Source organism: uncultured Roseobacter sp. (genome assembly GCF_947488185.1).
Taxonomy (GTDB): domain Bacteria; phylum Pseudomonadota; class Alphaproteobacteria; order Rhodobacterales; family Rhodobacteraceae; genus Roseobacter.
The window spans coordinates 794,901-850,586 of the sequence record NZ_CANKYM010000003.1 but is presented as its reverse complement, the minus strand read 5'-3'; the positions used below and the strand labels follow the sequence as shown (position 1 = coordinate 850,586).

Below are 55,686 nucleotides of genomic sequence, written 5' to 3'. Positions count from 1 at the left end.
CCGCATACGACGGGCAAAAGGGACAGACGGCCTATGCCGCCTCCAAGGGCGGGGTTGTCGGCCTCTGCCTGCCCATGGCGCGGGACCTGTCCAAGCTGGGCATTCGGGTGATGACCATCGCGCCGGGCATTTTCATGACGCCGATGCTGGCCGGGCTGGGCGAAGAGGTGCAGGCCGGATTGGCCGCCGATGTGCCCTGCCCGCCACGCCTGGGGGACCCGGCGGAATTCGCGGCTCTGGCCGGGTTCATCGTGCAGGCGGGCTACCTCAACGGCGAGGTGATCCGCATCGATGGTGCCCTGCGGATGCGCTAGGCGCTCGCCTTTTCCTCAAGCATCAGCCATTCCTCTTCTGCGGCACTAAGCTTTTCATGCCGTTCGACCAGCGCATCGGTTGCCTTCTGGAATTTCACTGGGTGGTCGGTGAAAAGCGCCGGATCCCCCAACAGCTCTTCGAGCTTGGCGATTTCGGCTTCCAACCGCTCAATCTCTGCAGGCAAGGCCTCCAGCCGGTGCTTTTCGGTAAAGCTGAGCCCGGATTTGGCGGCGGGCTTGGGCTTCTCTGACGGCGTGCTCGATTTGGGTTTCACAACGCTGTCGGCGAAATCATCCTGACCCCGCTGGCGCAGATAATCGCTCCACCCGCCGGCGTAGATTGTCGCCTTGCCATCACCTTCCATGGCAATCGTCGTTGCTGCCACGCGGTCGAGAAAGTCGCGGTCGTGGCTGACCAGCAGGACGGTGCCATCATAGGTGCCCAGCAGTTCCTGCATTAAATCGAGCGTTTCCACGTCCAGATCATTGGTCGGTTCGTCGAGCACCAGTAGGTTGCTGGGCCGCGCCATGATCCGCGCCAGCAGCAGCCGGGCCTTTTCGCCCCCTGACAGGGCCCGTACCGGCGCACGGGCCTGTGCCTCGTCGAAGAGAAACTCCTTGAGGTAGCCCACCACATGTTTCGGCTGCCCCCGCACCATCACCTGATCGGCCTTGCCCGAGACGCGCATCTCCGGGTCGCCGGTCAGACTGTCCCAGAGGCTCATCTCCGGATCCAGCTGCGCGCGCGCCTGATCGAAGAGCGCCAGTTCCAGATTGGTGCCCAGCTTGATCGTACCCGCATCCGGCGCTTCCTTGCCGATCAGCATGTTCAGCAGGGTGGTTTTGCCCACGCCGTTCGGCCCCACCAGCGCGATGCGATCACCCCGCTGCACGGTGATTGAGAAGGGCTTGAGAATCGCCTTGTCACCAAAGGACTTGCTGATATCCGTGGCCTCAATGACCTTGCGACCGGATTTGGGGCCTGCATCCAGCGCCATGGCCGCCGTGCCCTGCCTTTTGATCTGGGCCGCCCGTTCGGCGCGCAGGTCCTGCAGCGCCCGCACGCGCCCCTGATTGCGTTTGCGCCGGGCGGAAATACCTTCGACGGCCCACCGCGCTTCGGCCTTGATCTTGCGGTTGAGCTTGTGGCGCTGGGTGTCTTCCTCGTCCCAGACCGCATCGCGCCATTCCTCGAAATCGGCAAAGCCCTTTTCCTGCCGCCGCACAGCCCCCCGGTCAACCCAGAGCGTGGCGCGGGTCAACGCCCGCAGGAACGCGCGGTCGTGGCTGATGATCACATAGCCCTTGCGGCTTTGCTTGAGTTCGTTCTCCAGCCAGGCGATGGCCTCGATATCCAGATGGTTGGTGGGCTCATCCAGCAGCATCAGATCCGGTTCGCGCGCCATCAGACGCGCCAGCGCCGCCCGGCGGCGTTCCCCGCCGCTGGCGGTTTCGACCGGGCGGGCGGGATCGAACTTCAACCCCTCGCCTGCGCGTTCGACGAGATACATCTCGGAGGGCTCCAAGCCGTGGGCGGCAAAGGCTCCCAAGGTGTCGAACCCCGACAGATCAGGCTCCTGCTCCATATATCCCACGGACACACCCGGCCCCGGCGTGACCTCTCCCCTGTCGGGCTCCACCAGCCCGGACATGACCTTCATCAGCGTCGATTTGCCGGACCCGTTGCGCCCCACCAACGCCACCCGGTCGCCCGGCTGCACCACGAGGTCCAGGCCCTCAAAGACGGGATCGCCGCCGAAGGTCAGGGAGATGTCATTCAACTGCAAAAGAGGGACACGTGCCATGCCCCGCAGCTATGCCGCATCGGGGGTGAGGTCAACGTATCCGATTTCCCGATGCGGAAAATTTCGCCACGTGGCGCGGAAAACCTCAGGCGAGCGCCCGCAGCAGCCGCTTGCGGGCCGCCGGGATCGCGCCGATCTCCACCCCGGTGAAGACATGCAGCGTGTTCATCTGACGGTCCACAACCGCATGATCGCTGACCCAGCCTCCCATCAGCAGGTAGGTCCGCAACAAGGGCGGCATATGCGCCATCGCCTTTTTCAGATCGGGTTTTCGCCGCAGCCGCGCGGCAAAGCGAAAGACATCCGGCGCCTTCACCCGTGGCAGCCAGCGTTTGGGGGCAAGATGGCGCGCCTTGAGCATGGCAAAGGCATCCAGATAGGCCGCCGCTTCCGTGCCCGCAAAAGACGAACAGCCAAAGAGCAGCTGCACATCGTGATCGTCCACATAGGCCGTCATCGCCGCCCAGGCGACGCGCAGGATGTCAGGGTCGCGCACATCCGGGTCAATGCAGAACCGCCCCATTTCAACCATGAGGCCTTCGAAGGCCTCCAGCGCGGAGAGCTCATAATACTGTGCGGCGTAGCTGGCGGAGACATCCGCGCCGGTCAGTTCCTGCATGCGGAAGGTACAGACCAGCACCCGGTCGTCCCGGTCTTCGATCAGGATATGTGCGCAGCGGGCGTCAAAAACATCCGAATCGCGGTCCACAGACAGGCCGAAACATCGGGCTCGGAGGGTCTGGGCGGCTTCAATGTCCCCGGGCGATGATGCCACCCGTGCGGTGTAGCGGCCTTTTGTCAGCGATATCATTGCGGCCTCCGGCACGGCATTCTGATACCAGGCTTCTAGCACAGCATTTTTAAAGCGCGCATGACAAATTCTAGTTGTCGATGCCCAGGTTACCCGGTGTGAAGCGGCCCAGGTTGCCCAGAAGCTGACGCAGGAAGGTCACGTCCCGCACGCCGGAGCTTGTCACCCGGCGGGTCAGCGGCACCACCTGTCCCCGTTCCAACCCGAAGGTTTCGACGTTGGAGACGACATCATTGCCGTCGAAGCTGATGGCCAGCACTTCGCGTTCCACAACCTCGGGGGCCAGCATGGCAAATGTCCGGATACGGCTGCGTACGAAGAAAATGCTACCCTCGTCCACGACGGATCTGGAAGAGGCCGAGCCAAGCGTCTCTTCGACGCTGGCCCGCGTGTCGATACCAACAACAATTTGCTCAAGATCTTCGGGCGGCGGGATGTAGCCGTGATCGCGATAGCGCGCGGCACAGGCGGACAGGCTCAGGCAGACAAGCGCCACCGCACCCCAGCGCGTGGCTTTGGGCATGGCCCCGATAACCGTCTTCGTGATACCCATTTAACCTGCCCTCTTGCCCTTGTGCGTCGCGGCTTTTATCTCGCTTACACCATGCACCGCCCATGGTTCAAGAAACGAAAGTATCTCATGGCCAAGCAATCCTCTCCGAGCGCCGGCGCATTGCGCGTCGCGGACCTCAATCAGAACAGCAGCACCTCCTTTGCTCTGCGCCCCGATGCCGCGGCACTAAAGGCGATGGCCGCCGAACTGGAGTTGCTGGGCCTGCGCAAACTGTCCTTCTCCGGCGAGGTCGCGGCCCATGGCGGAGCCGACTGGCGGCTGACCGGCACGCTTGGCGCAACCGTCGTGCAGCCCTGCAGCGTTACGCTGGAGCCGGTCACGACACGGATCGATGTGCCGGTGGAGCGGATGTATTTGGCGCAATACGAAGAAATCGACGCCCCGGAGGTCGAGATGCCCGAGGATGACACCACGGAGCCGCTGGGCCAGTGGATCGACCCCGAGCAGGTGATGATCGAGGCGCTGGTTCTGGCGCTGCCGCTCTATCCGCGCAGCGATGGCGCCGAATTGGGCGAAACCGTCTACGCCGAGCCGGGTGTGACGCCGATGCGCGATGAAGACGCCCGCCCCTTTGCCGGGCTGGCGGATCTCAAGGCGCAATTGGATAAGACGTCCAAGGACTGACCCGCCCTGCACCGGCGCAGACCCCACGCGCCGGTTTCGTCTTGATCCCCAAAAGGAACGCGCCCGTGCTGCACACATCCCTTCAAGGTCCTCAGGATGCGCCGGTCATTGCCTTTCTACATGCCGTTGGCATCAGTTCATGGATGTGGCGGGACGTGGCCGCCGCATTGCCGGACTACCGCATTCTGCTGATCGATTTGCCCGGCCATGGGCAAAGCCGCGATGTCCCGTGGGTGTCGCTGCAGGACAGCGCCGATCAGGCCGCTGAGACGATCAAGCGACAGGCTGCAGGTACAGAGGTGCATCTCGTGGCTCTGTCGCTGGGGTCCTATGTGGGGTTGCAGATGGTAATGCAGCATCCGCAGCTTTGCGCCTCGGCCCTGCTCAGCGGCATTCACCCCGGTGACATGCCGAGCAAAGGGATGATGAAACTCATGTCAGCCGTCATGGCCCCGCTGGCGCCGCGCCCCTTCATGGCCAGGCGCACCGCACGCATGATGGGGGCCAACGCAGATGTCGAAGGGTTTGTGTCTGCGGCCGCCCAGACCCGCCCCGCCGCCTTTCGACGCGCCACCAATGAAGTTGTCGATTTCAACCTCTCCAAAACGCCCCCGCAACCAGAAACCCGTCTGGCTTTCGTGGCCGGATCGCGGGAACACGCGCTTATTGTAGATGGTCTGGACGTCTTCACAGCGCGCTTTCCCGGCAGCGTCTCCGCCACGGCAGAGGGTCTTGGGCATGGCTGGGCGGGCGAAGACCCGAAACTCTTTGCCGGGTTCGTCAAAGCGCATATCAACGGCAATCTGCCAGCCACGGCGCAGGCCTTGCAAAACAGGTAAAAAAAACCACTTGCACCACGGCGCAATCGCAGTATTTTGCGCCGCTCACCCAAATAGGGTTGGACAAGTGCCGGGCTTGGGCCTAAACGCACGTCACACCCGAAAACTGGGAACTGAATTGAAACCCGGCCCCGCGCCCGTTTGCGCGCCCGGCCCCGAATGACAAAAGGCCCAAGACAATGGCTGTTCAACAGAACAAAGTCTCCAAATCGCGCCGCAACAACCGTCGCGCGCATGATTCCCTGGTTGCGGCAAACCCGAACGAATGCACCAACTGCGGTGAACTGAAGCGCCCGCACCACGTCTGTGCCGCCTGCGGTCACTATGACGACAAAGAAGTGGTTGCGCTCACAGAAGAGATTGATCTGGAAGACGACGCGGCCTAAACCTTTCCCTTAAACAATAAGGGCAGAAGGTTTTGGGGGCAGTCGCACTATGACGGCGCAGACCGATCAGGCATCCGCGAAGGCCAGACGCATCATCATATCCGTAGATGCGATGGGCGGGGACGAAGGTCCCGCCGCTGTTGTTGCGGGCTGTGATGCCTCCGCCCGCAAGAACCCCGACATCCAGTTTATCCTGCACGGGCCGGAAGCAGAGCTTTCCGGCCTTGTCGCACGTAAACGCGCCCTCGAAGGCCGTGTCGAAGTGCGCGATGCCAGCGGCGTGGTCAGTATGGACGACAAGCCGAGCCACATCGTGCGCAACGGCAAGGAAACCTCCATGTGGTCCGCCATCGAGGCGGTGCGCGAAGGCACGGCGACAGTGGCCGTGTCCTGTGGCAACACCGGCGCGCTGATGGCGCTGTCGATGATCCGCCTGCGCAAACTGCCGGGCGTGAACCGACCCGCGATTGCCGTGCTCTACCCTTCGTCCAATCCGCAAGGCTTCAACGTCATGCTGGATGTGGGCGCTGACGTGAAGGCAGATGCCGACGATCTGCTGCGCTACGCGCTGATGGGCATGTCCTACGCGCGCAACGGACTCGACCTGCCCCGCCCGCGCGTGGGTCTTTTGAACGTCGGGACCGAGGAACACAAAGGCCGCACCGAGCTGAAAGAAGCCTATGATTTGATTCGTGATCAACGCGACACTGCAGGCTTCGAATTCGTGGGGTTTGTGGAAGGCGGCGACATCTCGGGCGATATCTGCGATGTGATTGTCACGGATGGGTTCACCGGTAACGTCGCCATCAAGACCGGCGAAGGCACCGCCAACCTGATCGGCGACCGGCTGCGCGAAGCGTTCAAATTCTCGCCGCTGTCGCGTCTGGCCTCCGTACTGGCTTATACGTCGCTGCGCCGCCTGAAAAAGAAGATCGACCCCAGGCGCGTCAACGGTGGCGTGTTCCTGGGGCTCAATGGTACCGTGGTGAAATCCCATGGATCGGCGGATGCCACCGGCGTCTCGGCCGCTATCAAGCTGGCCGCTCAGCTGGCCGATATCAAATTCACGGATAAACTGGCAGCACGGGTCGCCGCCCTGCCCGGGGAGGAAAGCGAAACATGAGCCTGCGAGCTGTTGTCAAAGGTGTCGGCCATTACCTGCCGAAACGTGTTGTGCCGAACAAGGAGTTCGAGGCGACGCTCGACACCAATGACGAATGGATCAAGTCGCGCTCGGGCATTGAACGGCGGCATTTCGCGGGCGACGGGGAAACGACCTCGACCATGGCGACGGCGGCGGCCCGTGCGGCACTAAACGACGCGGGGCTGGAGCCCAAGGACGTCGATGCCATTATCGTGGCAACCTCAACCGCAGATCTGACCTTTCCCTCTGCGGCCACCATGGTGCAGGCCGAGCTGGGCATGGAAAACGGCTTTGCCTTTGATGTGCAGGCGGTCTGCGCCGGGTTCATCTATGCGCTCAGCAACGCCAATGCGCTGATCCTCTCCGGCCAGGCCAGCCGGGTGCTGGTCATCGGTGCGGAAACCTTCAGCCGCATCATGGATTGGACGGACCGGTCCACCTGCGTGCTCTTTGGCGATGGCGCGGGCGCGCTGGTGCTGGAAGCGCAGGACGGTGCGGGCACGTCTGAGGATCGCGGCATCCTGTCGACCGATCTCAACTCGGACGGACGCCACAAGGATCTGCTCTACGTCGACGGCGGCGTCTCAACTGGCACCACCGGCTATCTGCGCATGCAGGGCAATCAGGTCTTCCGCCACGCGGTCGAAAAGCTGGCCGCCACCGCGAATAAGGCAATGGCGCGCGCAGGCGTGACCGCCGAAGACGTGGATTGGATCGTGCCGCATCAGGCCAACATCCGCATCATCCAGGGCACCGCGAAAAAGCTGGGCCTGCCGATGGAAAACGTGGTGGTGACGGTGCAGGACCACGGCAATACCTCTGCCGCATCGATTCCCCTGGCCCTCTCTGTCGGGCGGGCGCGCGGACAAATCAAAGAGGGCGATCTGATCGTGACTGAAGCCATCGGCGGTGGATTGGCCTGGGGTGCGGTGGTGCTGCGCTGGTAGCGCGGTATTTGTCGCTCAAACGGCATCACGCAAGCCATTGATATTGACTCTGAAAATCCCTGTCCCCTATGGTTGCTGAAAACTCAACGGGGGACAACATGGCCGAAAAGACTTTGACACGCATGGATCTGAGCGAAGCTGTGTTCCGCGAGGTGGGATTGTCGCGCAATGAAAGCGCGCAACTTGTGGAATCCGTGCTGGAGCATCTGTCGGACGCGCTGGTGCGCGGCGAGCAGGTCAAGATATCCTCCTTTGGGACCTTCTCGGTGCGGGACAAATCCGCGCGTGTCGGGCGCAACCCGAAGACCGGCGAAGAGGTGCCGATCAACCCGCGCCGCGTGCTGACGTTCCGCCCTTCCCACCTGATGAAAGATCGCGTGGCCGACGGGAACAAGTCCTGATCTGATGTCCAAATCACCTGATGCTTTTCGCACGATCTCGGAGGTTGCCGACTGGCTGGGCGTGCAGGCGCATGTGTTGCGGTTCTGGGAGAGCAAGTTCACGCAAGTGAAGCCGATCAAGCGCGCGGGCGGGCGACGGTACTACCGACCTGCCGATATGCTGCTGCTGGGGGGCATCAAGAAGCTGCTGCACGACGATGGGCTGACCATCAAGGGTGTGCAGAAAATCCTGCGTGAACAGGGCATGAGCCATGTGGCGGACCAGTCGCAGGCGCTTGATGATCTGACCATGGCGGTGATCGAAGGCAGCTCCGATCAGCCTGCACAAGCTGCACCAGAAGACCCGCCCCTCGAAGCGGCCGCGGCACCTGAGCCGGAGCCGGTTGAAGCAGCAGAAGACGTCAGTGACTCCGTGGATATGGCTGAGGAGGCTTCGCCCGAACCGGAAGAAGTGCCAGAACCCGCAGCCGAGGCGCCTGAGCCAGCCGCGCCCGAGGCTGAGGCTGAGGCTGAGGCTGAGGCTGAGGCTGAGGCTGAGGCTGTTGAGATAGCCGAGCCCGAACAGGAAGACGCAACACAGAACGCAGAGCCTGCGCAAGAGCCTTCACCGGAGCCTGAGCCCGAAACGGTACCAGAGCCAGAAGCAGAAAAGGTACCTAAACCAGAGGTTTTGGAGGCCGACCCAGAAGTCCCGGCCCCCGAACCAGACCCGCTCGACGCGGGTTCAGAAGCAATGCTGGATCTTCCAGGGGCGGAAGAAGAACCGGCGGCAGAAGAGACGGCCGACGTGCCTGCGGACGAACCGGAACTGGCCCTGTATGAGGAGCCCGACCCGGCAAAAGAAACACCCGCACTGGACGCCGAAGAGGCCGGGACGCCCATCGACGCAAGTGCCCCTGAAGATGCGGCGCTCGAAGAAGCACCTTTAAGCGCAGAAAACGCGCCGGAACCGGACGCGGAGAGCCCGGCAGAGGTGGCCGCAGAAGAGACGCCTGCCTCTGACAGCCTGCCCAGCTTCATCCGTCGCCCTCTGGCGCCGCCGCCAGACGAAACCCCGGAAGACTCGGTCCAAAATGGCGATGACCTACCGGACACCTCCGACACTGAGGAGAGCACACCGGACGAAATCCACATAGAGGCCGCAGCGGATACCGCAGAACCAGCGGAGCCAAAACCGCGGATCATTGAGCTTGGCCCTCTGCCCGACGAGGCCGATATGCCGGCGCACCCTGCCGCGCTATCGGCACTTGCACGGACAAAGACCCTGGCCCCGGATCAACAGCAGGCCGCCAAGCCGCTTCTGGCGCAATTGATCCGTCTGCGCGCCAGCATGGCCAGCGCGCGCAAAGACGTCCGCAAAGACTGACAGATGCCAATTCGCTCTTGCCTCGGCCCCCAGATCGGGTATGAAGCGCCTCATGTCGGGCTATGGCGCAGCCTGGTAGCGCGTCCGTCTGGGGGACGGAAGGTCGCAGGTTCGAGTCCTGCTAGCCCGACCACTATCCGACATTTGCCAAGTGCCCGCGCCTGCAGTGCGCGGGCCTTTGCACATTCAGGAGACAGAGCATGAGCGGCGTGCTGCCCAACCAGATGATCACGCAGATGATCGCCGACACCCAGATCGCCGCAACGCGCGAGATCAGTGCCGCACAAATTCAACCCGCCAGCCTCGATCTGCGTTTGGGCACAACGGCTTACCGGGTGCGCGCCTCCTTTCTGGCGGGCCACGGCGAACGGGTTTCTGACCGCCTGAAGGAATTCGAGATGCACCGCGTGGATCTCAGCGATGGCGCGGTATTGGAAAAGGGCTGTGTCTACGTCGTGCCGCTGATGGAATCGCTGGCTCTGCCCGAAGACATTCAGGCGGTGGCCAATGCCAAGAGCTCGACCGGCAGGCTGGACCTGCTGACCCGTACGATCACCGATGGCGGTACAGAATTTGATCGGATTGCGCCGGGGTACCACGGCCCGCTTTATGCCGAGATCTGCCCACGGTCGTTTTCCGTTCTGGTGCGCCCGGGCATGCGGCTCAATCAGATCCGATTTGGCGATGGGCAGGCGGTGCTGGATGATGATGCCCTGCGCGCACTGCATGCCGAAACACCGCTGGTTGACGGCCCTGCGGTGATTGACGAGGGGCTGGGGTTTTCCGTAGATCTGCGCCTGCCGGAGACGACCCTTGTGGGCTACCGGGCAAAGCCGCACACCGGCGTGATTGATCTGGACCTGATCGACCACTACCCGCCCCGCGAGTATTGGGAAGAAGTGCACAGCGACAACGGTCAGATCATTCTGGATCCCGGTGCCTTTTACATTCTGGTCAGCCGCGAGGCGGTTACCATTCCGCCCGAATACGCCGCTGAAATGGCGCCGTTTCTGGCCATGGTGGGCGAGTTCCGGGTCCATTACGCGGGCTTTTTCGACCCCGGTTTCGGCCATGACGCAGCAGGCGGTTCCGGGTCGCGCGGCGTTCTCGAAGTGCGCTGTCACGAGGCGCCTTTCGTACTGGAGCACGGGCAGGTCGTGGGTCGTCTGGTCTATGAACGCATGGCGGAGGTGCCGACACAGCTGTACGGCGCGGGCATCGCGTCAAACTATCAGGGCCAGGGCCTGAAACTCAGCAAGCATTTTCGCGCAACCTGAGGCGCGTGTTACATCCGCGTGGTGCGGCGCAGTATCTTCATCGCCTGTTTTGTTCGTTGGGCGCTCTCTTTGCTTTGCGCGTGCGCAGGGGTGTTGCCCCCATCATCCTTACGCGGACGCATGGAAGCGGCCTTGTTGATCCCGGCATTGATGCCCTTGTTGACCAATCGCCGGGTGATCTGGCGCAGGATCATGCTGATAAGTCTGTCCATCTTGCTGCCCTGTGATGCATTGCCTCGCCGTCACTATAGCACCAATTGCGGCGATTTTCAGGACAAGAGGCGTTAGTCCTCGAAAAGCTCGCTCTGGCCCTCGGCGCTTTCCTCTTCCGCATCTTCTTCGGGACCGGGTAATCCAAGGCCCGGCGGGGGTCGGTTTTCCAGCAGGCCCGCCGCGCGCAGCTCCTTGAGGCCCGGCAGATCGCGGGCATTCTCCAGCCCGAAGTGGTCCAGAAACCCTTCGGTGACCACGAAAGTCACCGGCCGTCCGGGCGTCATCTTGCGACGCCCAAAGCGAATCCACTCCATCTCCAGCAGTTGATCGACGGTGCCCCGGCTGACGGAAACCCCGCGAATTTCCTCGATCTCCGCGCGGGTGACCGGTTGGTGATAGGCGATGATCGCCAGCGTTTCGATGGCGGCGCGGCTGAGCTTGCGGGTCTCGACGGTTTCACGCTGCATCAGAAAGCCCAGATCGGGTGCCGTGCGCATGGCCCAGGCATCCCCGATCTTGCACAGGTTCACCCCCCTGCCCTCGTACCTCTTGCGCAGGTGCACCAGCGCCTCTGCCGGGTCGGAGCCATGCGGCATGCGCGCACCTAGCTCCTTCAGCGATACCGGTTCGGCGGAGGCAAAGAGAATGGCCTCCACCATCCGTTCCTGTTCGCCCATGGGCGGGGCCTCGAACAGGCTCTCTTCCGGTGCTGCCGATGTCTCGTCACTCACGATGGGCGGTCCTTCTTGCGCAGCTGGATAGGCGCGAATGTCTCTGACTGGCGGATTTCCAGATGGCCCTCTTTAACAAGCTCCAGCGAGGCCGCAAAGGTCGATGCCGTGGCCGACCGGCGGCGCACCGGGTCGAGCTCCCAGCCCTCGGGCAGGTAGCTGGCGATATCCGTCCAGTCGCCTGCAAAACCCATCAGCCCGCGCATCCGCTCCAGCGCCTGTTCCATGGTGAACACCGCCTCGCGGTCCATGACGAAGGGGCGGAATTCATCCCGCGTACGGATACGCGCATAGCCCTGCATCAGGTCCAGCAGCGTCGCGGTGTATTCGATCTTGCGGGTGCGGGTGACTTTATGCGGCTGCCCCCGGCAGAAGAAATCGCGCCCCAGTCGGTCGCGCCCCATCAGCCGCGCGGCGGCATCGCGCATCGCCTGTAAACGTTCGAGTTGAAAAGCCAGATGCGCAGCCAGTTCTTCACCTGATGGGCCCTCTTCGGTGGGGTCCGGTGGCAGCAACAGACGGGATTTGAGAAAGGCAAGCCAGGCCGCCATGACCAGATAATCCGCCGCCAGCTCTAGCCGCAGCGCCTTGGCGCGTTCCACGAAGGCGAGGTATTGCCGGGCCAGCGCCAGAACGGAGATCTTTCGCAGATCGACCTTCTGCGTGCGGCTGAGTGTCAGCAACAGATCAAGCGGCCCCTCAAAGCCGTCCACATCGACGATCAGCGCCTCAGCGGCGAGCCGATCCGCAACCGATGTCTTGTCTTCCTCAAAGGGTATTTCAGCCATGCACCATAACGATTTTACGCCCCGCTCAACAGCGTCTCAAGCTGCGCGCGTGTGGCGTCAATGTCAATATCGTCAGGGGCTTTCCGGTAGCCAAGGGCCCGTTCCGCCCTGATTTGCCCGGCCTCGCTCATCTCGCCCGCCGCCCCGGTCACCCGTTCGCGATCGGCAAGCGGCGCATTGCAGTGCAGGACCACGTCGCATCCGGCAGAGAGGGCACCGGTTGTGATCTCTTCCAGACTGCCGCTCAGCGCCTTCATGCTGATGTCATCGGTCATGATGAGGTTATCAAACCCGATCTCTTCCCGGATCACTTTCATGACCTTGGGTGACAGGGTCGCGGGGCGGTCATCCAGCGCCTCATAGACAAGATGTGCCGTCATCCCCATCGGTACATCCCTGAGCGCCGCAAAGGGGACAAAATCATGCTGCGCCAGTTCTTCAGGTGCGGCGCTGACGTGTGGCAGGTCATGGTGACTGTCCAGCGTGGTGCGGCCATGGCCGGGCATGTGTTTGATCACCGGTAAAACACCGCCCGCCAGCAAGCCATCGGCCACGGCACGGCCCAAGCGCGCCACGGTGGCCGGGTCTGACCCATAGCAGCGATTGCGCAGGAAATCATGCGTCTCATTGCCCGCCAGATCGACCATGGGCGCGCAGTTGCTGTCGATCCCCAGCGTCTTCAGTTCCGCCGCAATCAGGCGATAGCGCAGGTACATGGCCTTTTCGGCGTCTGCCCCGGCTGCGGTCACAAAATCCAGCGGTGGCTGCCATTCTGCCCATTGCGGGCCGCGCAGGCGCTGCACCCGTCCGCCTTCCTGATCGATGGTGATGGGCGCATCCCGCCCGACCGCATCGCGCATCTGGTCGCACAGACGGCGCACCTGATCCGGGCTGTCGATGTTGCGGGCAAAGAGAATGAAGCCAAAGGGATTGGCTTGCCGGAAAAAGGCGGTTTCCTCAGGTGTCAGCGCCAGCCCATCGGCGTCGAGAATGGTGGCGCCGAACCTGCTCACTTGGACGCGACGGGAATGCAGTCGACCCCTTCGGCCTTGAAGGCGGAACAGAACCGCCGCGCATCTGCCAGATCGACAAACCCCATGGCCCGCAGGCGATAGAAGGTGCGCCCGCCCGATTGCGCCTGCTGCACCACGCGCGATTTGTCCTGCAGATAGCTGCCAAAGCGGCTTTCCAGACGCGCCCATTCGCTGCGCGCCACATCGGCGCTGTCGAAGGCACCCAGCTGCGCCAGACGCGTGCCTGCCGGGATGGCGGCGGCGTCAATCTCGGCCGTCGGGGTCTCGGCAACGAAGGCGGCAGTCTGCAGTGTCGCGGGCGCGCCCGGTCGCAGGCGCGGGCGTTTCACAATCTGTGCCGGGCTGGTTTCAGGGGGGGCTTCCTGGGCGTCCGCTGCCGTCGCTTCATCTGCTGCAGGGGTGTCCGCTGCCGTATCGGCAGCCTCTGCCAGCGGGGTCACGCCAGCGGTCAGCTCCGCCACAACCGCATCAATTGCGCCGCTTTGCAGGTTCTCGGCCAAGGTGCTCTCCACCCGTGCAGGTATACGTTTGGCACCGCCGACAACCTCCGCCGCCGGGGCGAGGGGTTCGGGTTGCGCCACCGGCGCCACATCCGTGGCAGAAATCGGCTGATCTTCCTGCGCCAGATCGGTGTCCCGCGGGGCCAGTACCACCTGATCCACCGGACCTGCGGCAACGCCCTCTGCGGCGACGGCGTTAACTGCCAAGCCCTGATGCCGGGCCACCTGCCCGCCGGGATCTTCCGGGCGCACCCGCATTTCACCCTCGGCGGCACGCACAACCGGAATACCGGAGACATCGCGCACCATCAGCTTGTAGCCCCAGACGCCAATACCCGCGATCAACGCCAGAGAGACCACGGCGCCGGCCACATTTGTCATCATTGCCAGGGCGTTGGGCGACAGGTCATCGGCGCGCGGGGCCTCGTGCTCGCGCCCATACGCGCCCATACCATGGGAAAATTCAATGTCCGCCATCGTCGCCTCGCTGCCGATGGGAAACGATGCCCCGTCGGTCTGTCTATGACTGCCTGCTCGGGCGAAGGTCGCGATTTGCTACCGCATTTCCTGCGCCGGTGTAACGCCAAGAATACCAAGACCGGCTGCAATTACAACGCTCACGGCCTTTGCGAGGGCGATTTTCGCCGCTGTGACTTTTGGGTCATCCTGCACAAAGCGCAAGGAGGGAACCTCGTTGCCCTTGTTCCACAGCGCATGGAAAGTTCCGGCCAGCTCGTAGAGGTAAAAAGCCACCCGGTGCGGCTCATTGCTGCGCGCGGCGGTTTCCACCAGACGCGGCCATTCAGCCAGCTTGGCCGCCAGCCCCATCTCCGCCTCGTGATCGAGCAGGCTCAGGTCCGCCGCCTGGAGTGTGGCATCATCGACGGGAATATCCGCCTCGGTGGCCTTGCGCAGCACCGAGGCGACCCGGGCATGGGCATATTGCACATAGAACACGGGGTTCTCGCGGCTCTGCTCCATGACCTTGTCGAAGTCGAAATCCAGCATCGCGTCGTTCTTGCGTGTGAGCATGACAAAACGCGTCACATCCGGGCCCACCTGATCGACCACATCGCGCAGGGTCACAAAGGTCCCTGCCCGTTTGGACATTTTGAAGGGCTCACCGTTCTTGAAGAGCTTCACCAGTTGGCAGAGCTTGATGTCGAGCGGCACCGTGCCGCCAGAGAGCGCGGACACCGCCGCCTTCATCCGCTTCACATAGCCGCCGTGGTCGGCCCCAAAGACATCGATCAGGGTGTCGAAACCCCGGTCGATCTTGTCATAGTGATAGGCGATATCAGGCGCAAAATAGGTCCAGCTGCCATCGGATTTTTTCACCGGGCGGTCGACATCATCCCCGTGTTCGGTGGATTTGAACAGCGTCTGTTCACGCGGCTCCCAGTCCTCGGGCTTCTTGCCCTTGGGCGGCTCCAGAACACCTTCGTAAATCAGACCCTTGTCCCGAAGATCATCGATTGCAGCTTCGATCCGGCCCGTCCCGTAGAGAGATTTTTCGGAGTAGAAGACATCCATCTCAACGCCGAGCGCCTTGAGATCGGCGCGGATCATCTCCATCATCGCATCCATCGCGAAAACGCGAAGATCCTCAAGCCAGTACTGCTCGCCCTTGTCCAGATAGGCATCGCCCACCTTGTCTTTCAGCGCCTCGCCCACTGCGATCAGATAGTCGCCCGGATAGGTGCCATCGGGAAAGGCCACCTCCTGCCCATGCGCCTCCAGATACCGCAGATACACCGACCGGGCGAGCACATCGACCTGTGCGCCGCCGTCATTGATGTAATACTCCCGCGTCACGTCAAAGCCCGCGAAATCCAGCAGGGAGGCCAGCGCATCGCCAAAAACTGCGCCGCGCGTGTGACCCACGTGCAAGGGACCGGTGGGGTTGGCCGACACATATTCCACATTCACGCGTTTGCCCTGCCCCAGCTGCGCGCGGCCAAAATCACGGCCTGCCGTTAGAGCGGCGGCAACGACAGACTGCCAGACCGCAGGCGCCAGCCGCAGGTTCAGGAACCCCGGCCCCGCCACATCCGCGGAAACGATCCGATCATCCTCGGCCAAACGGGCGGCCAGCGCCTCGGCAATGTCGCGCGGTTTCTGACCGGCAGGTTTTGCCAGCACCATTGCCGCATTGGTCGCCATATCGCCATGGGCCGCATCGCGCGGCGGCTCGACCGTCACGTTGTCCATGGCCAGCCCGGCGCGCAGTTGCCCGGCGGTCTCCATGTCCTGCAAGCACTCCAAAACAAGCGCGCGGATATCGGCAAAAAGGTTCATGTCAGCGTCCTTCGGCAGAGATTGGCGCGGTGTATCACGCCCAAGGCGCGGGTCAACCGGACACCGCGCTGCCGCAGGGTTTAGGCGATCTTACCCGCCCGAAATCAACCGCTCATGTTCCTGCAGCGCAAAGCGGTCCGTCATGCCGGAAATATAGTCCGACACGATGCGCGCCAGATCGATTTCATCGGACACCTCCTGCACATCCTTGCGCCACTGCTTTGGCAATTGATCCGGATGCGCCATGAAGTAGGGAAAGAGTTCCTCCACCACCTGCGTGACCTGCGCGCGCATCTTCACGACGCTGGGCGCGCGGTACATGCGGTCAAAGAGGAAAGAGCGGATCACCTTGAGATCGGAGAAGACATCATCTGAAAAGCGGATGATGGTACGTCCGGCACCCCGGACATCATCCACCGACTGGGGCTCCAGTTCACGCAGCCTTTCCTGCGCAAAATCAATCACATCCTCGACCAGTATACCGAAGAACCGGCGCAGGGCCTCGTGCCGCCTGCGGTAGTAGTTCAGCCCCGGATAGGTGCCATCCACTTCCTCGAAACAGGCGTTCAGGATCGGCAGCGCGGCCAGTTCGTCGGTGGAAAACAGCTCCGCCCGCAGACCATCGTGCAGATCGTGGTGGTTGTAAGCCACATCGTCGGCAATCGCCGCAACCTGGGCCTCCGCACTGGCATAGGTATAGAGTTCGAGATCGTGTTGATCGTTGTACGCTTTCAGCGCCCAGGGTACCGGACCGACGACCGGCCCATTGTGCTTGGCGATGCCCTCCAGGGTCTCCCATGTCAGGTTCAGACCGTCGAAATCCGCGTAGTGCCGCTCCAGATGGGTGACGATGCGGATCGCCTGCGCATTGTGATCGAACCCGCCATAGGGTGCCATGAGCACAGACAGCGCGTCCTCGCCTGTATGTCCGAAGGGGGTGTGGCCCAGATCATGTGCAAGGGCCACCGCCTCCGTCAGCTCGCCATTTAACCCAAGGGCCCCCGCGATCGTGCGGGCCACCTGCGCCACCTCGATCGAATGGGTCAGCCGCGTGCGGTAGTAGTCGCCTTCATGCTCGATGAAGACCTGGGTTTTATGCTTGAGCCGGCGAAAGGCGCTGGCGTGAATGATCCTGTCCCGATCCCGCTGGAAGCAGGACCGAAACGTGCTTTCCTCTTCCCGCACACGCCGGCCGCGGGCGTGGTTCGGATCGGAGGCATATACTGCCGTCATGACGTGCTGGTCCTTGTCGCCTGTCCCGAGAGTTTCTATATTGCACGCGAAGACTTAATGAAACCGCTTGACGGAGCACGCAGATGCAACTCCCGCCCAAGGTCACGCCCCGTGCGTTTGACAGACTGGCTGAAATCGGTGCCGCCACCGACGGCAAAGCCTTGCGCGTGGCTGTCGAAGGCGGCGGATGTTCCGGGTTTCAGTATGAAATCGCGCTCGATGAACCCCGTGCGGATGATCTGGTGCTCGAAGGCGCCGGTCAAAAGGTGGTTATTGACGCTGTATCGCTGCCCTTCCTCGGCGACGCGGTCATCGACTTTTCCGAAGAGTTGATCGGCGCGCGCTTCATCATCGAAAACCCCAATGCCTCAAGCTCCTGCGGATGTGGCACCTCGTTCTCGATGTAGATTAACATCGAAGCGTATGTTTTTGCTTTTATAGAACTTTAGACGTCGACCCGCGCAAAGCTTTCAAAAAATGCATCGAAGCGGTCAGAGGATTGTTCTGCGCCGCTGAGGATGTCTTCCCCGTCCTGGCCAACCGCATCCGTCATCGCTGCCCGCATCTGGCTCCAGTCATTGCTGCGTGCCGGTCCCAAATGGAACATGTATTCGGACATTGCCCGCAACGGCCCCTTGCGCGCCGCATGCCGTGCAACATAGAGCCCGGTGGAACATGCCTCACCGGGAAAGCTGGGACGATCCGCAAACTGCGCCCACCAGCAGGTCACCAGATACTCATGATAGGCATCGGAGCCTTTCGGGCCATCCGCTTTCAGCACGAAGCCGCCCATTTCCTGCGCAATCCAGTCTTCCCAGATCGCACTTGGCCGCTTCCCGGCAAAGCGCATGGCCACGCAGATTTCCGCAAGTAAATCAATGTCCTGATCCAGATAGGCCAGCAGGCCGGCAAATTCGAGACTGGCAATGGCCGCGTCATCCAGATGTGGATCAACCAAGCCATAGTCCGACAGGTAGAATACGATATGGGTCAGCTCGTAGGCGGCCTTCTTATTCGGCAGCGTGAAGGTTTCGGAGCGGTTGATGAACCGGTGCAACCGTTCTGTCAGCATGACATCTTCGCTGCCCACGCCGCGTCTCTTCAGCAATCGCTGCGCCTCGGCGCGTTGCAGATCAGAGAGCTCTGCCTCGACAAGCCCCATTTTCGCGACCCAACGGCAGAGATCGGTGCCCTTGCCACTGCCGAACCCCAGATCTTCGAGGTCGAGACAGATCGACAGCAGAAACCGGTAGTATTGAGGAAAGAACCGAAGCCGCTCGTCGAGACCGTCGTAGACACGGCGATAGGAGGCCAATGCGCTCTCTGGCAGCATCGCGCCGCTGCTCGCCAGCACATTCAGAACTTCGGCATTTTCCTTCAGCCAGAACACATCGTCCGGGCTGCGCCTGTTGCAGGCAAAATTTCCGATCAGTACGGTCTGGCGTTCTGCCAGATCCAATCTACGCGGCAGACCTAAAGAGACGACGTTAGACATGGGGGTTCTTCCTTTGCCCGATAGATCTGCCGCGCAAGGCTTGTGGCCGGGCCAGATGGGTGTCTGGCCCGATCCAAAAGACCTTGGGTTACATGGAGGTCGTGAAGAGACCGGTTGCATCCCCTGACAATGCGTCACGGCCTGCGACCATGCTGGTCGTGAAGAGACCGGTTTCCGCACCGGACAGGGTATCTGCTTCGGGCGCCATCGAGGTGGTGAAGAGCTCGGTCGCCTCACCGCGCATCATGTCGCCGCTTGCGGGGCCCATGCTGGTGGTGAAAAGCGCTGTGCCTGCGCCGCTGTGCAGGTCCGTTTCAACGGAAAATGTGTCTTCGATTGCGGGTGTCGCCAACAGTACATTCGTCTTCATTGCATATCCCTTTCAAATGAAGTTTTCGCCCTTTCACGCTTGCCCGTTTAAGGAGAGTTTCCAATAAATTTTCACGTTAAGAATGTGTTAACCACTACTTATCCACACTAGAGTCACGCCCTACGGACCGACCGTGACGCGAAACTCAGTTTGGTAATCTTGGTTAATTTTTTTTTATCCACAGTGGATAAATATGTGGATATTAACTTATAACTACCGTTTTCCGTTAACCGTTAACGGGAATCACCGGAATCACCTCCAGCCTGGCACATGTTTTGGCGTCACTGCGGCGCTTGCTCTGGCCGTCTGATTGCGCGATAGCTTGCACAAATCTCGGGAGGGCCGACATGAAGATCGCCACGTTCAACATCAATGGGATCAAGGCACGGATCAACGCACTACCCGAATGGCTGGATGATACCCAACCGGATGTTGTTGTCCTTCAGGAAATCAAGTCGGTCGACGAGGCTTTTCCCACGGAACTTTTTGAAGAACACGGGTACAATGTGGCCACCCATGGGCAGAAGAGCTTCAACGGCGTGGCGATTCTGTCGAAACACCCGCTGGAGGACGTCACGCGCGGCCTGCCGGGGGACGACAGCGATGAGCAAGCCCGCTGGATCGAGGCGACGATCATGGGCACGTCACATGCCTTGCGGGTCTGCGGGCTCTATTTACCGAACGGCAACCCGGTCCCGGGCCCCAAGTATGACTACAAGCTAGCGTGGATGGCGCGTCTCAAGGCGCGGGCAGAGGCGCTCCTCGCCGAAGAGACGCCATTTCTGATGGCTGGTGACTACAACATCATCCCACAGGCCGAGGACGCCGCCACGCCTGACGGCTGGCGGGAAGACGCCCTGTTCCGGCTGGACAGCCGCACCGCCTTTCGCGAACTGATCAACCTCGGCCTGACGGACGCGTTTCGCGCCCGCACGCAAGGGCCCGGACACTATAGTTTCTGGGACTATCAGGCTGGCGCGTGGAACCGGAACCACGGGATTCGGATCGATCATCTGCTGCTCTGCCCGCAAACGGCCGACATGCTGACCGACTGCGCAATCGACAAGGATGTGCGCGGCCGAGACAAACCATCGGATCACGTGCCCGTCTGGATCGATCTCGCCGCCTGACATTCGGCGGAATGGATGTCCGCCCCCACCGGACCGGACGACACGCACCGCACACAATCAGTATCTGCACCTTCGGCAACCGGATCGACCGGTCTCCTGATGCGCTTCTGATGAAAGGTTCCCCACCTGTGCGATTTCTACTGATTACTTACGTCCTCCCCCTGCTCCTCGTTCTTGTCGGGCTCACTGCTGTGGCGCGGGCCGACGTTATCGGCTCTCAACGCTTGGTGTTTTCCAGCCCGGCGCTGATCGATGAGCTGACCCCGAGGATGCAGGAGATACTGACCCGCGCCAACGGACGCCGCGACAGGGATCTGATGGTGCGCATCTGGTATCCGGCGCGGGCGCCGATAGATGCAGAAAGCCGGAAGCATTACGGGTTTCACAGCGACGCATTTGATTTTGCCATCGATCCGGCTGGAAACCATGAGATCCTTGAAAAATTGCGCGAGCGCAAGCGCCGCAGCATTACCTATCAGAATGCAAAACCGGATACCACGCGGCCCTTGCCGGTCATTCTCTATTCGCACGGAAACGGGAATGCGGCAGAGGCGAACGAGCCCTACTTTGAGGCCTTGGTGCAGCGGGGATACGTTGTGGTCTCCATCGGCCATAGCTTTGCCGCGAGCCTCGTGACGCTTGAGGAAGGCCGCGTGGCCAAGGTGGACCCCGATCTGCAGGCTTACTTCGAAAGTGAGCTCTCCGAAGACCGGCGCAACCCCGATCTGGCGTTTGACGAGGCAACGGCAGATGCCCTCGCCGCGCTGCCCCTGGGAGCCGTGCCGGAGGGTGATTTGCTCGACCGGTACCACTATCTGGTATCCGAAGTGCTCAGCGGCAGCCGCGCCTATCTTGCGCTTTGGGTAGCCGACATCGAGCTCGTTCTAGCATCGCTCGAAGACATCAATACAAGCGCCGGGTCACACGGGCTGACCGGGATGTTCGATCTGTCCCGCGTTGGCGCGATGGGGCATTCTTTCGGCGGCGCCGCGTCCCGGCATTTTTGTGACAGCGAACCGCGCTGCAAGGTTTCGATCAATATGGACGGCACTGACCCGACAAGACGAGACGAACGCATTCGCAACCCGCATATGCGATACTATTTCGATGTGAAAGCGCAGGTCGCGCAGAATGTCCGTGATGGCGCCCGCAGGGATCGGGACTTCCTGCGCCTGATGCGCAAGCTCTTTCACCAGCGGCAACTGCATGAGAGCCACGCGATGATCGCGGCAGCGGACAGTGATCTCGTCGTTCTGAGCCCGCGGAAAATCTCGCACCTGGATTTCACCCTTGGATGGCTGAACCTGCACCGCTACGGGCCCGGCAAACGCGTCTGGCAGCGGGTGATCCGACAAACCTCCCTGCCCTTTCTCGATCTCTATCTGCGACCAGACCAGGCGAGCGATGCGATGTGCCGCACGCTCGACAAACCGCGTGGATTCCGGCTGATTTACACCAATCTATGTGACTAGGCCGACATTGGGGGCATGACGCGCCCGATCCACGACGGCTTCGGCCCGGAAAGACCTAAGCTTCGAGTTCCGCGTCCCAATAAAGGAAATCCATCCAGCTGTCATGCAGATGGTTGGGGGGAAACTTGCGCCCCATGTTCCGCAGCTCTTCCGCGCCCGGCTGACGCGGCGGCTTACGCAGGCACAGGCCAGTGCGGTGCAGCGGCTTGGACCCCTTTTTCAGATTACAGGGCGAACAGGCCGCCACCACATTCTGCCAGCTGGTCACCCCGCCGGAGGCGCGTGGGACCACGTGATCAAAGGTCAACTCCCCCTTGGCGCCACAATACTGGCAGCGGAATTCATCCCTCAGAAATAAATTAAAGCGCGTGAAGGCCACGCGCTTTTGAGGTTTTACATAGTCTTTCAGAACGACGACTGACGGAATTCTGATCTCCGTACTGGGGCTTCGGACGATGTCGTCATATTCGGCGACGATGTCCACCCGGTCGAGCCAGGCCGCCTTGACCGCCTCCTGCCAGGGCCAGAGCGACAGCGGGTAGTAACTCAAGGGGCGATAGTCCGCATTCAGCACCAGCGCGGGTCGGTGCCTCAGGCTCGCAGGGTTGCGGGTAAAATCCGTTCTGAAATCGCCGTCCATGATTACACGCACCCTTTGCCGTTCCGCGTCCGGTCCAGCGGGCCAGTCCCGCCGATAGGCCGACTATATCTCGTGGTTTGCGTCTTGCAAGCCCCTGTTTGACCACAACATGTCGCAGGATGCATAGGGTAACACGGTAACGGTTAAGTGACAGTTATCCACAAGGTCCGGCACAACCCTGAAACGGCGGAAACGGACCTTGTGTTCTTAGTGCTGAGCCACAACGCCAGTGGCCCGCAGATGCGTCATGATCAGATCATAGATGCGGTCGTGCTGGGCAATCCGGGCGTCCTGCCCTTTGACACAGACGATCTCGTCTCCCGGCTCTTCACGCTTGAGCAATTCGTATCCGCCTTCGACGCAGACGCCCATGAAATCAAAGTGCCCGGCATCTTCCACCTCAACATGGGTGACCAGGTTTTCCTGCAGGTTGGCCACCAGGGCGCGGGATTCGATGGTCTGGTCCAGCATGTCCTGACGCCCGGAGCCGAGGACCAGCACGGGGATGTCGATCTTGGCAAGGCTGTCGGGCGCAAAGGTCTGTGTGCCCCCCAGATCAAGTGGGATCACGGTGCGCAGGCGCGGATCGGACCGGTCGCTTTGCAGCGCTTCAAGGTCGTCGGGACTGTGCCCCACCTTCCACATTTCCAGCGCCGCGCAATCCGGCCGCGCCGGGTCATCCGCGCAGCTTTGATTGAAGTGGGCCACATCGTGCCGGGCCCCGGCGGCGGCCATGACCGTGTAGCCGCCCAGCGAATGGCCCGCGGCGGCGACCCGCGTCGGGTCCATGTGGTCGGCAAACCGCGGGTCGGTCAGAAGCTGATCAAAGCTAACGCTGAGATCGGTGGCGCGCAGCCACAGCTGACGCGCCTGATCGGGGTCGCGCCCGAAGCTTGTGGTGCCGGGGTGGTTGGGCTGCACGACGATGATCCCGTCGGCAGCGAGCCGTTTGGCCAGCCACGCCTGGTTCATCGAGTTGCCGTACATGCCGTGTGACATCATCACCACGGGAAAGACTCCGGGTGCGATGCGGGCATCCAGATGGCCGGAAATGTTGCGCCAGACGGCGCTGCCCTTGAGCAACCGTTCCGGCTCCTGCGACAGCGACGGGTACCACACATGCCCTTCCAGCACGCGATCCGCTTCTTTATGCGCCGCGCGGTATTCGGCGACGGCGGGGGCGAAATCGGCGGCATCCGCCGTCGCTGCAAATCCCAGAATAATGGCCGCCGACAGGCAGAATTGGCGAAGATTGGTGTTCATGTCAGACCTCATGAATTGGTGTTGCGATGATCCTGACTTGAGCAAAGACCCGTTTTCAGGCAATGCCTTGACTGTCCTGAAACGGCTTTTAGGACAGCGCAACGCAATTGAGGACAGGCCCGCCCCTGTGATTTCCGTCCCCCTCCCCCTGTTTCTGACCGGATTGGCCGCGATTTTTGGTGTCATGGTGCTGACAAGGGCGTGGTTGCCGGGGCCTGCCAAGGCGCTTTTCGCGGCGCTTGCAGGGTTGATCGTGGTGGAAACGATCCTGGTGGCGCTGCGATTTGCCTATCAGGTCGACGCGGTGCTGGTGGTGCAGCGGCTGCTGCCATTCTGGATCGGACCGCTGATCTATCTTGGGTACTTTGCTCTGTCGGACCGCGCGGCACGCCTGCAAACAGCGCTCCTGTTGCATCTCTGCTGCGCTGCCGCTGCGACAGCCGTCGTGGCCGCTGTCCCGAACGTCCGGGTGGCGCTCGACCTGATGATCGGGCTCAGCTACGCCATCTATGCGCTGCTGCTGCTGCGGCTCTGGCGCGGCGGACCGGACCGTCTGTCACAGCTGGCGGTGGCCCATGTGGGGTTCATGCGCCGTTTGATCCTGATCGGGGTTGGCCTGCTAGTCATCACCTGCGTGATGGACACGCTGATTGCCATCGATTTTGCCCGCAATGAGGGTGCCAACGTCGGCTGGCTCCTGTCGCTGGCCAGTCTTGTGATGATTGCCACGCTGGGCGTGGCGGTTGCGGCGACAATCCGCAGCGGCGATGCACTGCCCAAGCAGAGCCAGCAAAACAGCCAGGATGCGGAGATTGCGGAAAAGGCCCGCGCCTTTCTGGAAGAAAGCCGCCTCTTCGTTGATCCGCAACTGTCGCTGACCCGTCTGGCGCGGCGGCTGGGCGTGACGGATCGGGCGCTTTCTGAGGCCATCAACCGAACCGGGGGCAAGAATGTCTCGCAATTCATCAACGAATTCCGCGTGGCTGAGGCAGCACGGTTGCTGCATTGCACATCCGACCCGGTCGGCGCCGTGGGCGAGACTGCCGGCTTCCTGACCCGGTCGAACTTCTATACCGAGTTCAACCGGGTCATGGGGCAAAGCCCGGGCACCTATCGCAAGGCGGCCAAAGACTAGCGGAGGTTGACCCATACCGCAGTCGGGTAGCCCCAGATGTCACCGGGACGGTCATCGCGTCCGAGCGGGATATTGACCGTGACCATCGGTGCGCCCGGCAGCGCACTCTGACCTGAACGGCGTTGACGGATCTCCGACGAGATATTCACCACCGCGAGTTCGGTCTGCCCCCGGAGATCGCCCGCACGGCAGGACACGGTCGCTGGCGGGGACGCCCTACCATAATCAGGCAACTCCAGTACGGTGAAGCTGGGAAAGCGGAGCTCAAAAGCATCGTTTGAAATCTGGCAGTCCGCGTCGTAATAGCTCTTCCCGTTCAACCAGACCAGAATCTGGGTGGCACGCCTGCCCCTCAGGCGTGGTCGGATTTCCGCTGGCTGACTTGCGTAGACATCCAACCCCTTTGCGCCTGCGAGTTTGGGTTGAACCGGGATGGGCGGGCCCCACCCGCCCCAAGGGGCGGTGCAGGCCGTCAGGGTCAGGGCAAGTGCGATGATGGCGCCAATGAAACGCATGTGGGATGGCAAGGATTTCATGACTGTTTTTCCTTCAGTAAGGGGTTGAGACGGCCCGAAGGTGGGCGGCCAAGGTGATGCAGATGCCGGAGGTGAGAGAAAACCAGCCCTACGAAAGTGGTGATGTTGTGGGTCAGGCCGTGATCTGCCGCAGCCTCAGAAACAATCTTGCTCAGAGCCGCGTTGTGGCAGTGGGCCACCTGTGGAAAGAGGTGATGTGCCGTATGCGCGTTGGATCCGCCAGAGAGCATTGCAGCAGCGCCGCTTTCGGGCGACCAGTCCAGACAGGTACGCAGCTGGTGTTCGGCCCAATCGTGGGGAATGCGGTCACCGTCAGGAGAGACAAAATCCGCCTCTTCACCCAGGTGCGATCCTGCCACGATGACAATAAAGAGGATCGACGCAACGCCGGTGTAGACTAGGTATCCCAGCGCCAGCGCCCAGAGTGGCGGGTTCAAGAACCACCATGGCAAACCCAGAACCACCAGCGCATGGATGGCCTTGACCGCAAGGAACTCTACCGTCGCCATCGGATTTGCAAACTGCTCGGCAGCCATGCGGCGCGCCATCTTGCGGTTTTGCCAATCCTCGACCCAAGCGAGATGCGCCATGACCAACGCGTAAAGGAACGGTGCATAGAAAGCCTGGGCGAGATGCCACGGGTGCCAGTCCCCGTAAGGTGCCAGCCGGATCAGCCGTGATCCCTCGCCGTCGATGTCGGTTCCTTCGACATTGGGGAAAACGTGGTGCAGCCGGATATGCCGCCACCGCCAAAGCGCGCCCGACACGCCGAACATGCCAAAGCCCAGGGTCAGGGCGAGCCGGTTGACAAAGCCATGACGGGACAGCGACCCATGCGCCGCATCATGGCAGAGTGTGGCAAGCACGAAGAAGGCAAAGAGACCACAGGCAGCACACCAAAGAAACGTCATTGGACCCTGCGATGTGAGCAGCAGCGCTGTCGAAACGCTGAAGGCAATGGTCCAGACACCCGCCATGCCCCACTGACCGGGCGATGCATAGCGACCGTTGCCATGCAGGCGCAGATAGTCGAGGCCTTTTTGTCGGACCTGACGGGCGAAGCCACCCGGAGTTGCAAATCTTGGCATCGTCTCACCTTTATCTGACTTTATCGTGAACATAGTTCATGAACAATGTTCATATTTGACAATTCTGATTCTGTGAACGATGTTCACGCAATGGAAGAAAAGAACGTTACGTCACGCCGCGATCGCAACCTTGCCGACATCCGACGAAAAGGTGGTGATGCTGCAGAACAGCTGCTTGTGAAAAAGGGATATGAGGCGCTCTCTGCCCGTGGGCTGGCGCAGGCCGCGGGCTGCTCGGTGGGCGCGCTCTACAACGCTTTTGGTCATATCGACGGCGTGGTGCGCGAAGTGAACATGCGCTCTGCCCGCCTCTTGCAGGCGGCGTTGGCCGCCGCTGTGACCAGTACCGATGCGAATCTGGAGACAAAGCTCACCGCCATGGCGGAAGCCTATTTCGATTTTGCACGGGCCGAACCGGAGCGATGGCGGGCGCTTTTCAGCTACCCAGTGCAGACCCCGGATGATGGGCGCTTGTTCACGGTGCAGGATGAACTACAGACCATGTTGCGCAGCGTGGCGGGCGTGAAAAATGACAATGGCGTGGAAGCGGTGCGGTTGACCCTGCTCTGGGCGTCCGTGCATGGTTTGGCCACATTGACCGCCAGAGACACGATCCGCGGTCTGGACGCAGGGGCCGCACGCAAATTTCTAGCCGTGCTGGTCCGTTCTGGTCTGGCGGCTGACATCGAAGACCCGTGATCTGATCCGCTGTCCGCCTGCGCTCAGAGCCCCAGCTTGTCGCGCATGAAGGCGAGCGCCACGGACAGACCATCCGGCGCGATGCCATGGCCGGTACCCTTCATGATATGGGCGTAGACGTCCTGCCAGCCTGCTTCCTGCAGGGCTTCAGCGGCCTGTGGCAGGGATTGCGGGGGCACGACATCATCGGCGTCGCCATGCACCAGAAGCACCGGCGGGCGCACGACCACTTCATCGGCAAGGGTTTCGGGGCTCAGTAATCGACCGGAAAAGCCGACCACACCGGCCACCGCGTCTTCGCGGCGCGGCGCCACATGCAGCGCCATCATTGTGCCCTGGGAAAAGCCAAAAAGCACCACCTGCTCGGGCAGCACATCTTCATCGACCATCAGCGCATCCAGAAAGGCATTGAGATCGTCGATGGCCTGCATCATGCCGCGCATGCTCTCTTCTTCCGACGAGCCATCGATCCACGGGATCGGAAACCACTGAAATCCCATGGGCGCCCCGGCACAGGCCTCGGGCGCATCGGGGGCCACAAAGAGCGTATCGGGCAGATGTTCGGCCAGCGGGTCCGCAAGGCCCAGAAGATCGGCGCCATTGGCCCCGTAGCCGTGCAGAAACACCACGACAGACCGCGTATCCCCCGACACCGGCGCGCGGCGGCCTGCATTCAAAACCCGTGTCATGTGATCCCGTCCCTCTGTTTGGCCACCCGGTAGTACGCAAAGAGCAACCGCGCTGCAACCGACCGCCAGGGCGACCAGCTTTCCGCCTTCTCGCGCAAGGCCCGTTCCTTCGGGCGCTCGGGCAGATCGTAAAGAAGGCGCGCCGCTTCCTGCAGGGCAAGATCGCCGGGGGCAAAGACATCCGCGCGGCCCAGCGAGAACATGGCGTAGATTTCCGCGGTCCAGACACCGATGCCGGTGACGCCGGTCAGCACCCGGATGACCTCCTGATCAGGTGCCGATCTGAGGGCAGCAAAGTCGATCTCTGCTGTGGCAAGCGCATGCGCGTAGCGCGCCTTCTGACGGCTGAGGCCCAGGGATCGCAAGGCCTCTGCGCTCAGGGCCTGAACGGCGGCAGGCTCCGTCGCGTCCGCCTCCTCCAGCCGCGCCCAGAGCGCACGGGCCGAGGCGGTGGAGACCTGCTGGCTGACAATGGCACTCAACAATTGTGCAAACCCGTCCGGCCTGCGGCGCAGCGGCAAAGGACCAGTCGCCTCTAGCGCGCGGGCCAGGCGGTCATCCTGACCGGCAAGCCAGGCAGCCCCTTCGGCCACATCCGCGTCGGTTTCAATAATCCGCCCAACGCTCATGCGTCGGCTTCCCAGGCCAGCGCCTCGGTCACGGTTTCAACCACCTGCACGCCCGTCGGCGGATCGGGCCGCGCAACCATGGCCACGCGAAGCCCCAGCCGCCGGGCGGCCAACAGTTTCGAGATGCTGGCCGAACCGCCCACGTTGCGGCAGATCAGGCGCGAAATCCGCAGGGTCTGAAAGAGCGCCTCTTCGCTGTGCTGAGAGAAAGGCGGCGTGCCGGTGACGTAGCGCACAAAGTCATAGGGCGGTGGCGCTGTCTGGGCTTGGGTCTGGCGCAGAAACAGCACCTGCCCGGCAAATGTCTCGAACTCCGGCAGGGAGGCCCGCCCGGTATTGCTGAACACACGCTCGCCCGCGGGGATGTCTTCGGATGCCCTGCGCACGGTGCGGTAGTCCGTCCAGTAATCCTGCCCGGAGGCGCGCCACGGCGGGCGCAACACCCGCAGATACCGCAGGCTCAGACGTGTCGACACAAGCGCGGCGCGACGCGAGACCTCCGCGTCAAAGGCGTGGCTGGCATCGAGCACGCAGACCACGTTGTTCGTGTCTACCCAGGCCTCGAAACTCGCGTTGTCCTCAAAGGCCCCTACCCGCGTCGGCACTGGTAAAGGCTCAAACACCCGTTCAGGCTCTGGCAGGCTGGCGACAACCGAGCGGCCACGAGATTTAAGACGGGATACAAGGCCATGCGCCTCACGCGCGCCCGCCATGACCAGAATCGAACCCGCATTTCTCATATCGCGACTTTAGGCCACAAGCCCCCGGTGGCAAGGGGACTTGCCCCGACCCGGCAAGCAGATTACCCAAGGCGCATGCACGCAACAGATGATAGTCGCGCCAAGCGCAATGTGATGGTTCTGGTCATGGCGCAGGCGTTTCTGGGCAGCCAGATCACGATGATTTTTGTGATTGGCGGATTGGCGGGACAACAGATGGCGGTCAACGCCTGTCTTGCGACATTACCCATTTCGATGATCGTCTTCGGGTCGATGACCACCGCGCCCTGGCTCTCGGGCCTGATGCAGCGTTTTGGGCGGCGCGCTGGCTTTCTCGTCGGCGCCGTTGGCGGGTTGATCGGTGCGGCCATTTGCGCCTATGCGCTGACGCTGGACAACTTCTGGATCTTTCTGGTCGGCAGTTATCTGACCGGTATCTATATGTCTTCTCAGGGTTTTTTCCGATTTGCCGCGGCTGATACAGCCTCGGACAGCTTTCGCCCCAAGGCAATTTCCTATGTCATGGCAGGCGGGCTGCTGTCGGCCATCATCGGGCCGCAGCTGGTTGGCTATCTGACCAGTGCAAACCCCGATGCCACGGTCATGCGGTTCTTCCCGGTCTATATGGCGGCGATGGCGCTGAACGTGCTGGGCATGCTGCTCTTTGCCTTTCTCGACATCCCCAAACCGCCGAAACCTTCGGCGGAGGCACCGCGGGGACGGTCGGTCATGGAATTATTGAAGACACCGCGCATCGCGGTTGCCGTGATCTGCGCGATGGTGTCCTACGCGCTGATGAACCTTGTGATGACCTCCACGCCGCTGGCCGTTGTGGGCTGTGGGTTCGCGGTGGCGGATGCCTCCAACGTCGTTACCGGCCATGTTTTGGCGATGTTCGCGCCGTCATTTTTTACCGGCCATCTGATCGTCAGGTTCGGGGTAGAGCGGATCATGGGGCTTGGCCTGCTGATCCTCGGTGCCGCCGGGGCCGTGGCGCTGTCCGGCGTGGCGCTCGCGCATTTCTTTATCGCCCTCATCCTGCTCGGGCTGGGCTGGAACTTTGGCTTCATCGGCGCCACTACCATGCTGGCGGGCGCACATGAACCGCATGAGCGCGGACGCATGCAGGGAGTGAACGATCTGCTGGTCTTTGGCGGGGTTACACTGGCCTCGCTTGCCTCGGGCGGGTTGATGAATTGCTCCGGCGGGTCGGCCGAAGAGGGTTGGGCCGCCGTGAACCTCGCCATGATCCCTTTCCTGGTGCTCGCCGGAATCGCGTTGATCTGGCTGGTGATGCGGCCCAAACCACAGGTGGTTTGAGGGCTCTGCCCTCGGCGCTGTTTGCGCCTCACCCGGGATATTTGAGGTCAGAAGAATTCAGATACGCTTGGTCAGACGGGCGCAGATCAGCGTGAGACTACGTTGCAGCGCCGGGGTGACGAGGGCGCCGCGGGCGACGCGCCCGGGCTGGCGCGCGGTGGTTTTCAGAATGTGACGGGCACGCCAACCGGAGAGCAGAACCAGACGTGAGGCGCTACCGAGGATGGATTGCGTTTTGAGGTCAGCCAACGCAGCTTTGGCCAAGACTGCCAAGGTTTCGGGCCGCCCATCGTACATCGGGCGTTTGCCCCGTGCTTCAAGCTCCGGCAACGCCTGAAACCAGTTGGCCAGCGCCACGGCGCGCGCGGTTTTGCGGAACGCGGTTTCCTCGGCGGCTTCTGCACCCAAGGCTTGCGCAGCGGTCCAGAGGAGCGTGCCTGTCGTGGCGTCAAGATAGCGCCACATCTCCGCTTCGTCCTCGAAGGGGGCCGCGCCGATATCCCAGCGGCGGGCAGCGATCAGCCCGTCCAGCGCGCGGGCCTGATCCGGCGTCAGAAAACCCGCCAGCGGCGTGACCACCTCGTGCCGTCGCACGGGGCGGCTTTCGGCGATCTCCTCCAGCGCATCCCGCCACCATTGCAGGCGCATCTCGGCGATCATCGGCTCCTGCGTCACCCAGGGCGCACGCGACACTTCGATGTTGAAGGCGTAGAGCGGAAAGAGGATGCGGCGCGCCGAGACCGGGCTTGCCATGGTGGCCGAAAAACGGTCGGCGTCACCCTGTTGGACCAGTGCCGCGCAGGCGTTCAGGTCGGCGTCAAACCCCATTCGGACGCACCACGCTCAGCAGGTAGCCAAAGCTTTCCGGATACGCCCGCCAGACATCCGCCTCCCGGCGCGCCTCTGCAAGTACCTGCTGCATTTCCGGTGTGTCGCCAGGTGAGAGTGCGGCGATCCGCTTGTCCATGGAACCGTAGTAGTTTTCCCATGCCGCGGCGGAGAGCTTGCGGGTGCCCAATGTGGTGTATCCCGCAGCCTGCACCTGCGCGTCGATCCCGGCAACATCGGTCATTGCAGGATATTCGTCCGCCCAGAGGTCGACGGCTTTTCGGGGCCGGGCATCGGTGAACCAGCAAGGTTCGGAAAAGGCAACGACGCCGCCCGGCGCCAGTGCAGCGCGCCACGTCTTCAGCCCCGCGGTGATGCCAAGAAAGTAGAGCGCACCTGCACACCAGATCAGATCGAAGGGGCCGGTCATCTGGCCCATGTCGCCGGTGATGATGGTCACCGCCGGATCATCGCCATGCAGCGCCCGCGCCTGCTCCGTGAAATCGGGGTATTTGTCGAGTGCGGTCACCTGCCCGTCCAGGGCGACCGTTCGCAGCGCCGCAATATCCGCGCCTGGCCCACAGGCCGCGTCACAGATGCGGGCAGAGCTTGGGGTCCCCGCGACACCCGCCGCCCAGATGATATCTGCAGGCTCACCGGGCCCTTCGCGCGGCAGATCGCGGTGCAACGTAAAGAAGGCATCCCAATAGGCGTCGCTCATGACGATCCTCTCGTGTCCCGCAGGATTTTCCAGCGGATCGCGTCGAGCAACGCCTCGAAGGAAGCATCGACTATGTTCGGGGACACACCCACAGTGGACCAGCGCCGCCCCTGCCCGTCTTCGCTGTCGATGATCACGCGGGTGACCGCCTCGGTCCCCCCTTGAGTGATGCGCACCTTGAAGTCGACGAGGCGCATGTCGTCGATGATGTTCTGATACGGCCCGAGATCCTTCGCCAGCGCCTTGGCGAGCGCGTTCACGGGTCCACGGTCGGAGCCGCTTTCGTCCATGGATTCGGAGACCGAAAGTTTCTTCTCGCCATTGACTTTCACAACGACCACCGCCTCGGAAAGGCTGATCATCTTGTCGTATTTGTTTTTACGCCGCTCCACGGTGACGCGATAGCGTTTGACCTCGAAAAACGCTGGCATCTGTCCCAATGCGTCACGCGCCAGCAGCTCGAAACTGGCCTGAGCAGTATCGTAGGAATACCCTTCCGCCTCACGCGCCTTGATCCGGTCGAGGATCAACCCGAGCGCCGGGTCGCCTTTTTCGACCGTCAGCCCTGCGCCGCTGAGCCGTTCCCGCAGATTCGACTGCCCTGCTTGGTTCGACATCGGGATGATGCGGGCATTGCCCACATCAGCGGGGTCGATGTGCTCATAGGTGGTGGGATCTTTAAGGATAGCGCTGGCATGCAGCCCCGCCTTATGTGCAAAGGCCGAAGAGCCGACGAAGGCGGCTTGCCGGAAGGGCACGCGGTTGAGGATTTCATCGAGCATGCGGCTGACGCGGGTCAGCCCGGTTAGGGCCTCGCGCGTCACCCCGATCTCGAAGCGGCTGGCGTAGGGTTCTTTCAGAAGGAGGATCGGGATCAGCGCCGTCAGATTTGCATTACCACAACGCTCGCCGAGCCCGTTGAGTGTGCCCTGGATCTGTCGCGCACCTGCATCGACAGCAGCCAATGTGCAGGCAACCGCGTTTTCCGTGTCATTGTGAGTGTGGATGCCAAGGTGGTCACCGGGAATACCGGCGGCGATGACCTCTGATGTGATCCGCCCCACCTCCTCCGGCAGGGTCCCCCCGTTGGTGTCGCAAAGTACGACCCAGCGCGCGCCCGCGTCATAAGCAGCCTTCACAGCCTCCAGCGCATAGGCGGGATTGGCGCGGTAGCCGTCAAAGAAGTGTTCGGCGTCAAAGAGTGCCTCCCGATCGGTGGACTTCAAGTGCGCGATGGAGCGGGCAATGTTGTCGGTGTTTTCCGCATTGGAAATGCCCAAGGCAGCGCTGACGTGAAAATCATGTGTCTTGCCGACCAGGCACACGGCTTCGGTTCCTGCATTCAAAACGGCAGCCAGCACGTCGTCATTTTCTGCCGACATCCCGGCGCGTTTGGTCATGCCAAAGGCAGTCATGCGGGCGTGGGTTTTGGGTGCTGAGTCAAAAAACGCGCTGTCGGTGGGGTTCGCCCCAGGCCAGCCGCCTTCGATATAGTCGACGCCCAGCGCATCCAGAGCTTCGGCAATGGCGCGCTTCTCCTCGGTTGAGAACTGCACGCCCTGTGTCTGCTGACCGTCGCGCAGGGTGGTGTCGTAAAGATACAGGCGCTCGGTCATAGTAGTCTTTCGCGAAGGTGGCCCAAGGCCCACCCTACCTGTGGGCTGGCAGGTAAGGTGGGCTTCAGGCCACCTTTGGCTGAATGGTTGGCGGAGTGTGTGGACAGCGGAGAGAACGGTTCGGGCTGCAAACCCGAGCAGCGCCCGACCCTCCCCACGGGAGGGCGCTTCACGCCCCCCCAGACTCGGGCGCTGTCTTTGGCGCGGAGCGACGCAGTCATTTCAGGCTCTCTTTGAATCTGCGCAAGTCATTCGCTCTTAGGTCTCGTTCGTCATCGCTGTTCGTTTCCGGATTCTCATGACGCCACTCGCTTGCACGACCTTTCTGGGAGGTCAAACGAATGCCCTTACTCAGCAGCCAGCTACGAATTTCATCTGCTTCATCCCAAAGTTCGTTCTCACGCTTGTCGGACCAAATCGAGACAATTTCTCCTATTGTGTCACGAATCTCATCGCTGACTTCACTGACAGCTGGCCAGTTAGACAAATTGTTACCCAGCAAACCCAATACTGCAGCTGAAGCTGCAAGTTGTCCCGCTTCGCCTTCTGCCGCAAAACGGTGCAATTCTGCCATTGCGCCCGGCACATTCAGGTCGTCACTGAGCGCTGTAATCACCTCGGGCGCGGGGCTCGACGCGGGCTCGATGCCCGTGACGAGACCACGCCACTTGCGCAACGTTTTCTCTGCTTCCTCCCGCTTCTTCTCCGTCCAGTCCATCGGCTTGCGGTAGTGCGTCGACAGCATCACGAAACGGATCACCTCGCCCGGCACGCCCTGGTCCAGCAAATCGCGCACGGTGAAGAAATTGCCCAGCGACTTCGACATCTTCTTGCCCTCGACCTGAAGCATCTCATTGTGCATCCAGACGTTCGCAAACCCATGGCCCGCGCAGCGGGATTGGGCGATCTCGTTTTCATGGTGCGGGAACTGCAGATCGATTCCACCTCCGTGGATGTCGAAACGCTCTCCCAGCAAATCACGCGCCATGGCGGAGCATTCGATATGCCAACCCGGACGGCCCCGACCCCAAGGGCTGTCCCAACCCGGCAGATCCTCCGAAGAGGGTTTCCACAACACGAAATCCATCGGGTTGCGCTTGTAGGGTGCCACCTCGACCCGGGCACCCGCGATCATGTCATCAACGGACCGACCGGAAAGCGCACCATATTCCTTGTAGCTCTCCACGGCGAAGAGCACATGGCCCTGCGCCTCATAGGCATGACCCTTGGCGATGAGATCCGCGATCATCGCGATCATCTGATCAATGTACTGCGTGGCACGCGGCATGGCGGTGGGCTCCAGCGCACCAACGGCGGACATATCCTCAAGATACCACTGAATCGTCTCGTTGGTGAGATCGCCGATGGCGCGCCCGGTCTCTGACGCGCGGGCGTTGATCTTGTCCTCCACATCCGTGAAATTGCGCGCATAGGTCACGTGATCCGCGCCATACACGTGGCGCAGAAGCCGAAAGAGCACATCAAAGACGATCACAGGCCGCGCATTACCAAGATGCGCGCGGTCATAGACGGTTGGACCGCAGACATACATGCGCACATTCTGCGCATCGAGAGGGGTGAACGCCTCTTTCTGCCTTTTTCTTGTGTTGTAGAGTTTCAATGTCGTCATGACAGGCGTCCTTGCGCGGGTGTGACGCGGGCTTAGCAATCTTGTGACAGGTTGAAAAAGACCTAAAACCGCCCGCTGGGGGAGTTCAGCAAATAATACAGCAAATGAGCGTGGTTCTGGTCATGCCCCATCCCTAGCCCGACGCGGAGGCGCCGGTCAAGGCCGATTGACGAATCGTGCCACCTCTGCGCCCCTGCGCAAGAGACTGACGGAGGCAGCCATGCATCAATCCACGCGAATAACGGGCCTCACCGGGGGCGGATCAGACGGCTGGGACGTGTTCCTGAAAGCGCGCCGCATGATTGCCGATGGCATTGCCGTCACGGAACTGACGATTGGCGAACACGACATCCGCACCGCCGCACCGATCCTGCAAAAGATGCATGCCGCCGCGATGTCGGGTCACACTGGCTACGCAGCGGTGCCGGGAACGGACACCCTGCGTGACACGGTGGCCGCGCGGGTGCAGGCGCGCACGGGCGTCCCCACCAACCGAAACAATGTCGTGATCACACCCGGTGGGCAAGCCGCGCTCTTTGCCGCGCATATGGCGGCCTGCGATCCCGGGGATACCGCGCTCTACATTGATCCCTACTACGCCACCTACCCAGGTACACTCCGCGGTGTGGGGGCCATCCCCCAAGCGATCAAAACCCACGCGGCGGAGGCGTTTCAGCCGCGCGCGGAGGACCTGCGCGCGCAGTCGCGGAACGCCGCCTCCTTGCTCATCAACACGCCGAACAACCCAACCGGCGTGGTTTATTCCGACGCGACCCTCTCCATGATCGCCGAGACATGCCAGTCCGATGATCTGTGGCTGATCTCGGACGAAGTCTATGACACCCAGGTCTGGGAAGGACGCCACCTGTCCCCCCGCGCCCTGCCGGGCATGGCAGAACGCACGCTGGTGGTGGGCTCCATGTCCAAATCGCATGCCATGACAGGCTCGCGCTGCGGCTGGATCGTGGGGCCGGAGGCGGTGATTGCAAACCTGATTACGCTGGCCACCCACACCACCTATGGGGTGCCGGGATTCATTCAGGATGCCAGTGATTTCGCGCTGAAACAGGGAGCCGCCTTCGAGGCGGAGATCGCCGCACCCTTCCAGCGGCGCAGAGCCTTGGCCAAGCAAGTGATCGCCCGCCAAAACACCGTCGGGCTCGTACCAGCGCAGGGGGCGATGTATCTGATGCTGGACATCCGCGCGACTGGCATGACCGGTGAGGCCTTTGCTTACGACTTGCTGGAGACACACCATATCGCCGTCATGCCGGGTGAAAGCTTTGGCACCTCGGCTGCCGGTCATATCCGCGTGGCCATGACCATCGAAGACAGAGCGTTCGAGCAGGCCCTGAGCAAGCTCTGCACCCACGCGGAAAAACGCGCCGCATGAAAATGGGCCCGGCGTCTTGCGACGACCGGGCCCTTCCTGGGGAGGAAACTCAGATCAGAATTGCCAGGATGCGCGCACTGTGAAAGTGTCCGCCTCTGCATCCACGCCAGCGGCACCACCGATGTCGCTGAAGTCATGCATCAGGTATTCACCTGACACGATGAATTGTTCGGTGGCTTTGTACGAAACGCCAACGCCATAGAACTCGCCGGTATCGCTGCCGACGGATGTGTCCAGATCGGCAAAACCGGCAGTCGCATAGACCAGCGTACGCCCGAAGTCATAACCACCGCGCAGCTTGGCACGCCAGACGGAATCGACGGAGGCACCGCCGGGTGTCAGATCTACGCTGGCATCGTCATAGTCGAGTTCACCACCCACAACCCAGGTGCCGAAGTCATAGTTGTAACCGGCGTGCAAACCGTAAGTGGTGTCATCGCCACCAACGCCGGCCAAACCGTTTTCACCGTCCACGTCCAGATTGCCGATTTGCGCACCGGCGTAGAAACCGGTCCAGTCACCTCCTGTATAGACAGGTGCAGGCGGTGGCGCGGTGGGTACGGGCGTTACGACGGGTTCATCCAGTGCTCCGGCAAATGCGGGCACGGTCATCAGGGCTGTCGCGGTCACCGCGGCTGCTGCACTCAAAATCTTTTTCATTGTCATGTCCTTATTATGGGTTGCGAACGCCTTTTACGGCATCCTCTTGGGCATAACTGTGGATGCTGCAGTTTGGTTCAATGCACAGACGATCAATGAAACGTGAGGCGGCGGAAACGGGCCCAAATCGCCTGATTTCGACGGGCAAGATCGGCAGATATTTGCTGCGTTCATCTGTCGCTCTTAAAAAGTCGAAAAACGACGTCGGGTCGCAAACAGGCTTGACCGGTTCTGCAGCAGCAACGCAGGTTAGGCCGAGGAGAGGAAATCCCGATGCAGGATGATCTGAGCAAGATCAACATCGTGGTACGCACCATCGGTGCGGAGCGGGGCCGTGCGGCGCGCGGGCGACCAGCTGCGGCGTAAGCCAAAGCCGACCCTCTTTTTCTTTTCAGGACGACCACATGACACAAAGAACCCAAACACGCAGCGGCGGACGCTCGGCGCGCCGTGCTGCCCGTGCTGCCCCCCTCGCCTCTCACCTGCGCCCGATCCGTCCCGGCATGTCCGGCGGTAAGTACAAACCCCTTACCGCCACCGATATGGACAAGATCCATGGCGCAGCCCTCAATGCGCTGGAAGAGATCGGCCTCGCCGATGCGCCACCGTCCGGCATCGCTTATCTGACCGGCGCAGGGGCCATCCTTGGCAACGACGGTCGCCTCCGCTTTCCCCGCGCACTGGTGGAGGACACGATTGCGCGCGCCAACCGGTCCGTCACCCTGATGGGCCGGGACCCGGCGCATGATCTGGAGCTGTCCGGTCACCGCGTGCACTACGGCACGGCAGGTGCCGCTGTGCATCTGGTCGAGGTCGATGGCAGCAGCTACCGCGAATGCGGTGTGCAGGACCTGCATGACGCCGCGCGGATTGCCGACCAGCTCGACAATATCCACTTCCTGCAGCGCCCAATGGTCTGCCGCGACATCACCGACAACCTCGAAATGGATCTGAATTCCATCTACGCCTGCTGCGCGGGCACCACGAAACACATCGGCATCTCCTTCACCGATCCCGGTTTCGTGAAACACGGCATCGAGCTACTGCATATGATCGCGGGCGGCGAAGAGGCCTGGCGTGCACGACCTTTCGTCAGCAATACCAATTGCTTTGTTGTGCCTCCCATGAAGTTTGCCACCGAATCCTGCGAGGTCATGGAGGAGTGTATCCGGGCGGGCATGCCGGTGCTGCTGCTCTCTGCCGGCATGGCCGGGGCCACGGCGCCCTCGACGGTAGCGGGTGCCATTGTGCAGGCCGTTGCAGAATGCCTCGCCGGGCTGGTCTATGTGAACGCAGTGAAACCGGGCCACCCGGCGGTGTTCGGCACCTGGCCCTTCGGGCTCGACCTGCGCACGGGTGCGATGACCGGCGGGTCCGGCGAACAGGCACTTTTGACCGCAGGCTGCGCCCAGATGCACAAGTACTACGGTCTGCCCGGCGGGGCTGCCGCAGGGATTGCCGATGCAAAGCTGCCCGATATGCAGGCCGGATGGGAGCAGATGTGCTCCAACGTGATGGCCGGGCTTGCGGGGCTCAACATGGTGTATGAGGCGGCGGGTATGCATGCCTCATTGCTGGGCTTTTGCCATGAATCGCTGATTTTGGGCGATGACCTGATTGGTCAGGCGTTGCGCTGCGTGCGCGGGATTGAGGTCAATGATGAAACCCTTGCGGTCGATCAGATCCGAGAGGTCTGTCTGGGCGGGCCGGGGCACTATCTCGGGACGGAGCAAACACTGGGACGCATGCAACAGGACCACGTCTACCCGACCTTCGGGGATCGTACGTCGCCAAAGGAATGGGTTGAACTGGGAAAACCCGATTTGATTGAAAAGGCCACCGCGCGCAAAGACGACATATTGGGGCAACGGGCCTCAGCACGGTTTGATCCGGCCTTGGATGCGCAGATACGGGCGCGGTTCAAAATCCACTTGCCCGCGTAAGAAAAAGGAGATGCCCGGCTCTTGGGGGAGAAACCGGGCATCTCGACCTGAGCGCCTGCCATCAGAATCGAAAGGCGTCCATCTCAGGCCTGTTGGCTGGTTAGGCTGGCATCAGGCCAGCTTCTTGCGCGGATTGCACTTCGGCTTCGTCCAGCGCGCCGTCCGCATTGAGATCCATCGTGCTGAAGGACTCTGCGGTGATGTCAGGATATACTGCCTGAACCTCATCGATTGTCAGAACGCCATCGCCATTCGCATCCGCCGCCAGCTGTGCGAAGGCCGCAGAGGCCGACAGAAGAGCGATGGTTGCAACTGTGGTTTTGGTGATCAGTTTCATTTGGGTACTCCCATTTAGGTTTGAACATAAGTGTCCAAGGCACAACTCGGCGCCTCAGTGGGGTAGATGCGCAAAACGGCTGTTTCGTCCCTGCTGCGGTGCGGCACAGGCGGATCGCGCCATTCCCCGCCGATTGAGGCATGGGCAGGTGGCGGCGGCTCGCCGAAAAAGGCCCAAAAACCGCGATCGGCAAAAAGCCCCCGTCTGGCACCCCGGAACAGACCTGCGATGCTGGTGTTGGTCCCAATCAAAAGGAGCCCGACATGTACTCGACACACGACATGCCTTCCGATCTGGACGCCCTATTGCCCCGCCTTGCCGGGCGCGCCCGGCGCCTCAGCGACAGCCAGAGTGACGCTGACGACCTGGCGCAGGAAACCGCACTGAAACTCTGGGCAGCCCTGCGCAAGGGCGCAGAGGTCGACGATCTCGACCGCTATGCCATGACCATCCTGCGCAATCTCGCCCGACAGCGCTGGCGATCTGACAAGCCAACCGATCCGCTGGAGGAGGAAAGTGCCGCGGTCCCGCCGACAGCGCCTGCGCGCATGGCCTGTGCCGATCTCGCCGCTGCGGTGGAAAAACTGCCTGAGACGCAGGCCTTGCTGATCAACATGATCGCGGCCGGCGAAACCAGCCCGACCGCCCTGGCGCAACGCACCGGATTGCCCCTGGGCACGGTAATGTCACGCCTAGCCCGTGCGCGCTCCAAACTGCGCGCAGAGATGGGGATTGCCCAGAAAGCCCCGGTCTCCGATCTTTACTAGGTCACAAAAAACACGGGGCACCCCAAGAAAGGGACGCCCCGCCAAGATTTCTCAGAACAGCCAGTGGTCGCGACAAGTCAGGCTGCTGCTTTGCGCTTGCGCCGCAACATCATGATACCCCCGAAGCCCGCCAGCAACAGCGGTGCCGACGCCGGCAGAGGAACGACCTCTGGCGAGATCTCTACCTCGGTCAATGAGACCGTGACAGAGGAGTTGCCATCCCAGATACGGTTAAGTCCAAGCAGGATCGAATTTTGTGTTGGAGCTACGACAACATTCCCGCCAAACGGAAATCTTGACGTTCCAGCGTCCTCCACAACGCCGACGCTGGCAATACCGTTGCCAAAGTCCAGCCCCGTCAAAGAGATGAACCAGCCCGCCACCTCGAAGTCCTCGAAATTCGCGCCGATGAGGCCCGCCTCGCGCCACTGGAACGTAATTGTGTCTTCAGACACATCCACATCAATGAAACGATCACTGACGAAATCAGCGGAAAAATCCACACCCGCCCCGGCAACTGCCGAGCCGTTCTGGAGATTCGGATTTGATGCAAGGCCAACCTGATAGTTGAAAGTATCGCCAATCAGGGTTGCCGCGGAGGCCGCCATTGGCATGCTTAATATGAGGCCCACCAAAAGGGCGCTCGTCTTGAAAAAAGTCATCTTAACCCACCTTCCTAAATATGGCGAAATCTTGCTCACTGGTGGGCAAATTGTCAAGTTATGCGCGTTGGAAAACAGCATGAGAGCAATGATTTTCCTAAATAATTTCTCTGACACGGTTGTGGAAGCACAACCTCGGCGGGAAAGTTCCAATGTAGATGACGGAAAGCCAACCCGCGGGTTGGTGCGCGTGCGCCGGGCCACCGCAGCGTGCAACGGTCAGATCGAAAACCTGTCGGCAAAAAGAAAAAACGGAGAGCCGAAGCCCTCCGTTCAGTTTCGCCGTTCAGGCTCAATATGTTAACCGCTCGGTATTTTTCTGCCTGCGGCCTGAACGTCGTCGGGGGCGAGCGCACCCGCCCCGTGTCCCGTGAGACATCCAAGGATGTCTCACGGAGCAGGACTGAGCGGGTTTCCTTTCGAAAACCTGCGAAGTCCTGCTCCGCTGGGTAACTGGAAGGCCAAGGTCCCACCCTGCCCTGCCGGTATTCGTCGGGGTGCGGACTGCCCGTGGGCAAAACCGCCACCCCTACACGTCCCCCAGGGACGCGTTTTCTTGGAAGAATGCTATTTCTTCCGGTTCGGACGCTGTGTCAGCGCCGACGCGGCTGCTGTCTTAGCAGCTTTTGAGGATTTCGGATTGCGGAGTACTTTAGATGCAGCAGATGCAGCTTTAGCACTCGTAACCTCCGAATTCTTGCGTCGTGACATGATGGTCACTCCTCTTTTCCACAGGCAGCTGGTGGATAAACCATGTATTTCCTGTGAGTTAGCAGCGCGTCGTTGATCACCGTTGCGTTCCGTGTATTTGCTCCTTTCATCGGCCTTTTGGACCGAACAGCTTTGCCCTTTGCCCACGCTGTTTAGGCTTGGGGCGAGCGGGGATCAGCGTTGCAGCGCTGGTCCCCAACTCTCAATCTCCTCAGCTACACCCGGACGTGCCGCCGCAGGTGTTGCATTTCATACAAGTCCCGTTGCGCACCAGAGTGTAGTTGCCGCATTCACCGCAGGCTTCACCCTCGTAGCCCTGCATCTTGGCCTTGGTACGGGCGTCCATGCTGACCGATCCGCTGGTGACCGCCGTTGTGGCCATGGCCACCGCAACGCTGCCCTCGGAGACTGGGGCAAGACCGTCGAAAGCAACCGCTTCCTCCGCAAAGCCCTGCTGGCCGCCCTGCAGCACCACCAGTTCTTGCGGCAGTCGCTTGCGCAGATACCCGGTGGAGCTGATTTGTTTCAGCACTTCCAGAGACTTTGTTGCCGCCGTTTCAGAGAGTTCCGAGACGTTGCTCACGCCTTCCTCTTCCCCGCGACCGAGGTCGTCAAAGGTGTGGCCCTCGGGCTGGACATGCGCCAGATCGGTGCGGTCGAGGTAGCTGACCGCCAGCTCACGGAACACATAGTCGAGGATCGAGGTCGCATTCTTGATGGTCTCATTGCCCTGCACCATGCCGGCGGGCTCGAATTTGGTGAAGGTGAAGGCGTCGACGAACTCCTCGAGCGGCACGCCGTACTGCAGGCCCACCGAGACCGCGATGGCGAAGTTGTTCATCATCGCCCGGAAGCCCGCACCCTCCTTGTGCATGTCGATGAAGATTTCGCCCAGGTTGCCGTCTTCATACTCGCCGGTGCGCAGGTAGACCTTGTGCCCGCCAACGATGGCCTTTTGGGTATAACCCTTGCGGCGCTGAGGCATCTTCTCGCGGTGCGATTTGACGATTTCCTTGACCACAACTTTTTCGACGATCTTTTCGGCCAGCACGACCGCCTTTTCCTGCTGCGAGCCGCTTTCCAGCACCTCCTGCGCGTCGTCGTCATCCTCGACCAAGGCTGCCGCCAGCGGTTGCGAGAGTTTCGAGCCATCGCGGTAGAGCGCGTTGGCTTTCACCCCCAGCGACCAGCTGAGCTCATAGGCTTTCTGGCAGTCCTCAATGGTCGCGTCATTCGGCATATTGATCGTCTTGGAGATCGCGCCCGAGATGAAGCTCTGCGCCGCCGCCATCATGGTGATGTGGCTGTTCACGGAGAGGAACCGCTTGCCCTTCTTGCCGCAGGGGTTGGCGCAATCGAAGATCGACAGATGCTCATCCTTGAGGAAGGGCGCACCTTCCAGCGTCATCGTCCCGCAGACGTGATCGTTGGCCGCGTCGATGTCCGCTTTCGAGAAGCCCAGGTGCTTCAGCAGATCAAAGGTCGGATCGTTCAGTTTTTCGGCAGGGATGCCAAGCACTTGCGTGCAGAACTCTTCGCCGAGCGTCCACTGGTTGAAGACAAAGCGAATGTCGAAGGCCGAGGCCAGCGCGGCATCCACTTTCGCCAACTCATTGGCGCCAAAGCCGTGGCCCGCGAGCGAGGTGTGGTTGATGCCCGGCGCGTTGCCGATGGTGCCGTGACCGACCGCGTAGGAAACGATCTCTTCAATCTGCGCCGAGCCGTAGCCGAGTTTTTCAAGCGCGGCGGGCACCGATTGGTTGATGATCTTGAAGTAACCGCCACCGGCCAGCTTCTTGAACTTCACCAGCGCGAAATCCGGTTCGATCCCCGTGGTGTCGCAGTCCATGACCAGACCAATGGTGCCGGTGGGTGCGATCACCGAAACCTGCGCGTTACGGTAGCCGTGCTTTTCGCCCAGCTCCAGCGCCTGATCCCAGGCACCGCGCGCCACGTCGATCAGCCGATCATCGGGGCAGTTCTTGTAGTCGAGCGGGACCGGCATGACGGAGAGGTCTTCATAGCCGCCGACCTTGCCGTTCGCCGCGTTGCGGTGGTTGCGGATGACCCGCAGCATGTGCTGCGCGTTCTTGGCATAGCCCGGGAAGGCGCCCAGCTCGCCCGCCATTTCGGCGGAGGTCGCATAGCTCACCCCGGTCATGATCGCGGTCAGCGCCCCGCAGAGGCTGCGGCCCTCGTCGCTGTCATAGGAATATCCCATGTTCATCAGCAGACCGCCGATGTTCGCATAGCCCAGACCCAACGTGCGGAAGTCGTAAGACCGCTGCGCGATCTCCTTCGACGGGAACTGCGCCATCATCACGGAGATTTCCAGCGTCACGGTCCAGAGACGCGTGGCGTGCATGTAATCCTCAACCTGGAACTCGCCGTCCTTCAGGAAGGTCAGGAGGTTCATCGACGCGAGATTGCACGCGGTATCGTCGAGGAACATGTACTCCGAGCACGGGTTGGATCCACGGATCGCGCCATCTTCGGGGCAGGTGTGCCAGTCGTTCACCGTGTCGTGGTACTGGATGCCAGGGTCGGCGCAGGCCCAGGCGGCGTGGCCGATCTGCTCCCAGAGTTCGCGGGCTTTCACGGTCTTGGTGACCTTGCCATCGACGCGGTTGATCAGTTCCCAATCGGCGTCTTTCTCGACGGCCGTCAGGAAGGCGTTGGTGACGCGGATCGAATTGTTCGAGTTCTGGCCGGAGACGGAATTGTACGCCTCGCTATCCCAGTCGGTGTCGTATGTCGGGAACTCGATGGAAGTGTGACCCTGCTTGGCATAATCCAGCACGCGCTTGACGTAAGTCTCCGGGATCGAAACCTTTTTCGCCGCGCGGATCGCTGTTTTCAGCGCGTCATTCTTGGCGGGGTCATAGGCATCGGCTTCCGCCCCGTCCCATGTCTTGATCGCCTCGAAGAGACCGTTGAGCTTCTGCTCGTGCATCTTGGAACCAGCGACGATGCTCGCAACTTTCTGCTCTTCGATGACTTTCCAGTTGATGAAATCCTGGATGTCCGGGTGATCCGCGTCGACGATCACCATCTTGGCGGCCCGGCGCGTGGTGCCACCCGATTTGATGGCCCCCGCCGCACGGTCACCGATTTTCAGGAAGCCCATCAGCCCGGAAGACCGGCCCCCGCCGGACAGGCTCTCCCCCGCAGCCCGCAGGCTGGAGAAGTTGGTGCCGGTGCCGGAGCCGTATTTGAACAGACGCGCTTCCCGCACCCACAGGTCCATGATGCCGCCGTCGTTTACGAGGTCGTCTGAGACAGACTGGATGAAGCAGGCATGCGGTTGTGGGTGCTCATAGGAAGATTTGGATTTGGTCAGTTTGCCGGACTTGTAATCGACATAGTGGTGACCCTGGGCCGGACCGTCGATGCCGTAAGCCCAGTGCAGGCCGGTGTTGAACCACTGCGGGCTGTTGGGGGCCGCGCGCTGTGAGGCCAACATGTGGCGCATTTCGTCAAAGTAGGATTTGGCGTCGCTCTCGGAGGTGAAGTAGCCCCCCTTCCAGCCCCAGTAGGCCCAAGCGCCTGCCAAACGGTCGAAGACCTGTTTGGAGGAGGTTTCACCGCCCATCTCCGCGCCCTCTGCGGGCACCGACCGCCACAAGAATTCAGGCACGCCCTTTTCTTTCACCCGACGGGTTTTCGAGGGGACGCCCGCCTTGCGGAAATACTTCTGTGCAATGACGTCGCTGGCCACCTGGCTCCAGGAACCGGGCACTTCGACCTCGTCGAGACGAAACACAACTGTGCCGTCCGGGTTGCGGATTTCCGATGCAGTCGTGACGAAATCAAGCTCCGCGTATGCGTCTTGTCCGGCCTTGGTGAATTTACGTTCGATTTTCATTTTTTCGCTGCCTCATTTCCAGCTATTCCATCTACAGACCAACGCCGTCATTGCCGCGTTGCTCCAGCCCCGTGCCATCGGCCAAAGACACATTTTCCTTGTCCGGAGCGGCCCGTTTCAGCGCTCCGGCCTTGGATCAGATCGATAAAAGTGTCGTCTGTCAGCCCCTGTCCCGTCGATCCGCCCCTGAGCGTTAAACCACTACATGTTGTGGCGTTATCGTCGGCCTCCACAAACTGACGTATCTTGCCCTATCGGGTCAACGATATTTTTAGTTTTTTTTGATCTTTCCTCACTTGACGGAAGCCATGTTTTGGTCTGCCCGGTCACCTGCGCGATTCAACATCTTAACAGCCGGTTAATATCCCCAGCCGGAGGGTTTTGGAGCTTCTTGTTGTTGTACTCTATTTTCCAAATAAATTGGCTGACTTAGTCGCCCGGACTGATGCATGACTTCAAACTGTCCACAGACGACCCGCGTTAACGTTTCAATTACTGCGACCAGCGCAAGAAGTTTGACCAGCCGTTCTACCTACTCACGAAGTGTTACATTTTTGTGTCGCGGCGCGGTCGTTTTGCAAATCGAGCCTCCCCATATATAGCGAAGCCTGAAGAAGTGATCGAAAAAATAAACTATATGTAGTACGCGCAAGGTCTCTCAATTTTCTGACTGTAATCCTGGTCAGACGGTTCGATCTCGGCGTGATTCTGATTTGCAGACCCTGTAAAGACGAGAGATGATCCGTAGCTCAGGAGGATAATCGATGTGTCCCCAAGATATGCTCACAGCCGCACTGCGTGACTGGGATGGCGCATCCGCCACAGCACTCCGCGCGATTTATCAACAGCACCACACCGAACCCGACTTCACCCCAGCGCTTGTGGCAGCCTGCCAGGCACCAGATACTGAAAGTGCCGCGACATGGCTGATCAAACACCAATGCGAGATTGGTGGAGCGGTGCTCTTGCCAGAGATGTGCGCCACAGTTTACGCGATGTTGCCAAAATTCACCCATTGGGCTGCCCGGTTGCACATCCTTCAATGCGTCGATCGCCTGCCGATCCCCCAAACGGTGGCCGATACGGTGCTGAGCTTTGTCACGCAAGAGGCCACATCAACACAGAAACTGATCCGCGCATGGTCACTCTATGCCGCTGCGCAACTTGCCGTTCAGCATCCCCGGTACCAATCGGACGCGCAGGCTCTGCTGGCCGCGGCAGCGGACCCCGCCCCAACAGGGGCCGTCGCCGTGAGACTGCGCAAAGCAAGGGCGCTGCTGGATGTCTGATCGCGGCGTCGCGGGCGATCTTGCACTGGGCGCGCTGGTCTGACACCTAAAAAGGTGACTGATGCACTCTTCCAATGGATCGTGGAAACTGGGGCCGAGCGAGGAAACAGCTTGCGGGTATACACTCTACATCGACCTTGAAGGCGCGGACCCGGCCATGCTTGCACCGCGTCGAAACTACAAGGTGTTTGGAGAGGTACCTTTTCTTTCCCGTTGCACAACTCGCGCAGCATCTTAGAAAAAGGTTTCAATGGTCGGAGCGAGAGGATTCGAACCTCCGACCCCCTGTACCCAAAACAGGTGCGCTACCAGGCTGCGCCACGCTCCGACGAAGCACTCTTTAGACGGGGCGTGCGGGTTTGAAAACCCCTAACAGGGCCAACGGGCGTCTGTAGCCAAAAATGTTGGGTGCCGCAGCACGGTGCCGACGGTAATCCCCATCGCTTTCGCCAGCCCGCCGTTTATCTCCAGCACGTGGGTGAGGCCGGAGCCACCGGGAATCGGAGTCTCATCCAGAGGCTGCGCGGAATGATGAATGTTTTGCACCGTCCCGGTCTGGTCGATGAAGATGAGATCCAAAGGAATGAGCGTATTTCGCATCCAGAACGACAGGGTCTGCGGATGATCATAGACAAAAAGCATGCCCGCCGATCCCGGTAGATGTTCCCGGTGCATCAACCCCTGTGCCCGCTCCCGGTCATCATCGGCGACTTCGACGGAAAACCGCGCGTCACCCCAATCGCCTTTCAGATAAACGGTATCGGTGCGGCATGTCTCGGCCACGCCCGCCTGCGCCAAGGCGCACGTCAGCAGCGCGGCGCGCAAGATCATGCCTCGGAGGTGTCCAGCGCCGCTTCCCAGGCAAAGACTTCGGCTGCCATGTGGCCACGCTTGCCCTCGATCACGCGCAGCGCCAGCGCTTCGCCCGGGGCAAGGTCGGACAGACCGGACCGGCGCAACACTTCCATATGCAGGAAAATATCTTCACGACGTCCGAAGACATTTGCAAAGCCAAACCCCTTGCCCTTGTCGAACCATTTGACGCGCGCAGGCTCCAGGGGGGCGGCGGCCACAATGGATGGATCCAGTGCTGCGATATCGGAGAGCCCCACCGACTCGCCTGCTTGCGGTGGTAAAAGAGCCAGGACCTGTGTCGCCTGAACACCACGTTCCGTGCGCTGTACTTCCAGCTCCACCCGTGCGCCATCGGCAACAGAGCTTTGCCCGAAGTTCCGCAAAACGTTAACGTGCAACAGAATATCCGGACCACCCGCGTCAGAAACAACGAAGCCGAACCCTTTTACCGGATCAAACCATTTAACAAGCCCCGTCACCGGGGAAGATATTTCTTCGGTCTCGCTCACTCGTCTTCTTTCAGTCGTCGTAAGGTCTTCTAACATAGTCTTGCGCGAATTAACTTTCTTCTTTCAAGTTGAAACAAAAAAGTTCAGACGAATTTCTCCGCGTACATCGCAAAAGACCTTCGCACAAGCATCGCGCATCCGTGATTTTCCAAGTCATTCTAGTCACAGTTGAATTCCGCCCCATAAACGACTGAAAAATCAAAACACCCCTGATCTATGCACACAATTATGTGCGCTGACAAACAGTGAATTACTGAGACTGGCGCTTTTTCCGACCAGTCAGGGATTGAGACGCGTGATCGACCAGCTATCGTCGAAAGACGCACGGCGCCAGACAAACCGGTCGTGCAGGCGAAACTCTCCATCCGCCCAGAATTCGATCTCCAGCGGCTTGATCCGAAACCCACCCCAGAACGGCGGGCGTGGCGGGTTTGTGCCCTTGGTTGCGGTGACTTTTGCCACCTCGGCCATCAGCGCGGCACGGCTGGACAATGGGCGGGATTGTCTGGAGGCCCATGCCCCCAGCCTGCTCTTGAGTGACCGCGTGGCGAAATAGGCATCCGCCTCTTCCGCGTCGCCCCGCTCCACAACCCCGCGCACCCGCAGCTGACGGCGCAGGCTTTTCCAGTGCATCACGAAAGCCGCCTTGCCCGCGCTGTCAAGCTCGCCTGCCTTGGCACTTTCGTAGTTGGTGTAAAAGACAAAGGCGTCTGGCTCGATCGCCTTCAGCAAGACCATGCGCACATTTGGCAGGCCGTCTTTGTCCACCGTACTTAGCGCCATCGCGTTGGGGTCATTGGGTTCGGTTTTCCCGGCTTCTTCCAGCCAGCTCTGTGCCAGATCAAACGGGTTGTCGCCCGCGAATTTTCCGCTTCTGCTGTCCATTGCATCCTCACATATCTTTCCCGCAGCAAGTGGCGGAACGAGCGCAAAGGTCAAGGGGGTGCGTCGACCTACCTTGATGGACCTGCCGCAATCGCCTAAAGGACGGAAAGGACAAAAACACCACATGACAATCGAGGGACCTTTATGGGAAACGATCTTCTGGCGGGCAAGCGCGGGCTCATCATGGGCCTGGCCAACGACAAATCCATCGCCTGGGGGATCGCGAAGGCCTGCGCCGATGCGGGCGCAGAGCTGGCATTCTCCTATCAGGGGGACGCGCTGAAAAAACGCGTCGATCCACTGGCCGCGCAACTGGGCAGCGACATCGTCCTGCCCTGCGACGTGGGCGACGAGGCGTCGATCGATGCGCTCTTTGACGCGCTCAAGGACCGGTGGGGCAAGCTGGATTTCATCGTGCATGCCATCGGATTTTCTGACAAGAACGAGTTGCGCGGGCGCTATGTCGATACCAGCCGCAGCAATTTCGCCCTCTCCATGGACATCTCGGTCTATTCCTTCACCGCCGTGGTGCAGCGCGCCGAGAAGATGATGACCGACGGCGGGTCCTGCCTGACGCTCACCTACTACGGGGCAGAAAAAGTCATGCCGCATTATAATGTGATGGGTGTCGCCAAGGCCGCACTTGAGGCCTCGGTGCAATATCTGGCCGAAGATCTGGGCAAGGACGGTATCCGCGTGAACGCCATTTCTGCCGGGCCGATCAAGACGCTGGCCGCCAGCGGCATTGGCGATTTCCGCTACATTATGAAGTGGAACGAATACAACTCGCCCCTGCGCCGCAATGTGACCACCGAGGATGTCGGGAAGGCCGCGCTCTTCCTGCTGTCGGATCTGGGGTCCGGCACCACCGGTGAGAACCTGCATGTGGACGCGGGCTATCACGTGGTTGGCATGAAGGCGGTGGATGCACCGGACATGGCCAAGGAATGACCCTCACCGCCCTCGCAGGTCTGGCGCTCTTGCAACTCATGCTCGCGGTGAGCCCCGGTCCAGCGGCGGTGCTCACCATTCGGACCGCCGCGAGCGAGGGGCTGCGCCCCGCCTTGCTGCTGAACCTCGGGCTGACATGTGCCGTGCTTGTGTGGGCCGTGGCGGCGCTCGCCGGGCTGTCGCTGGTGTTTGAGCTGATGCCCTGGGTGCAGACGGGCCTGCGCATCATCGGCGGGCTATTCCTGGTCTGGATTGGCATCTCTCTCTGGCGCCATGCAGCGGAACCGATGCCCGAGCCGGGTGCCCTGCCCCCGCGCAGCGCACTCGGGGCCCTTTGGCTCGGCCTCTTGACCAATCTGGCAAATCCCAAGGCGCTCGCCTATTTCGCAGCCGTCTTCACCGGCATCATCCCGCCGGGCATGACCTGGCTGGACGGGGCCATGATCCTCGCGGTGATCTTCGTGGTCGAGACAGGCTGGTACGCCTGCTTGGCCATTGTCTTTTCCCGCAGCGGACCGCAACGGGTCTACGCAAGCATCAAGGCACGTGTCGAACGCTGTTTCGGCGTCGTACTCGGCCTCTTCGGAGCCCGCATCGCAGCGGGGTAGCATATGACTTTTGAATCCCTGATCGCCTTCAACCTCGTGCTGCTTGCAGCGCTCGCCAGCCCCGGTGCTGCCCTGCTCTATGCCATCAAGACCTGCGTGGCCTCCGGGCGCGCCGCAGGGTTCGCAACCGGCATTGGCCTGGGATGCGCCGCGGCCCTCTGGACGCTCGCGGCGCTCCTGGGGCTCGAAGGGCTCTTTCGCCTTTTCCCTTGGACCTACACTGTGCTGAAGATTGGCGGGGCGCTCTATCTGATCTGGCTCGCGATCCAGACCTGGCGGCACGCGAAATCCCCTCTTGGCGAGACGAGCCGCCCGCATGGGCGTGCGTTTCTCTCCGGCCTGCTGATCAACGTGGGCAATCCCAAGTCCATGCTGTTTGCGGCTGCGGTGATTGTCGTGGTCTTCCCCCAAGGACTGGCCGCGACGGAGATCGCGATCATCGTTGCAAACCACTTCGTGCTGGAGGTCTTTTTTTACGGGGTCGTCGCCCTGCTGCTCTCCAGCGCCCCGGCGCGCCGCGGATACCTTGGGGCGAAACCCGTTCTGGACCGCATTGCCGCGACATTGCTGGGCGCATTGGGACTGCGCCTGCTGACTGAAAGGAATTGAGATGAGCAAAGATCCAAGCCGCCTGCCCCATGAGAAGGGCTTTCACATCAGTTGGGACCAGATCCACCGTGACAGCCGTGCCTTGGCGTGGCGGCTGGATGGCCGTGGGCCCGATGAGGGCGCCTGGCGCGCCATTGTGGCGATCACCCGCGGCGGCATGGCGCCAGCCATGATCGTGGCGCGCGAGCTAGACATCCGCACCGTCGACACGATCTCAATCAAATCCTACGACCACCAGCAGCAGTCCGAGGCCAAGGTGCTGAAGGCCCCGGATGAAGCCTTGATGGGCGACGGCACCGGTATTCTGATCCTCGACGATCTGGTCGACAGCGGCAAAACGCTCGAAGTGGTGCGTGCGCTCTATCCTCAGGCCCATTTTGCAACCGTCTATGCCAAGCCCAAGGGCGAGCCGCAGGTCGATACCTTTATCACCGGGGTCAGCCAGGACACCTGGATTTTCTTCCCCTGGGATATGGCGCTGCAATACGTCGAACCCTATCGCGGGACGGAATAACCCGCCAAAAGAGTTTTCTTGCCTTCGGCGAGGATATTTTGAGCCAGAAGAAGCCGGAGCCGCCAGTTGACCAGAGCCGCCAAATGATCTTGACACGTACCGCCGCCACCTTTGCCCCGCCCGTGATGGAAGCCCGGCGCTGGCTGGAGGGTGTCGCCTTTCCTGCGGACAGGCCGTTGATCAATGTCAGTCAGGCAGCCCCTGTCGATCCGCCCCCTGATGCCCTGCGGCAGGTGATGGCAGAGGTGGCGCTGGGGCGGGATGATGCGCATCTCTATGGGCCGGTGCTGGGCTTGCCGGAACTGCGCGCGGCGCTCGCGCAGGAAACGGGGCGGATTTACGGGGGCGCGGTCTCGACGGATCAGATCGCCATCACCTCGGGCTGCAATCAGGCCTTTGCCGCTGCCATCGCCACGCTTTGTGCCGAAGGCGATGAGGTTATTCTGCCGACCCCATGGTACTTCAATCACAAGATGTGGCTGGACATGTCCGGCGTGCGGACGGTGCCACTGAAGACGGATGCAGCGCTGTTGCCCGATCCGGAGAGGGCAGAGGCGCTGATCACCTCCCGCACCCGCGCAATTGCCCTGGTGTCGCCCAATAATCCCAGTGGCTTGGAGTATCCCGCAGAGCTGCTCCGTGCCTTTTACGATCTGGCGCAGCGGCACGGCATCGCGCTGATCCTCGATGAGACCTACCGCGATTTTCATGCGCAATCGGGCGCGCCGCATGGTCTGTTCGAGGACCCGGAGTGGCCCGATACGCTGATCCACCTCTATTCCTTTTCGAAAGCCTATCGGCTGACCGGCCACCGCGTGGGTGCCATGGCAACCGGGCAGACCCGATTGGCCGAGGTCGAGAAATTCCTCGACACCGTGGCTATTTGTCCCGGACAGATCGGGCAACATGCGGCCCTCTGGGGCATGCAGAACCTCGGTCAATGGCTGGCAGGGGAACGCGCGGAAATCCTGGCGCGCCGGGCGGCCATCAGCGACGGGTTTCCGGTTCTGGCCGAACAGGGCTGGGCGTTGCTGGGACTGGGCGCATACTTCGCCTATCTGCGGCATCCCTTTGCGATGCAATCAAATGATCTGGCGCGACATCTGGTGCGCGATCAGAGCCTTTTGTGCCTGCCCGGCACGATGTTTTATCCCGAAGACGACCCCGACGGCGCACGCCAATTGCGCATCGCTTTCGCCAATCTGGATCAGGACGGGATCGGCGTGCTCTTTGCGCGTCTGGCCGGGATAGACAAGAGCCTGTGAGGCCCCTTGCCCCCCGGGGCGGCTGCGCATAGACAGAACCGCAAAACGTGACAGGCGCGCCAGCGCAAAGGGGTGATATGGCCAAGGGCTCATCAAGCATTTCGAAAACCGCCGTCTGGATCCTGATGGGTCTGCTCATCCTCGGGCTCGCCGGCTTTGGTGCCACCAGCCTGACCGGCAATATCCGCACGATTGGCACCGTGGGTGACATGCCTGTTTCCGTCGACAATTACGCCCGCCAGTTGCAGCAGGAAATCCAGGCCGTGCAGCAGCAGACCGGACAGGTTCTGCCCTTTGCGCAGGCGCAACAGATCGGGCTCGACCGTGCGGTGCTGCAGCGGATCATCGACACCCGCGCGCTGGACCACGAGGCCGCGCAAATCGGGTTGTCCATCGGCGACAGCAACCTGCGCGACCGTATTCTGGAAATCGGTGCCTTCCGGGGTATCGATGGTGCGTTTGACCGCGAAGGCTACCGCTTTGCGCTGGAGCAAAGCGGCATTTCCGAGGCGCAGTTCGAAACCCAGCTGCGCGAGGAAGTGGCGCGCACGCTGATGCAGGGCGCCATCCTCAGCGGCGTGGTGATGCCGGACGCCTTTGTCGATACATTGGTCAACTACGTGGGCGAGCAGCGCAGCTTTACCTGGGCGCGGCTCTCCGAGGCTGATCTGGAAACGCCGATTGAGGCGCCGGAGGATGCTACCCTGCAGGCGCATTACGACGAGAACATCGCTGATTTCACCCTGCCGGAGACCAAGCAGATCACCTATGCGCTGCTGAGCCCGGATGCGATGGTGGATGAGGTGGAGATTGCCGAGGCCGACCTCCGCGAGGCCTATGATCTGCGCAGCGAAGAATTCAATCAGCCCGAACGCCGTCTCGTGGAACGTCTGGCCTATCTGGATGACGAAAGCGCCAGCACGGCGGCGGCAGCGCTGGAAACCGGCACCGACTTTGAGACGCTGGTGGACAACCGTGGGCTCGCGCTGGCCGACATTGATCTGGGCGATGTGACCCTGGCAGATCTGGGCGCTGCGGGTGAAGGTGTGTTTGCCGCCGAGGTGGGTGCCGTTGTCGGCCCCCTGCCCAGCTCGCTGGGTCCGGCGCTTTTTCGGGTGAACGCGGTGCTGCCGGAACAGTTCACCTCTTTCGAGGATGCGCAGGCCATTTTGCGCCCCGAGGTTGCCGCTGATCGTGCCCGCCGTCTGGTGGAGGCGCAGACGGAGAACCTCGATGACCTTCTGGCCGGCGGTTTCACGTTAGAAGAACTGGCGGCAGATACGGACATGGTGCTGAACAAGATCGACTGGAGCACCGAAAGCACCGAGGATATCGCCGCGTATGAGGCGTTCCGGCGCGTGGCGCTGGCGGTGACCGAAGAGGACTTCCCGGAAATCGACCAGTTGGAAGATGGCGGGCTGTTTGCCCTGCGGCTCGATGTGGTATTGCCCCCGCGTCCGGCGCCTTTTGAGGATGTCCGTGAGGAAGTACTGGCGCATTGGCAGGCTGCGGAGGTGGAATCGCGCCTCGCGGCTCAGGTCGACGCGCAGATGCCGCAACTGACCGAGGGCACGCCGTTTGCGGAACTTGGTCTGGATGCGGTGCGGGAAGAGAATCTGCTGCGCAGTGACTTCGTCGGCGGCACCCCGCCCGGGTTCCTGTCAGAGGTCTTCGAGATGGCCGTGGGGGACGTCTCCGTGCAACCGCATGATGGGGCAATCGTTGTGGTCCGGCTCGACGGGATTTCCGGGCCTTCAGAGGACGAAGGAACGGAAAACGTGCGCGCGCAACTGGCCGAACAGGCCGATCAGGCGCTGGCGCAGAATGTCTTCGAGATTTTTGGCACCGACGTGACCCGACGCGCCAATCCGCAGATCAATCCGCAGGCGCTTCAGGCCGTGCATGTGAACTTCCCCTGACCCATGGCGTTGACCCCGGATTTTGAAACCTTCGACGCGGCCTATGCAGAGGGTCGCAACCAGATCGTCTATACGCGGCTGGCCGCAGATCTGGACACACCCGTTTCCCTGATGCTGAAGCTGACGGGGGCGCAAAAGGACGCCTTTGTGCTGGAATCAGTCACGGGGGGTGAAATCCGCGGGCGCTATTCCATCATCGGTATGAAGCCGGACCTGATCTGGCGCTGCCGGGGCGAGACCAGCGAGATCAACCGTGCGGCGCGCTATGACGCGGAGGCTTTTACCCCGCAGGACGGCAATCCGCTGGGCACGCTGCGCGCCCTGCTTGCGGAAAGCCGCATCGCCCTGCCCGATGACCTGCCGCAGGCGGCCGCCGGGCTCTTTGGCTATCTGGGCTATGACATGGTGCGGCTGGTGGAGCATCTGCCAGATATCAATCCCGATCCGCTGGGCCTGCCCGATGCGGTGATGCTGCGCCCTTCGGTGATTGCCGTGCTTGACGGGGTCAAGGGCGAGGTCACCGTGGTCTCCCCCGCTTGGGTGTCGGAGGGCCAATCCGCCCGCGCGGCCTATGCGCAGGCTGCCGAGCGGGTGATGGACGCGGTGCGCGATCTGGAGCGCGCCATGCCCGTGGCCACCCGCGATCTGGGTGAGGCGCAAGCCCCCGGCGCGCCGGTCA

Annotated in this window: 56 protein-coding genes and 2 tRNA genes (2 of these 58 running past the window's edge); 27 read left to right on the top strand and 31 right to left on the bottom strand. The window is 61.5% G+C overall.

What is annotated here, in order from left to right; translation table 11 throughout:
• Positions 1–314, top strand: partial view of an SDR family NAD(P)-dependent oxidoreductase gene (locus Q1A52_RS15350; RefSeq protein WP_300017136.1) — the 3' portion only. Its footprint begins 442 nt before the window's first position; 314 of the gene's 756 nt are visible here — the last part of the coding sequence; its start codon lies off the left edge, out of view; it ends in the stop codon at positions 312–314.
• On the opposite strand, the gene Q1A52_RS15345 is transcribed toward Q1A52_RS15350, so the two are convergent.
• The 3 genes from Q1A52_RS15345 to Q1A52_RS15335 form a co-directional block, all read right to left on the bottom strand.
• Positions 311–2,119, bottom strand: coding sequence for an ABC-F family ATP-binding cassette domain-containing protein (locus Q1A52_RS15345; RefSeq protein WP_300017133.1), 1,809 nt, complete (start codon positions 2,117–2,119; stop codon positions 311–313). The genes Q1A52_RS15350 and Q1A52_RS15345 overlap by 4 nt on opposite strands.
• An 85-nt stretch (positions 2,120–2,204) precedes the next feature.
• A complete protein-coding gene (locus tag Q1A52_RS15340) occupies positions 2,205–2,930 on the bottom strand; it encodes a GNAT family N-acyltransferase (RefSeq protein WP_300017129.1) in 726 nt (241 codons plus the stop codon).
• A gap of 70 nt (positions 2,931–3,000) precedes the next feature.
• Positions 3,001–3,483: an outer membrane protein assembly factor BamE gene (locus tag Q1A52_RS15335; protein WP_299783066.1), complete on the bottom strand. Its 483-nt coding sequence runs from the start codon at positions 3,481–3,483 to the stop codon at positions 3,001–3,003.
• 87 nt (positions 3,484–3,570) lie between these two features.
• Here Q1A52_RS15335 and Q1A52_RS15330 point away from each other — a divergent pair, with 87 nt between their 5' ends.
• The 9 genes from Q1A52_RS15330 (at position 3,571) to Q1A52_RS15290 (ending at position 10,488) form a co-directional block, all read left to right on the top strand.
• The gene (locus Q1A52_RS15330) at positions 3,571–4,128 is read left to right on the top strand and encodes a DUF177 domain-containing protein (protein WP_300017125.1); all 558 of its coding nucleotides are present in this window, start codon (positions 3,571–3,573) and stop codon (positions 4,126–4,128) included.
• Positions 4,129–4,193: 65 nt separating this feature from the next.
• Positions 4,194–4,967, top strand: coding sequence for an alpha/beta fold hydrolase (locus Q1A52_RS15325; RefSeq protein ID WP_300017122.1), 774 nt, complete (start codon positions 4,194–4,196; stop codon positions 4,965–4,967).
• A 179-nt stretch (positions 4,968–5,146) separates the two neighbouring features.
• A complete protein-coding gene (rpmF, locus tag Q1A52_RS15320; protein WP_195820411.1) occupies positions 5,147–5,353 on the top strand; it encodes a 50S ribosomal protein L32 in 207 nt (68 codons plus the stop codon).
• A gap of 49 nt (positions 5,354–5,402) precedes the next feature.
• Positions 5,403–6,476 (top strand): phosphate acyltransferase PlsX, encoded by a 1,074-nt coding sequence (plsX, locus tag Q1A52_RS15315; RefSeq protein ID WP_300017119.1) that lies wholly within the window; start codon positions 5,403–5,405, stop codon positions 6,474–6,476.
• On the top strand, positions 6,473–7,444 hold the full coding sequence (locus Q1A52_RS15310; protein WP_300017116.1) for a beta-ketoacyl-ACP synthase III: 972 nt from the start codon (positions 6,473–6,475) through the stop codon (positions 7,442–7,444). The genes plsX and Q1A52_RS15310 overlap by 4 nt, the downstream gene beginning before the upstream one ends.
• A gap of 98 nt (positions 7,445–7,542) precedes the next feature.
• Complete coding sequence (gene ihfA / locus Q1A52_RS15305) at positions 7,543–7,845, top strand: integration host factor subunit alpha (RefSeq protein ID WP_195820414.1); 303 nt, start codon at positions 7,543–7,545, stop codon at positions 7,843–7,845.
• 4 nt (positions 7,846–7,849) lie between these two features.
• Positions 7,850–9,211, top strand: coding sequence for a MerR family transcriptional regulator (locus Q1A52_RS15300; RefSeq protein ID WP_300017113.1), 1,362 nt, complete (start codon positions 7,850–7,852; stop codon positions 9,209–9,211).
• 56 nt (positions 9,212–9,267) lie between these two features.
• A tRNA-Pro gene (locus tag Q1A52_RS15295) sits at positions 9,268–9,344 on the top strand.
• A gap of 67 nt (positions 9,345–9,411) precedes the next feature.
• On the top strand, positions 9,412–10,488 hold the full coding sequence (locus tag Q1A52_RS15290; protein WP_300017110.1) for a 2'-deoxycytidine 5'-triphosphate deaminase: 1,077 nt from the start codon (positions 9,412–9,414) through the stop codon (positions 10,486–10,488).
• 8 nt (positions 10,489–10,496) lie between these two features.
• On the opposite strand, the gene Q1A52_RS15285 is transcribed toward Q1A52_RS15290, so the two are convergent.
• The 7 genes from Q1A52_RS15285 to Q1A52_RS15255 form a co-directional block, all read right to left on the bottom strand.
• Positions 10,497–10,700, bottom strand: a complete 204-nt coding sequence (locus tag Q1A52_RS15285) for a hypothetical protein (RefSeq protein ID WP_300017107.1) — start codon at positions 10,698–10,700, stop codon at positions 10,497–10,499.
• A 72-nt stretch (positions 10,701–10,772) separates the two neighbouring features.
• Positions 10,773–11,378, bottom strand: coding sequence for an SMC-Scp complex subunit ScpB (gene scpB / locus Q1A52_RS15280; RefSeq protein ID WP_299783554.1), 606 nt, complete (start codon positions 11,376–11,378; stop codon positions 10,773–10,775).
• A gap of 50 nt (positions 11,379–11,428) precedes the next feature.
• Complete coding sequence (locus Q1A52_RS15275) at positions 11,429–12,220, bottom strand: ScpA family protein (protein ID WP_300017104.1); 792 nt, start codon at positions 12,218–12,220, stop codon at positions 11,429–11,431.
• A 14-nt stretch (positions 12,221–12,234) separates the two neighbouring features.
• Positions 12,235–13,233, bottom strand: coding sequence for a beta-N-acetylhexosaminidase (gene nagZ, locus Q1A52_RS15270; protein ID WP_300017101.1), 999 nt, complete (start codon positions 13,231–13,233; stop codon positions 12,235–12,237).
• Positions 13,230–14,231, bottom strand: a complete 1,002-nt coding sequence (locus Q1A52_RS15265) for an SPOR domain-containing protein (RefSeq protein WP_300017098.1) — start codon at positions 14,229–14,231, stop codon at positions 13,230–13,232. The genes nagZ and Q1A52_RS15265 overlap by 4 nt, the downstream gene beginning before the upstream one ends.
• A gap of 78 nt (positions 14,232–14,309) precedes the next feature.
• Complete coding sequence (gene argS, locus Q1A52_RS15260) at positions 14,310–16,052, bottom strand: arginine--tRNA ligase (RefSeq protein WP_300017095.1); 1,743 nt, start codon at positions 16,050–16,052, stop codon at positions 14,310–14,312.
• A 90-nt stretch (positions 16,053–16,142) separates the two neighbouring features.
• Positions 16,143–17,285 carry a deoxyguanosinetriphosphate triphosphohydrolase gene (locus Q1A52_RS15255; RefSeq protein ID WP_195820421.1) on the bottom strand — a complete coding sequence of 381 codons (1,143 nt, stop codon included), beginning with the start codon at positions 17,283–17,285 and terminating at the stop codon, positions 16,143–16,145.
• A gap of 83 nt (positions 17,286–17,368) precedes the next feature.
• On the opposite strand from Q1A52_RS15255, the gene Q1A52_RS15250 reads away from it, so the two are divergent.
• Positions 17,369–17,692, top strand: coding sequence for an iron-sulfur cluster assembly accessory protein (locus tag Q1A52_RS15250; protein ID WP_195820422.1), 324 nt, complete (start codon positions 17,369–17,371; stop codon positions 17,690–17,692).
• 38 nt (positions 17,693–17,730) lie between these two features.
• Here Q1A52_RS15250 and Q1A52_RS15245 read toward each other — a convergent pair whose 3' ends face one another.
• Positions 17,731–18,780 carry a hypothetical protein gene (locus Q1A52_RS15245; RefSeq protein ID WP_300017092.1) on the bottom strand — a complete coding sequence of 350 codons (1,050 nt, stop codon included), beginning with the start codon at positions 18,778–18,780 and terminating at the stop codon, positions 17,731–17,733.
• A gap of 88 nt (positions 18,781–18,868) precedes the next feature.
• On the bottom strand, positions 18,869–19,150 hold the full coding sequence (locus Q1A52_RS15240; protein WP_300017089.1) for a DUF6749 domain-containing protein: 282 nt from the start codon (positions 19,148–19,150) through the stop codon (positions 18,869–18,871).
• A 347-nt stretch (positions 19,151–19,497) separates the two neighbouring features.
• Between Q1A52_RS15240 and xth the strand changes: the two genes are divergently transcribed.
• Both xth and Q1A52_RS15230 read left to right on the top strand, forming a co-directional pair.
• Positions 19,498–20,280 (top strand): exodeoxyribonuclease III, encoded by a 783-nt coding sequence (gene xth, locus Q1A52_RS15235; protein WP_300017086.1) that lies wholly within the window; start codon positions 19,498–19,500, stop codon positions 20,278–20,280.
• 128 nt (positions 20,281–20,408) lie between these two features.
• Positions 20,409–21,752: a hypothetical protein gene (locus tag Q1A52_RS15230; RefSeq protein ID WP_300017083.1), complete on the top strand. Its 1,344-nt coding sequence runs from the start codon at positions 20,409–20,411 to the stop codon at positions 21,750–21,752.
• Positions 21,753–21,807: 55 nt separating this feature from the next.
• Here the strand turns inward: Q1A52_RS15230 and Q1A52_RS15225 are convergent, their stop codons facing one another.
• The gene (locus tag Q1A52_RS15225; protein ID WP_299783048.1) at positions 21,808–22,392 is read right to left on the bottom strand and encodes an HNH endonuclease; all 585 of its coding nucleotides are present in this window, start codon (positions 22,390–22,392) and stop codon (positions 21,808–21,810) included.
• Between the two features lie 207 nt (positions 22,393–22,599).
• A complete protein-coding gene (locus tag Q1A52_RS15220; protein ID WP_300017080.1) occupies positions 22,600–23,655 on the bottom strand; it encodes an alpha/beta fold hydrolase in 1,056 nt (351 codons plus the stop codon).
• On the opposite strand from Q1A52_RS15220, the gene Q1A52_RS15215 reads away from it, so the two are divergent.
• Complete coding sequence (locus Q1A52_RS15215) at positions 23,654–24,790, top strand: AraC family transcriptional regulator (protein WP_300017078.1); 1,137 nt, start codon at positions 23,654–23,656, stop codon at positions 24,788–24,790. The genes Q1A52_RS15220 and Q1A52_RS15215 overlap by 2 nt on opposite strands.
• On the opposite strand, the gene Q1A52_RS15210 is transcribed toward Q1A52_RS15215, so the two are convergent.
• Positions 24,787–25,326 carry a hypothetical protein gene (locus Q1A52_RS15210; protein WP_300017075.1) on the bottom strand — a complete coding sequence of 180 codons (540 nt, stop codon included), beginning with the start codon at positions 25,324–25,326 and terminating at the stop codon, positions 24,787–24,789. The two genes, Q1A52_RS15215 and Q1A52_RS15210, sit on opposite strands and share 4 nt — an antisense overlap.
• Positions 25,323–26,414, bottom strand: coding sequence for a fatty acid desaturase (locus Q1A52_RS15205; RefSeq protein WP_300017072.1), 1,092 nt, complete (start codon positions 26,412–26,414; stop codon positions 25,323–25,325). Before Q1A52_RS15205 ends, Q1A52_RS15210 begins: the two co-directional genes overlap by 4 nt.
• Before the next feature lie 90 nt (positions 26,415–26,504).
• Between Q1A52_RS15205 and Q1A52_RS15200 the strand changes: the two genes are divergently transcribed.
• A complete protein-coding gene (locus Q1A52_RS15200) occupies positions 26,505–27,113 on the top strand; it encodes a TetR/AcrR family transcriptional regulator (protein WP_300017069.1) in 609 nt (202 codons plus the stop codon).
• 23 nt (positions 27,114–27,136) lie between these two features.
• On the opposite strand, the gene Q1A52_RS15195 is transcribed toward Q1A52_RS15200, so the two are convergent.
• From Q1A52_RS15195 to Q1A52_RS15185, 3 genes are read right to left on the bottom strand one after another with little or no spacing between them, the layout of a single operon-like run.
• Positions 27,137–27,802, bottom strand: a complete 666-nt coding sequence (locus Q1A52_RS15195) for an alpha/beta fold hydrolase (RefSeq protein WP_299783042.1) — start codon at positions 27,800–27,802, stop codon at positions 27,137–27,139.
• Positions 27,799–28,431 (bottom strand): DNA-3-methyladenine glycosylase 2 family protein, encoded by a 633-nt coding sequence (locus tag Q1A52_RS15190; RefSeq protein WP_300017066.1) that lies wholly within the window; start codon positions 28,429–28,431, stop codon positions 27,799–27,801. Before Q1A52_RS15190 ends, Q1A52_RS15195 begins: the two co-directional genes overlap by 4 nt.
• Positions 28,428–29,171, bottom strand: coding sequence for a precorrin-6A/cobalt-precorrin-6A reductase (locus tag Q1A52_RS15185; protein WP_300017062.1), 744 nt, complete (start codon positions 29,169–29,171; stop codon positions 28,428–28,430). Before Q1A52_RS15185 ends, Q1A52_RS15190 begins: the two co-directional genes overlap by 4 nt.
• A gap of 75 nt (positions 29,172–29,246) precedes the next feature.
• Here Q1A52_RS15185 and Q1A52_RS15180 point away from each other — a divergent pair, with 75 nt between their 5' ends.
• Positions 29,247–30,470, top strand: coding sequence for an MFS transporter (locus Q1A52_RS15180; protein WP_300017059.1), 1,224 nt, complete (start codon positions 29,247–29,249; stop codon positions 30,468–30,470).
• Between the two features lie 57 nt (positions 30,471–30,527).
• Here the strand turns inward: Q1A52_RS15180 and Q1A52_RS15175 are convergent, their stop codons facing one another.
• The 4 genes from Q1A52_RS15175 to cysS all read right to left on the bottom strand — a co-directional run bounded on the left by Q1A52_RS15175 (position 30,528) and on the right by cysS (position 35,265).
• A complete protein-coding gene (locus Q1A52_RS15175; protein ID WP_300017056.1) occupies positions 30,528–31,298 on the bottom strand; it encodes a squalene/phytoene synthase family protein in 771 nt (256 codons plus the stop codon).
• On the bottom strand, positions 31,288–32,019 hold the full coding sequence (locus tag Q1A52_RS15170) for a trans-aconitate 2-methyltransferase (protein ID WP_300017053.1): 732 nt from the start codon (positions 32,017–32,019) through the stop codon (positions 31,288–31,290). The genes Q1A52_RS15175 and Q1A52_RS15170 overlap by 11 nt, the downstream gene beginning before the upstream one ends.
• Entirely contained in the window at positions 32,016–33,635 is a 1,620-nt protein-coding gene (gene cimA, locus Q1A52_RS15165; protein ID WP_300017050.1) for a citramalate synthase, read from the bottom strand. The genes Q1A52_RS15170 and cimA overlap by 4 nt, the downstream gene beginning before the upstream one ends.
• 217 nt (positions 33,636–33,852) lie before the next feature.
• Positions 33,853–35,265, bottom strand: a complete 1,413-nt coding sequence (gene cysS / locus Q1A52_RS15160) for a cysteine--tRNA ligase (protein ID WP_300017047.1) — start codon at positions 35,263–35,265, stop codon at positions 33,853–33,855.
• Positions 35,266–35,485: 220 nt separating this feature from the next.
• On the opposite strand from cysS, the gene Q1A52_RS15155 reads away from it, so the two are divergent.
• A complete protein-coding gene (locus Q1A52_RS15155) occupies positions 35,486–36,658 on the top strand; it encodes a pyridoxal phosphate-dependent aminotransferase (protein WP_300017044.1) in 1,173 nt (390 codons plus the stop codon).
• A 54-nt stretch (positions 36,659–36,712) separates the two neighbouring features.
• Here the strand turns inward: Q1A52_RS15155 and Q1A52_RS15150 are convergent, their stop codons facing one another.
• Positions 36,713–37,318: an outer membrane beta-barrel protein gene (locus Q1A52_RS15150; RefSeq protein ID WP_300017041.1), complete on the bottom strand. Its 606-nt coding sequence runs from the start codon at positions 37,316–37,318 to the stop codon at positions 36,713–36,715.
• A gap of 404 nt (positions 37,319–37,722) precedes the next feature.
• Here Q1A52_RS15150 and Q1A52_RS15145 point away from each other — a divergent pair, with 404 nt between their 5' ends.
• A complete protein-coding gene (locus Q1A52_RS15145) occupies positions 37,723–39,261 on the top strand; it encodes a trimethylamine methyltransferase family protein (protein WP_300017038.1) in 1,539 nt (512 codons plus the stop codon).
• Between the two features lie 100 nt (positions 39,262–39,361).
• Here Q1A52_RS15145 and Q1A52_RS15140 read toward each other — a convergent pair whose 3' ends face one another.
• Entirely contained in the window at positions 39,362–39,598 is a 237-nt protein-coding gene (locus tag Q1A52_RS15140; RefSeq protein WP_195820442.1) for a hypothetical protein, read from the bottom strand.
• Between the two features lie 263 nt (positions 39,599–39,861).
• Between Q1A52_RS15140 and Q1A52_RS15135 the strand changes: the two genes are divergently transcribed.
• The gene (locus Q1A52_RS15135) at positions 39,862–40,365 is read left to right on the top strand and encodes an RNA polymerase sigma factor (RefSeq protein WP_300017035.1); all 504 of its coding nucleotides are present in this window, start codon (positions 39,862–39,864) and stop codon (positions 40,363–40,365) included.
• Between the two features lie 77 nt (positions 40,366–40,442).
• Here Q1A52_RS15135 and Q1A52_RS15130 read toward each other — a convergent pair whose 3' ends face one another.
• Both Q1A52_RS15130 and Q1A52_RS15125 read right to left on the bottom strand, forming a co-directional pair.
• Positions 40,443–41,144 (bottom strand): VPLPA-CTERM sorting domain-containing protein, encoded by a 702-nt coding sequence (locus Q1A52_RS15130; protein WP_300017032.1) that lies wholly within the window; start codon positions 41,142–41,144, stop codon positions 40,443–40,445.
• A gap of 805 nt (positions 41,145–41,949) precedes the next feature.
• Positions 41,950–45,603 (bottom strand): vitamin B12-dependent ribonucleotide reductase, encoded by a 3,654-nt coding sequence (locus tag Q1A52_RS15125; protein ID WP_300017028.1) that lies wholly within the window; start codon positions 45,601–45,603, stop codon positions 41,950–41,952.
• 764 nt (positions 45,604–46,367) lie between these two features.
• Between Q1A52_RS15125 and Q1A52_RS15120 the strand changes: the two genes are divergently transcribed.
• Positions 46,368–46,892: a hypothetical protein gene (locus tag Q1A52_RS15120; RefSeq protein WP_300017025.1), complete on the top strand. Its 525-nt coding sequence runs from the start codon at positions 46,368–46,370 to the stop codon at positions 46,890–46,892.
• Positions 46,893–47,143: 251 nt separating this feature from the next.
• Here Q1A52_RS15120 and Q1A52_RS15115 read toward each other — a convergent pair.
• The 4 genes from Q1A52_RS15115 to pdxH all read right to left on the bottom strand — a co-directional run bounded on the left by Q1A52_RS15115 (position 47,144) and on the right by pdxH (position 49,141).
• Positions 47,144–47,220 (bottom strand) — tRNA-Pro (locus Q1A52_RS15115).
• Between the two features lie 41 nt (positions 47,221–47,261).
• Positions 47,262–47,723, bottom strand: a complete 462-nt coding sequence (locus tag Q1A52_RS15110) for a DUF192 domain-containing protein (RefSeq protein ID WP_300017022.1) — start codon at positions 47,721–47,723, stop codon at positions 47,262–47,264.
• On the bottom strand, positions 47,720–48,256 hold the full coding sequence (locus Q1A52_RS15105; RefSeq protein ID WP_299783026.1) for a cold-shock protein: 537 nt from the start codon (positions 48,254–48,256) through the stop codon (positions 47,720–47,722). Before Q1A52_RS15105 ends, Q1A52_RS15110 begins: the two co-directional genes overlap by 4 nt.
• Before the next feature lie 279 nt (positions 48,257–48,535).
• Positions 48,536–49,141: a pyridoxamine 5'-phosphate oxidase gene (pdxH, locus tag Q1A52_RS15100; protein WP_300017019.1), complete on the bottom strand. Its 606-nt coding sequence runs from the start codon at positions 49,139–49,141 to the stop codon at positions 48,536–48,538.
• 144 nt (positions 49,142–49,285) lie between these two features.
• Between pdxH and fabI the strand changes: the two genes are divergently transcribed.
• The 7 genes from fabI to trpE form a co-directional block, all read left to right on the top strand.
• Positions 49,286–50,092, top strand: coding sequence for an enoyl-ACP reductase FabI (gene fabI, locus Q1A52_RS15095; protein ID WP_299783024.1), 807 nt, complete (start codon positions 49,286–49,288; stop codon positions 50,090–50,092).
• On the top strand, positions 50,089–50,700 hold the full coding sequence (locus Q1A52_RS15090; protein ID WP_300017016.1) for a LysE family transporter: 612 nt from the start codon (positions 50,089–50,091) through the stop codon (positions 50,698–50,700). Before fabI ends, Q1A52_RS15090 begins: the two co-directional genes overlap by 4 nt.
• 3 nt (positions 50,701–50,703) lie before the next feature.
• The gene (locus Q1A52_RS15085) at positions 50,704–51,309 is read left to right on the top strand and encodes a LysE family translocator (RefSeq protein ID WP_300017013.1); all 606 of its coding nucleotides are present in this window, start codon (positions 50,704–50,706) and stop codon (positions 51,307–51,309) included.
• Position 51,310: 1 nt separating this feature from the next.
• Positions 51,311–51,823, top strand: a complete 513-nt coding sequence (gpt, locus tag Q1A52_RS15080; protein ID WP_299953267.1) for a xanthine phosphoribosyltransferase — start codon at positions 51,311–51,313, stop codon at positions 51,821–51,823.
• 83 nt (positions 51,824–51,906) lie between these two features.
• A complete protein-coding gene (locus Q1A52_RS15075) occupies positions 51,907–53,088 on the top strand; it encodes an aminotransferase (RefSeq protein ID WP_300017009.1) in 1,182 nt (393 codons plus the stop codon).
• 77 nt (positions 53,089–53,165) lie between these two features.
• Positions 53,166–55,007, top strand: coding sequence for a SurA N-terminal domain-containing protein (locus Q1A52_RS15070; RefSeq protein ID WP_300017006.1), 1,842 nt, complete (start codon positions 53,166–53,168; stop codon positions 55,005–55,007).
• 3 nt (positions 55,008–55,010) lie between these two features.
• Positions 55,011–55,686: the 5' end (the start) of an anthranilate synthase component I gene (trpE, locus tag Q1A52_RS15065; RefSeq protein WP_300017003.1), read on the top strand. The gene runs 836 nt beyond the window's last position; only the first 676 of its 1,512 coding nucleotides appear in the window; it begins with the start codon at positions 55,011–55,013; the stop codon falls past the right edge of the window.

Coding starts and splice junctions, on each gene's coding strand:
- gpt (WP_299953267.1), top strand. CDS start 51,311: ATGAGCAAAGATCCAAGCCGCCTGCCCCATGAGAAGGGCTTTCACATC.
- Q1A52_RS15125 (WP_300017028.1), bottom strand. CDS start 45,603: ATGAAAATCGAACGTAAATTCACCAAGGCCGGACAAGACGCATACGCG.
- Q1A52_RS15255 (WP_195820421.1), bottom strand. CDS start 17,285: ATGACGGCAGTATATGCCTCCGATCCGAACCACGCCCGCGGCCGGCGT.
- Q1A52_RS15225 (WP_299783048.1), bottom strand. CDS start 22,392: ATGGACGGCGATTTCAGAACGGATTTTACCCGCAACCCTGCGAGCCTG.
- Q1A52_RS15175 (WP_300017056.1), bottom strand. CDS start 31,298: ATGGGGTTTGACGCCGACCTGAACGCCTGCGCGGCACTGGTCCAACAG.
- scpB (WP_299783554.1), bottom strand. CDS start 11,378: ATGGGCGAACAGGAACGGATGGTGGAGGCCATTCTCTTTGCCTCCGCC.
- Q1A52_RS15135 (WP_300017035.1), top strand. CDS start 39,862: ATGTACTCGACACACGACATGCCTTCCGATCTGGACGCCCTATTGCCC.
- Q1A52_RS15340 (WP_300017129.1), bottom strand. CDS start 2,930: ATGATATCGCTGACAAAAGGCCGCTACACCGCACGGGTGGCATCATCG.
- Q1A52_RS15185 (WP_300017062.1), bottom strand. CDS start 29,171: ATGAGAAATGCGGGTTCGATTCTGGTCATGGCGGGCGCGCGTGAGGCG.
- Q1A52_RS15300 (WP_300017113.1), top strand. CDS start 7,850: ATGTCCAAATCACCTGATGCTTTTCGCACGATCTCGGAGGTTGCCGAC.
- Q1A52_RS15220 (WP_300017080.1), bottom strand. CDS start 23,655: ATGAACACCAATCTTCGCCAATTCTGCCTGTCGGCGGCCATTATTCTG.
- cimA (WP_300017050.1), bottom strand. CDS start 33,635: ATGACCGAGCGCCTGTATCTTTACGACACCACCCTGCGCGACGGTCAG.
- Q1A52_RS15120 (WP_300017025.1), top strand. CDS start 46,368: ATGTGTCCCCAAGATATGCTCACAGCCGCACTGCGTGACTGGGATGGC.
- Q1A52_RS15285 (WP_300017107.1), bottom strand. CDS start 10,700: ATGGACAGACTTATCAGCATGATCCTGCGCCAGATCACCCGGCGATTG.
- Q1A52_RS15265 (WP_300017098.1), bottom strand. CDS start 14,231: ATGGCGGACATTGAATTTTCCCATGGTATGGGCGCGTATGGGCGCGAG.
- Q1A52_RS15145 (WP_300017038.1), top strand. CDS start 37,723: ATGACACAAAGAACCCAAACACGCAGCGGCGGACGCTCGGCGCGCCGT.
- Q1A52_RS15195 (WP_299783042.1), bottom strand. CDS start 27,802: ATGACACGGGTTTTGAATGCAGGCCGCCGCGCGCCGGTGTCGGGGGAT.
- Q1A52_RS15170 (WP_300017053.1), bottom strand. CDS start 32,019: ATGAGCGACGCCTATTGGGATGCCTTCTTTACGTTGCACCGCGATCTG.
- Q1A52_RS15205 (WP_300017072.1), bottom strand. CDS start 26,414: ATGCCAAGATTTGCAACTCCGGGTGGCTTCGCCCGTCAGGTCCGACAA.
- Q1A52_RS15240 (WP_300017089.1), bottom strand. CDS start 19,150: ATGAAGACGAATGTACTGTTGGCGACACCCGCAATCGAAGACACATTT.
- plsX (WP_300017119.1), top strand. CDS start 5,403: ATGACGGCGCAGACCGATCAGGCATCCGCGAAGGCCAGACGCATCATC.
- Q1A52_RS15155 (WP_300017044.1), top strand. CDS start 35,486: ATGCATCAATCCACGCGAATAACGGGCCTCACCGGGGGCGGATCAGAC.
- Q1A52_RS15070 (WP_300017006.1), top strand. CDS start 53,166: ATGGCCAAGGGCTCATCAAGCATTTCGAAAACCGCCGTCTGGATCCTG.
- Q1A52_RS15250 (WP_195820422.1), top strand. CDS start 17,369: ATGCAACTCCCGCCCAAGGTCACGCCCCGTGCGTTTGACAGACTGGCT.
- Q1A52_RS15290 (WP_300017110.1), top strand. CDS start 9,412: ATGAGCGGCGTGCTGCCCAACCAGATGATCACGCAGATGATCGCCGAC.
- Q1A52_RS15085 (WP_300017013.1), top strand. CDS start 50,704: ATGACTTTTGAATCCCTGATCGCCTTCAACCTCGTGCTGCTTGCAGCG.
- fabI (WP_299783024.1), top strand. CDS start 49,286: ATGGGAAACGATCTTCTGGCGGGCAAGCGCGGGCTCATCATGGGCCTG.
- Q1A52_RS15245 (WP_300017092.1), bottom strand. CDS start 18,780: ATGTCTAACGTCGTCTCTTTAGGTCTGCCGCGTAGATTGGATCTGGCA.
- Q1A52_RS15150 (WP_300017041.1), bottom strand. CDS start 37,318: ATGAAAAAGATTTTGAGTGCAGCAGCCGCGGTGACCGCGACAGCCCTG.
- Q1A52_RS15075 (WP_300017009.1), top strand. CDS start 51,907: ATGATCTTGACACGTACCGCCGCCACCTTTGCCCCGCCCGTGATGGAA.
- cysS (WP_300017047.1), bottom strand. CDS start 35,265: ATGACGACATTGAAACTCTACAACACAAGAAAAAGGCAGAAAGAGGCG.
- Q1A52_RS15275 (WP_300017104.1), bottom strand. CDS start 12,220: ATGGCTGAAATACCCTTTGAGGAAGACAAGACATCGGTTGCGGATCGG.
- Q1A52_RS15330 (WP_300017125.1), top strand. CDS start 3,571: ATGGCCAAGCAATCCTCTCCGAGCGCCGGCGCATTGCGCGTCGCGGAC.
- Q1A52_RS15210 (WP_300017075.1), bottom strand. CDS start 25,326: ATGAAATCCTTGCCATCCCACATGCGTTTCATTGGCGCCATCATCGCA.
- rpmF (WP_195820411.1), top strand. CDS start 5,147: ATGGCTGTTCAACAGAACAAAGTCTCCAAATCGCGCCGCAACAACCGT.
- Q1A52_RS15335 (WP_299783066.1), bottom strand. CDS start 3,483: ATGGGTATCACGAAGACGGTTATCGGGGCCATGCCCAAAGCCACGCGC.
- argS (WP_300017095.1), bottom strand. CDS start 16,052: ATGAACCTTTTTGCCGATATCCGCGCGCTTGTTTTGGAGTGCTTGCAG.
- Q1A52_RS15310 (WP_300017116.1), top strand. CDS start 6,473: ATGAGCCTGCGAGCTGTTGTCAAAGGTGTCGGCCATTACCTGCCGAAA.
- pdxH (WP_300017019.1), bottom strand. CDS start 49,141: ATGGACAGCAGAAGCGGAAAATTCGCGGGCGACAACCCGTTTGATCTG.
- Q1A52_RS15110 (WP_300017022.1), bottom strand. CDS start 47,723: ATGATCTTGCGCGCCGCGCTGCTGACGTGCGCCTTGGCGCAGGCGGGC.
- Q1A52_RS15215 (WP_300017078.1), top strand. CDS start 23,654: ATGTCAGACCTCATGAATTGGTGTTGCGATGATCCTGACTTGAGCAAA.
- xth (WP_300017086.1), top strand. CDS start 19,498: ATGAAGATCGCCACGTTCAACATCAATGGGATCAAGGCACGGATCAAC.
- Q1A52_RS15090 (WP_300017016.1), top strand. CDS start 50,089: ATGACCCTCACCGCCCTCGCAGGTCTGGCGCTCTTGCAACTCATGCTC.
- Q1A52_RS15180 (WP_300017059.1), top strand. CDS start 29,247: ATGCACGCAACAGATGATAGTCGCGCCAAGCGCAATGTGATGGTTCTG.
- Q1A52_RS15190 (WP_300017066.1), bottom strand. CDS start 28,431: ATGAGCGTTGGGCGGATTATTGAAACCGACGCGGATGTGGCCGAAGGG.
- Q1A52_RS15140 (WP_195820442.1), bottom strand. CDS start 39,598: ATGAAACTGATCACCAAAACCACAGTTGCAACCATCGCTCTTCTGTCG.
- ihfA (WP_195820414.1), top strand. CDS start 7,543: ATGGCCGAAAAGACTTTGACACGCATGGATCTGAGCGAAGCTGTGTTC.
- Q1A52_RS15345 (WP_300017133.1), bottom strand. CDS start 2,119: ATGGCACGTGTCCCTCTTTTGCAGTTGAATGACATCTCCCTGACCTTC.
- Q1A52_RS15200 (WP_300017069.1), top strand. CDS start 26,505: ATGGAAGAAAAGAACGTTACGTCACGCCGCGATCGCAACCTTGCCGAC.